The following is a 57,671-nucleotide window of genomic DNA, read 5'->3' as shown; positions in this document are numbered from 1 at the left end:
GAGCTGTAAATTTTCAGTTTCAATAAGGTCTTCGCTGGAACCTGTATTGTATACGAATGATTTTCCCATGATTATTCTCTTATTTTAAATACTCTAACTTTGTTTCCTAAATTTACCATTACCTCTTTGTCTTTTACTTTAAGGGTTACCGTTACAAAATCATTCGGGATATTGGTCCTAAATTCCAGTTCGGCCTGAACTTCTTTATTGTCGTGGTATATTTCCTTGAAAGCATCAAAAATTAACTTCTCGTCAAATACAATATACCCGCTGTAACGCTGTCCCTCTTTATCTTTCCAGCTAAAGGCTGCTTCTTTTGGTATGGCTCTTTTTTTATAATCAATCGCTCGTTCATGAAAAAAATCTTCTTGCTCTCCATTAAAACCATTAAAACCAAAATCTCCTATTTCACCTTCGTTTTGTATTACAAACGTAGGTTTCCAACTGTATTTTTCTCGATAAGTATCCCACAAACCATAAGGGATCGGTTTGTTTTTATTGGCTTTACGTACTTCATCGGGTACAATAGCATTATCATTCATCGTATCATCCCGATATTTTTGTTGAAAAAGTACTTTATCCGGATAGTCGAGACTCCTGATTTCTTCCTGGCTTATCACTGTCTTTTTACCTTGATAACGCCCTATTTCTAATTGGGTTCCCTGTCCGTAAACCCAAATTACCACCACACCTCCCGGTGCATACCCTACAATAATTGTATCGTAGGTTTCATGTCTAATTTTTCCGCTAGCGCCTTTCCAATCGCAGCCTTCCTTAAACAGGCGTAACATCTTGTCATAATCTACCGGGCAGTCTATGGTGTAAAAAGTATCTTCGGCATACGACAGCCAGGTAACATGAAGCCTCTCGGGCAGTGCTTTTCCTCTGCTCGACATTCCTGCGCCCAATGATCCCCAGCCTTCAGTTCCAAAAGTGGTTCCATGATGCGCCAGTCCTGCGTAACCTCCGCCTTTTAGTTCAAGACCTCCTCTGTAAACTTCTACAGGGTAACCCAGCGGGGCATTGTTGTTTTCTTCCCATTCAAATAATTCTAAATTCATAGCTTCTATTCTTTTTTCTTGTTGGTAGCTGTAATTGGCATAAGTGGTGTTGGCATGTATATAAATAAGGCTCGAAAGTGATAAAACAGCCGAGCAGATATATAAATTGCGGTTTGTTTTTTTTAGCAGCAGTGCGGCTATTGCAATAAGTGCGTACATTATGGGCATTGCTATTAGTGATAAAATGATACAAATGGTTTTTTCGGTCAGACTGAAATAATAGAATGAAATACTTCCGGACATGTCCCGATACAGCAGGTAAGCAATGTTTAAAAAGCCAATTGTTAATACTGCTAAAAGTATTTTGTAATAAAAGCTCTTTTCTTTTTTAGGTTCTTCTGTTACCATGGGTTATAACATTTAAAACTGCCCCTATTGTTTAATGTACCATCAATGAATATCCCAAAATTGAGCTGTAAATTTTCAGTTTCAATAAGGTCTTCGCTGGAACCTGTATTATATACGAATGATTTTCCCATGATTATTCTCTTATTTTAAATACTCTAACTTTGTTTCCTAAATTTACCATTACCTCTTTGTCCTTTACTTTAAGGGTTACCGTTACAAAATCATTCGGGATATTGGTCCTAAATTCCAGTTCGGCCTGAACTTCTTTATTGTCGTGGTATATTTCCTTGAAAGCATCAAAAATTAACTTCTCGTCAAATACAATATACCCGCTGTAACGCTGTCCCTCTTTATCTTTCCAGCTAAAGGCTGCTTCTTTTGGAATGGCTCTTTTTTTATAATCAATCGCTCGTTCATGAAAAAAATCTTCTTGCTCTCCATTAAAACCATTAAAACCAAAATCTTCTATTTCGCCTTCGTTTTGTATTACAAACGTAGGTTTCCAACTGTATTTTTCTCGATAAGTATCCCACAAACCATAAGGGATCGGTTTGTTTTTATTGGCTTTTTGCACTTCTGGAGGTACTATACCCGGATTATTCATAGTATTGTCACGATATGATTGTTGAAAAAATAATTTATCCGGATACTCCAGACTCCTGATTTCTTCCTCGCTTATCACTGTCTTTTTACCTTTATAACGCCCTATTTCTACTTGGGTTCCCTGCCCGTAAACCCAAATTACGACTACACCTCCCGGTGCATACCCTACAATAATTGTATCGTAGGTTTCATGTCTAATGTCTCCTCCTGCATCTTTCCAGTCACAGCCTTCCTTAAACAGGCGTAACATCTTGTCATAATCTACTGCGCAGTCTATGGTGTAAAAAGTATCTTCAGCATACGACAGCCAGGTAACATGAAGCCTCTCGGGCAGCGCTTTTCCTCTGCTGGACATTCCTGCGCCCAATGATCCCCAGCCTTCAGTTCCAAAAGTGGTTCCATGATGCGCCAGTCCTGCGTAACCTCCGCCTTTTAGTTCAAGACCTCCTCTGTAAACTTCTACTGGGTAACCGAGCGGTGCATTGTTGTTTTCTTCCCATTCAAATAATTCTAAATTCATAGCTTCTATTCTTTTTTCTTGTTGGTAGCTGTAATTGGCATAAGTGGTGTTGGCATGTATATAAATAAGGCTCGAAAGTGATAAAACAGCCGAGCAGATATATAAATTGCGGTTTGTTTTTTTAAGCAGCAGTGCGGCTATTGTAATAAGTGCGTACATTATGGGCATTGCTATTAGTGATAAAATGATACAAATGGTTTTTTCGGTCAGGCTGAAATAATAGAATGAGATACTGCCGGACATGTCCCGATACAGCAGGTAGGCAATGTTTAAAAAGCCAATTGTTAATACTGCCAAAAGTATTTTGTAATAAAAGCTCTTTTCTTTTTTAGGTTCTTTTGTTACCATGGGTTATAACATTTAAAACTGCACCTATTGTTTAATGTACCATCGATGGATATCCCAAAATTGAGGTGTAATTCGTCTCTTTCAACAAGCTCTTCGCTGGAACCTGTATTGTATACGAATGATTTTCCCATGATTATTCTCTTATTTTAAATACTCTAAGAAATAGTTTATCCCTTATTAACCTTAGCATCTATTTTGCCTAGTAATTTAGAAACTCCCGTGCTTTGTATTGTGATATCGCCGCCTGTTGCTTTATGAGTTGTGGTGGAAGTTGTTTCTTTTAAATCACCGCCAATATCTACCGTTTTATTTTCATCTATATTTTGTTTGTATTCTTGTGCTTGGAGGCTAATTTTATTGGAGACCGTCGTTTTTTTATCTTTTCCGATGTCAGTAGTTTGGTTTTCGCCAACCTGAGTAATCATATTTTTACCGACATTAATGGTCAAATCTTCTCCAACATCAAACGTCATGTTTTTGGGCGCAGTTACAAATGTATTTTCGTTGCCGTCCATAAAATATTTGTTACCGCTTGGGTCTTCAATTAAAAGGCTTCTTTCATTATCATTAAAAATAATTTTTATTCCGGAGCGTGTGCGTATTGCTTTAATGTCATTTTTCGGACTATAATATCCAGAAGATTCTTTCCCGTTATAATTCGCTCCCAAAACATAGGGATTCTGAGCATTACCGCCTTCAAAACCAACGAGTACTTCTTCGCCAATTTCCGGAATAAAATAAAAACCTTTTCCTAATCCGCTGTGGGGCTGAATCATCCTGATCCACTGGGTTGATTTGGTTCCTTCTCCCCAGAAGAAATCAACCCTTACACGTCCGAGACCTTTGGGATCGTTGTTGTCTTTTATTTTAGCAGGCTGGTTTTCTGCTTTTGCAAAAGCATGAACGTCAGTATAATGCGGTGCAGAAACATCGGCAGGAATGGCTTTGAATTCGCAGGAATAATTGCCGTGCACCTGTGACTGGTGGATCACTTCTATACAAACCAGGTGGTGTTCTACAGTTTGATTGACAATAGTAAAAGTCTGTCCTAATCCTAAAGGAAAATAAGATACTCCGCTGTAGTATACGCTGTTGGCATCGCTTCCTGCAGTCTGCAGTGTAACCATTTCTTCTATTTCGTCCTTGTCCTGCGCATTATTGGTATACATGGCAAGGCTTATTTCTGGCTGGGTGACGATTCCCTGATTGTAGCCGACATTTAGCGCAAAACTGTCTTTACTGCCACTCGAAGTTCGCTCAGCTGAATTTCGGATATTCACGGCATTGTTATAATCATAACCTCCCAGCGAAATTTTATGCGCAGCCATATTGACTTCGATCTTAAAACTGTGCAGCGAGGCCCCGTTGATGAGTTTTATATTAGAAGCTTTAGTTTGTCCGTACTGCATGCGCATCCCGTCAAAATAAAACCACTGTGCGTAGCGGGCAGACAGTCTTTTAAGAAAATTAAAATTAGTTTCGTTATACTGCGCCATATAATTGAATTCCTTCATGTAGGTGGATCTTATAGCTTCCCTCTGGTAAAACTCTGTCGGGCCTTCTGATAAAATATCCAGAACAATATGATCCATTCCTCTTTCCAGATAGGTTCTGGATTTTGGTCTGTCGTCCAGAACAATAGAGTGGCTTATACCGCTTACGTGCAGATTTACCGCACTTCCGTTTAAATCAGCTGAAATTAATTTGGTTATGATGCCTTTGCTCATTAGTTTAATACCAGTCAAACTTTTGAAGGTAAAAATGACTTCGCTTCCGTTAAAACTTCTTATGGCTTTGGCCTGATCTTCGGGTTTTATAACGGCTTTTCCCGTATACTGCCAGAAAAATGAAAAATGGTGATGATCCGCCATTTTTTGTGACAGTTTTAAATCATAATAAACGATATTTTGAGTAAAACCTTCGATAGTAATGTGTACTTGTTCTGAAAAATGGCTCATAATTTTGATGTGTTTTTTAGTAAATAGTATTACAGCTTTGACGTTAGCGGTTGTCGCTGATTTTGATAGGGTAGTGAAATTATGGCGTCGATTTTTAATGAATAACCTCTGTAGGTTTTAAAAACAATACAATAGGGTTGTTTTTTATATGTATTCTACGTTTAATCTTTAAATACAAATTTCCTTTGAAACCAAGTATCCTAGCCCTGATAGAAGCGATATCCTTTTTCTTGCTTCTTTAGCAAGGAAAAGATATAGCGTATAGCAGGAAACAGCTCCTAGATAAAAAAACACACTTCAGCCTCTGTCCACTTCACCACCCAATCTGTCCATTCCAACTATTTTCTGATTTCGTAAGAAGGGTTATCGAAATACTTTTGACGAAGAAATTATCGATAACAAATAATTTAAATCAGAAAAAAAATGAAAACACTTGATAGAAATAAACACTCCTTTATAAAAACCATAGCAATGGGAACTTTTATGCTGCTGGCTTCGGCTAATTTTGCTCAGAATAGAGATAAACCATCTAAAACCGATTCGAATTTAATTCGTCCGTATCAGATCAGCGTTTCAGAAGAGGCGATTAAAGATCTTAGAAATCGTGTTAATGCAACAAGATGGCCGGAAAAAGAAACTGTTGCAGATCAGTCACAAGGAGTAAAACTAAATCAGATTCAGAGTCTGGTAAAATATTGGGGAACCGATTACGATTGGCATAAAACAGAAGCTAAACTAAATAAGCTGCCACAATTTGTGACCAATATCGACGGATTGGATATTCAGTTCATTCACATCAAATCAAAACACAAAAATGCTTTACCGTTAATTATCACTCACGGATGGCCGGGCTCTTTCTTTGAACTTTTGAAAGTAATTGGTCCGCTTACAGATCCGACCGCTTACGGAGGAAAAGCCGAAGACGCTTTTGATCTTGTGATCCCGTCAATGCCGGGTTACGGTTTTTCTGAAAAACCAGCAGGGACAGGCTGGGGACCAGAGAAAATCGGAAATGCATGGGATGTTTTAATGAAACGTTTGGGGTACAAACAGTATGTTTCTCAAGGCGGCGACTGGGGTTCTGTAATTGCAGATGCCATGGCGCGTCAGGCTCCGGAAGGTTTATTGGGAATCCATGTTAATATGCCGGCAACTGTTCCTGCTGATGTTGCCAAAGCTTTAAAAGACGGCGATCCGGCTCCTGCAGGATTATCGGTTAAGGAAAACGCAGCTTTTAATTCTCTGAATAAATTGTACACAAAAGGCGGAGGTTACGCCGGAATGATGGTAACACGTCCGCAGACTTTAGGTTATGGTCTTACAGATTCTCCGGTTGGTCTGGCTTCGTTTTTCTTGGATAAATTCAACGAATGGACGTATAGCGGCGGAGATGCAGAAAAATCGCTTACCAAAGACGAAATGCTGGATGATATTACATTGTACTGGCTGACGAACACGGCAAATTCTTCTGCACAATTGTATTGGGAAAACAACACCAACAACTTTAATGCGGTAGAGCAAAGAACTTCTGAAATTAAAATTCCGGTTGCGATCACAGTATTTCCGGGAGAAATTTATCAGGCGCCAAAAAGCTGGGCCGAAAAAGCATACCAAAACCTGTCTTATTACAATGAGGTGAACAAAGGCGGTCATTTTGCTTCGTGGGAAGAACCACAGCTTTTTACTATCGAACTCCGCGCTGCTTTTAAAGGTTTAAGAGGTAAACACTAATTTTTTTAATCCTAACACAAAAAATCATGAAAATTAATAAACAGAAAACATGGGTTGCCGCGATAATCATCCTTTTAGGTATAATTGCTTTTTTGATTCCGAATCAAATTGCTGCACAAACAGGTATAAAACGCACTGATTTACAAAAACACGATCTAAGTATCCCCGGACGTGAAACTATACAATCTCGAATAGATTTTGAAGGTCATTCGGCATTTGGGAAACATTTTCATCCGGGAGAAGAGATTATATACGTACTGGAAGGTTCATTAGAATACGAAATAGAAGGGCAGGCACCAGTAACATTAAAGGCGGGAGAAGTACTTTTTATTCCGGCTGGCGTTGTGCATTCAGCTAAAAATAATACGAATATAAAAGCCTCAGAACTGGCAACTTATATTGTGGAGAAAGGAAAACCTGTATTGGTTATGGAAAAGTAGTTTCAGATTTTAAGTTTTAGGTTTTAGGTTTTAAGTTCAAAGCGATCGTTTAACCGCAAGGTTCGCAAAGTTTTTTGCTCTTGATTTCTGTTGAAAAACGCTAAGAACGCAAAGCTTTGTCAATAAAAACTTGCGAACCTTGTGTAAACCTCTGCGCACTTTGCGGTTATATTGGTTATGAAAAAGTAGTTTCAAGTTTCAGGTTTCAGGTTGAAAAGCGATCGTTTAACCGCAAGGTTCGCAAAGTTTTTGCTCTTGACTTCTGTTGAAAAATGCTAAGAACGCAAAGCTTTGTCAATAAAAACTTTGCGAACCTTGCGTAAACCTCTGCGCTCTTTGCGGTTATATTGGTTATGAAAAAGTAGTTTCAGGTTTCAGGTTCAAAAGCGATCGTTTAACCGCAAGGTTCGCAAAGTTTTTTGCTCTTGATTTCTGTTGAAGAACGCTAAGAACGCAAAGCTTTGTAAATTAAAACTTTGAGAACCTTGCGTAAACCTCTGCGCCTTTGCGGTTATATTTCACAACACACAACACACATCTCACATCTCAAAAAATAATAATATGAAAACACTATCAAATATTTTAATCGTCATTCTCTTTGTGAATACGGTTTTTACTAATGCACAAATTGCGAAGCAAAATACGATTTCGGTAAACAGCTCGCTTGGTACTTTAAAACAGATTAATGCAGGATTATTAAACGTTGGTTATACCGAAGCCGGCTCTGCAAATGGTCCGGCAGTAATTTTACTCCACGGATGGCCGTACGATATTCACAGTTACAATGAAGTGGTTCCGATTTTAGTTTCAAAAGGATATCACGTTTTTACGCCTTATTTACGCGGATTCGGAACTACGACCTTTCTTTCTGTAAAGACTTTTAGAAATGGTCAGCAGGCGGCTTTAGCAAGTGATATCATTGCTTTTATGGATGCGCTGAAAATCGACAAGGCCGTAGTAGGCGGTTTCGACTGGGGTGCGAGAACGGCTGTTGTAGCAGCTGTGCTCTGGCCGGAACGTGTAAAAGGTTTGGTATCGGGAAGCGGTTATTTGGTAGTGAATCTGGAAGCAAACTTAAAACCGCTTCCGCCAACGGCTGAATTAGGATGGTGGTATCAGTATTATTTTGCAACCGAAAGAGGAAAATTAGGGTATACCCAAAACACGTATGATTTTAATAAACTAATCTGGAAAATCGCCTCGCCATTGTGGAATTTCGATAAAGCAACCTACGATCAAACAGCTCAGTCATTCAACAATCCGGATCATGCGGCGATTGTAATTCACAATTACAGATGGAGGCAATCTCTGGAAGCGGGAGAAGTGAAATACGATAATCTGGAAAAACGTTTGGCATCAAGACCAGCAATTACGGTTCCAACGATTACAATTGGCAGTGATTTTGACGGCGCTTTCGCGGATGGAAAAGCGTATGCCGACAAATTCACAGGAAAATATGAACACCGAATTTTAAAAGGAATTGGGCACAATGTACCGCAGGAAGATCCAAAATCATTTGCGCAGGCAATAATTGATGTCGCTAAATAATGGTGAATTGTAAATGGTGAATGGTTAATTACTTTGACTGCTTACTTTACATTTCGCAAAAAAACAACATAAATCATATAAAAATTAACAACTCACAATTCACAATTAAAACATGGAAACAAAAATCTTATACACAGGAAAAACACACACCACGGGTGGAAGAAAAGGAGCATCTAAAAGCTCAGATGAACAATTGAATATTAAATTAAGCGCTCCGGGATCTGGAAGACCGGGAACCAATCCAGAACAGTTATTTGCTGCAGGATGGTCGGCTTGTTTTATTGGCGCACTCGGAATCGCAGCTTCAAAAAACGGAATCAAACTTCCTGCAGGTACTGCGGTAGACGCTGAAGTTGATTTATGCGCAGCAGATGGCGAATATTCACTGCAGGCAAGACTGAATATAAGTCTGCCCGGTTTGGATCTTGAAACTGCTCAGGAATTAGCTGCTCGGGCACATCAAACGTGTCCGTATTCTAAAATGTCAAGAGGAAATATAAACGTTGAGATTAATATTGTTTAAAAAAAGTTATGGGTTGGTTGTTGTTGGTAGTGTTTTTTTTAGAAAGTTAAATTACAATTATCACTGCCAAGCAACCAACCAGCAACTATCAACAATAAAAAAATGAAAAAACTGATAATGGCAATTACAATCCTGTTCTTAAGCGGAAACAGCATTTTTGGTCAAAACTTAGATAAAAAAGGATTTGCCCTTTTAGAATTATACACTTCAGAAGGCTGTTCGAGCTGTCCGCCCGCAGATGAATTGATGGGAAGAATTCAAAATGAATACAAAGACAGTAACGTTTACGTTTTATCGTATCATGTTGATTACTGGGATAAACAAGGCTGGAAAGATGCTTTCAGCAGTCAGCTGTATACTGCGAGGCAGTACGAATATGCGCAGTTTCTTGGAAAAGAGCCCATTTATACGCCACAGCTTATCATTAACGGAAAAAATGACTTTGTAGGATCACAGGAAACAGTTATTCGAAACGGTATTAAAGCAGCACTTTCCAAACCAGCTTCGATTAGTTTGTCTTTATCGGCAAGTTATACCGTCAATAAATTGGCATTGCGTTATAATGTTGAAGGAAACTCAAAGAACAGCAGTTTAGTAATTGCAGTGGTTCAGAAATCGGCTAAAAGCAATGTCAAAAGAGGAGAGAATGCGCACCGTATTTTATTGCATTATCAAATTGTTCAACAACTGCATAAAATTGATTTGAATAAAGATTCGAAAGGAAATACGGTTTTAGTACCTCCTAGGAATTTTAATCCACAGGATTTTGAAGTAATCGGTTTTGTGCAAAATCAAAAAAACGGACATATTCTTGATGTATCAAAAGTGATTTTTTAATGCATTTGTACATTCAAAAAAATAAAAAAAAGATGCTGGAATAAACGCAAAAAAAGTCTCAAAAATGAGGCTCTTTTGTGTTTTAAAAAATGCCATAATTATCATAAAAAAAGATCACTTTTTTAAAGAAAATAGGAGAGAAGAATGTGTTTTGTTAATTGATTTTTCACGTTGTATGACTTGTAATAATGAAAATAGAAATTTTGCATTTTTATATTTTTTAAATGAAAACACAAAGTAAAAAATGATCATTTTTGCCATAAAAAAGCACGTGACGAAATGTCAGTAAGCTATTTAAGTATATATTTAAGTATTTATAAACCAGTATTTTTATACTTATTATATAAAGTTATTATTTAGTATTTTAATTTTAATTTTTAAAGAGTTAATAATCTGTCTTTTGCGAGTTAGTTACTTTTAAAAAGTTCTATCTTTGACAAAGCAAGATTAAAAAAGTAAGCAGATTATGGAAAAATTTAAACGTTTTGAAGTTTCCCAAAAAGTCATTTGGGGAAGTTCTGTATCGCTGGCAATTCTTGCTTCAATTCCGAAATTATTTGATGCCGTTTCTACACTGCGCGATATTGTAATTAACTCTTCGATTACACTCTTATTTTCCATTTTTATATGGCATTATAATATCTATAGTCTGCCAAAATTTTCATCGCAGCGTGTCGGTAAAAATCTGTTTAACGGAAAATTATTTTTGAGTGTTATTGCCGGTATCGCCATTATGGTTGTTTTGGTAGTGGCGCATCAGGAACTTTTTCAGGCTGCACAAATGGACGCACCGATAATGTTTGAATTGAGAGGGATTTTAATCAATTTGATCGTGTATATGTTTCTGCATCTGCTTTTTCAGAATTACCAGACACAGCAGATGGGAGTAGAGCTGGAGCGTACCAAGGCAGTTAATCTTGGTGCTCAATATGAACTTTTAAAACAGCAGGTAAATCCGCATTTTTTATTCAACAGCCTCAATACTTTAAAATCAATGGTGGATGTGAATGATCCGCAAAGCTCAGATTTTATTCTTAAACTATCTGATTTTTATCGTTTTACGTTAGAAAGCCGAAAAATGGATTTGATTCCGCTTCGCGAAGAAATACAAATTTTAGATTCTTATGTGTATCTGCTAAAAGCCCGTTTTGAAGATGGTTTTGAACTGATATACGAAATCAGTGAAAATCAGTATAATACTGTAATTCCGCCTTTTACACTACAATTATTAATCGAAAACTGTATCAAGCATAATATTGTTTCGCTGGATAAACCGTTGATAATAAATCTGTATTCTGAAAATGAATTCCTGGTAATCGAAAATCAGATTCAGCTGAAAAGAGGAGTATTGTCTACCGGAGTTGGTTTGGATAATATTAATCAGCGTTTTATGCATCTGATTCACAAGGAAATAGGAATTGATAAAGACGAAACTACATTCAAAGTAAAAATACCACTTATTTATGACGATCATAATAATTGAAGACGAAGTAAAAACGGCCAAAGCCCTTGGCCAGCTTATTTTAAGCATTAGACCAGACGCTCAGATTCTATCTTATATTCAGAGTATAGATGGTGCGGTGAGTTATCTTTCTGAAAACGATCAGCCGGATCTTATTTTTATGGATATTCAGCTCGCTGATGGCCAGTGTTTTGAGATTTTTAAAAATGTTGAAGTTTTGTCTCCCGTTATATTTTGCACCGCTTTTGATGATTATGCAATTGAAGCTTTTAAGTCAAACGGAATTGATTATGTATTAAAACCTTTTTCGAGAGAAAGTATTTCGCAGGCTATTAAGAAAGCAGGAGAACTTAAAAATTTCTTTCAACGCAATAAAAAAGCTATGCCTGATTTTGATTATTTATTAACGCGAACTGGCGAAAATAAAGGCAAAAGCAGTTTCCTGGTATTTAAAAATAATAAATACCAAACGGTATTGACAGAAAATATAGCTTTCTTTTATATAAAGAATGAAACCCCGACCATCATGACTTTTGATAAAAACGAATATCAGATAACACAGTCACTAGATGAGGTTCATAAACTCCTATCTCCAATACAGTTCTTTAGAATAAACAGGCAGTATTTGGTTAATTTTTCGGCTGTAAGAGAAGCAGAGCATTATTTCTCGCGTAAGATCATTCTAAAATTAACGGTTCCTACAGAAGAAAAGTTATTGATAGGAAAGGAAAAAACAACTGCCTTTTTAAGCTGGCTCGAAAACAGATAACCGACTAACGCATTGTTTTTGCAATAAGTTAATCGGTCTTTTTATAAGCGATTTTTTCAAAATTCAGGAAACATAAAACAGCTCAAAAAGAACAGTGCTGCTAATATAAAACTGATAATTAAGATGATCTTTTTCATTTTTATTTATTTAAAGTTTTAGATGAATAAATAATACTTAAACTACCTATTATCAAATAATAGGCAGTTTTGTTTTTTGTTACTTTAGTTTTGAATTTCTTTTTGGACATATGTTGCAGTATACAATTTTCTAAACATTGCATACGTAACACTCACCATGATAAAAGCGATAACAGCATCAATTGCATCTGCAAAACCGAGTACAGCAATTTTAGAAAAGAAGGCAAAAATGATGTCGAAGAAGATTCCGGCAAATACCCATTCTTTTAAACGAAGTAATTTATTTGGAATTAACAGCGTAATAACTCCTGACAATTTAAATACGCCGAGTATGTAAATAAAATGTGCGGGATAACCCAATTGCTGCGTGATTCCCCATACGATAGGATTGTTAGTTAATTCGAATAAACCGCTTGCTCCAAACCATAAAGAAGTTAATACAATTCCGGTCCAGTAAATGATTTTTGTTGATTTTGTGTTCATGATTATATTGTTTTAAGTTATTTAACGGTACAAATCTGCGTTTTAAGCGCTAAACTTCATATTTGTATCATGTTGAACCGGACAAATTCAATTTTGAACTGGACAGGGCTTAATTTGAATCGTTTCTGTTTTGTTTATTCTGAAATGATATTGAGATTATTATCATTTTATTTTTTTTATTAATTTTGCAATTCTAATCTATTACAAGTATTTATGTGATCAGCACTTTTTTTTCGGTTTAAATAACGAAGACAGATATCAATCTGCCTTCAGGATTATAGTAACTTTAAAAAAAGACAAACATGCTGAATCTTCAGGATATTACTTATATGCACCCCAATCGGGAGATGCTCTTTTCTGGTATTACTTTCACCATTAACAAAAAAGATAAAATTGCACTAACAGGAAATAATGGTGCGGGAAAATTTACTTTGCTGCAGCTTATGGCTTATAAAGCATCACCTTCTGCAGGAACTATACGAACAAGCGCATTGCCCTACTATGTGCCGCAGCTTACCAATTATTACAATTCGTTTTCTACCGCTCAGGTTCTGGGAATTGAAGAAAAAATAAAAGCACTCCGCAAAATTACTGCCGGAAATGGCGATCTAAACGATTATGTGATTTTGGATGATGACTGGTCGATCGAAGAACGTTTTAAAGACGCCTTTGCTTATTGGAAACTGGACGAAGTAAGTCCGGAACAAGTTATGGAGACACTAAGCGGCGGTCAAAAGACAAAGGTTTTTTTGGCAGGAATCCAGATTCATCAACCTGAAATTATACTGCTGGACGAGCCGAGCAATCATCTGGATTCTGAAAGCAGAAAACTTCTTTACGAGTATATTTTAAATTCTAAAAGTACAATTGTTGTGGTTTCTCATGATCGTACACTGCTCAATCTTCTGCCTGTTGTCTGCGAATTGAATGCTAAAGGAATTACAACTTATGGCGGTAATTACGAATTTTACGTGCAGCAAAAGCAAATCGAAAGCAATGCATTAAGCCAGGATCTTCAAAATAAAGAAAAAGAACTGCGTAAAGCCCGTGAAACCGAGCGTCAATCTGTAGAGCGACAAAATAAACTCGATGCGCGCGGTAAGAAAAAGCAGGAAAAAGCCGGTCTGCCAACAATCGCTATGAAGACCTTAAAAAATAAGGCTGAGAAAAGTACTTCGAAATTAAAGGGGGTTCATTTTGAGAAAATAGAATCGATTTCGAATTCGTTAAGCCAGCTGCGTTCAGAAATACCCGATGGAGACCAGATTAAATTAGATTTGGATGATTCTGCTTTGCATAAAGGAAGGGAATTGATTACTGCAAATGCAATTAATTTTAGTTATGGACCGGGCAATCTTTGGAAAATACCGATCGGTTTTCAGATCAACAGCGGCGAAAGAATTGCTGTAAAAGGTAAAAACGGAAAAGGAAAAACGACTTTGATAAAAATGATTCTTGGAAAATTGCAACCTAATTCCGGTTTTATTTCTCTGTTAAATGGTACTGCTATATACATCGATCAGGATTATTCTTTGATTAATGACAGCCTCAATATTTATGAGCAGGCACAGCAATACAATACAAAGTTGCTGCAGGAACATGAAGTAAAACTGCGTTTGAATCGGTTTTTGTTTTCGCGTGAAGATTGGGACAAATCGTGTCGTTCACTCAGCGGCGGTGAAAAAATGCGCCTTATTTTATGCTGTCTGACAATCGGAAACCAAGCTCCCGATTTAATTATTCTGGATGAACCGACTAATAATCTGGATCTGCAGAATATCGGAATTTTGACTTCGGCACTAAAAGAATACAAAGGAACGCTGCTTGTAATCTCACACGATGATTATTTTCTTAACGAAATAAACATCACGCAAGACATTATCTTGTAGATAGTAAAAACTCTCACGAATGGTGAGAGTTTTTTTTTATGCTGATTGAAAGTTCTTAGCTAATAATCTTACCGGTTTCTGTTATTAATTCCTGCATCAATTCAGAAGCCTTGTGATGTTTTAAATTGGTGTTGTTTTGTCCCGACCAAAAGCTGATCAAATCGGTTCTTCCCTGTGCAAGAGCTGCCACTCTTAAAGGCGCAATCAATTTGGTCTGCAGCGGAAAAGGAAGCACTTCGGTTTCAAAAGGAACGTTATCAGATATAGTGTTGCTGACCATTCTGCCCATTCTTCCGGTAAGTGATTTAGAAATTGTAGTTGGATTTGCTGTACCAGAAAATAAAACTTCTTTGTGAATTGGCGTCGCTCCAGACTCCTCTGTAACCATAAATGCAGTGCCTATTTGTACAGCATCTGCTCCCAAAGTCAGTGCTGCTGCAATACCTTTTGCATCAATTATACCGCCGGCAGCAATAATCGGCGTTTTTGTTTTGGCTTTTAACTGCTGTATCAGCGTAAATAATCCCGTAAAAGATTCCTGAGCAGGTTTAAGAAAAGAAGGTCTGTGTCCTCCGGCTTCAAATCCTGCAGCAACAATAGCATCGACTTTTGCTTCTTCGAGAGCAAGTGCTTCTTCTAAAGTGGTTGCTGCGCCAACAGTTTTTATACCAAGTCTTCGGCTTTCTGCCAGAATTTCTTTAGAAGGAATTCCGAAAATAAAACTAAAAACAGCTGGTTTAATTTCGAATAAAACTTCAACTTGTTTTTCAAATTTTGAACGAATGTCTGCTGAAAGATTCGGTAATTCAATTCCCAATTCATCAAAATAAGGTTTAAAAAGCATTTTGATTTCCTCTATTTTAGTTTTAGGATAATTGAGCAGTTTTTTATCGGTATCATTTACCCATAAATTGATGTTATAAGGCTTAGAAGTTGCTGCTTTAATCGTTTTATCGGCTTCCAGAATTTCTTCAGGAGTCAGTGTGTAGGCACCATAACTTCCAAGTCCGCCCGCATTACTTACAGAAGCCAATAAAGCGGGGGTCGAGAAACCAACGCCCATTGGACCTTGTAAAATGGGATACTCAATACCTAGTAATTGCGTTATTTTGGTTGAATTCCACATTGTATTTAATTTACTTTAGTTGCTAATTTATTGCTGATAACCCATTTCCCATCCACAAAGATAAGGCTTAACAGATCATAATAATCATAATCAAATATTGGGACCTGCACTTTTGCCACAGCCGTGTTATTGATAATTTCTAAAGATAAGATTTTCATTTTAAATTCTTCTCCCAGTTCATGAGGACTTTTTCGGTTTTTTACGCCTTCTAAGTATTGATTTACGGTTTTGAAATGCGTTTCTCCATTAATATCAAAACCAACAATAGCCTGCGAATGAAATACACTTTTCAATAAAGGGACATCACCATTGTAAATTCCGCTAAAGTAATTCATGAGTACAGCCGTAATCAGAGCAGCACTTGTTCCAAAATTTTCCATGATTTTAATTTTTTAGTTATTATAAAATGCTGTGTCCGGCAACGTGCCCGCCGTCTAAATTAATGATTTCTCCGGTAACAAAATTACTTTCGGCCAGATATAGTGCCAATTGGGCAACATCGCTGGTTTCGCCAATGCGGTTTAGTAAATGCAGACCAGCAAGGCTGTCGGCATTATCAACTCCGGTTTTTGCCTGCAGCGGACTTCTGATAATTCCGGGAGCAATGGCATTTACACGAATATTGTTTTTTCCGAATTCCGCAGCAAGTTGTTTTGTGAGAGCGTGAATTCCGCCTTTACTCGAAATCGGAGCCGTTGCCGGAAATCCGTCGATTGCGTGATCTACCAATACAGTTCCGATATTAATAATAGAACCTTCTCCTTGTTGCAGCATTTGTTTTACAGCTGCTTGGCTGGTAAAGAAAGTTCCTTTAAGATTGATGCTTAAAAAACGATCCAAATCTTTTTCTTCGACATCCAGGAAAGATTTAGCTTCAAAAATTCCTGCGTTATTGATCAGGACATCTGCGCTTCCAAAACGTTCTACAGCGGTTTCGATTATTTTTTTTCCTGTAGAAATAAGACTAATATCGCCGTGAACCATGGCAACACGGTCAGAATTACCCAATTCCTGATATGTATTTTCAAGATTGTTCAAATTGGCTGAGTTGATGACCAGATTCCAGCCTTTTTCTAAGAACAACTGAGCGATTGCTTTTCCAATTCCGGTAGAAGCACCGGTTACTATAATTGTTTTCATTTTATATATTTTTAAATAATTATTTTCTTTGAGCTGTAATTCCTTTTTCGCGTAATACCGAAACTTGTTCGCCTGCAAAACCCCAATCATCCAGTTCTATTTCCTGAATTACAATGTGAGTAAGATTAGGATCTTTGTCTAAAACAGTTGAGATAAGATTTGTTATTCCCGCAATCAGCTCTTGTTTTTGTTCTCTTGTAACGCCTTCGCGCGTTACTTCAATTTTTACGTAAGGCATGATTTCTAAGGATTAAGCAAGTTTTGCTGTAAGATTTACATCAAGTTCAAATTCGTTATAGATAAGCGTGTCTCCCAGATTTGTAAAGAAATTTCCAGAACGGAATTTCATATCATATTTGGTTCGGTCAATAATAATTTTACCAGAAGCATTAAGTTCGCTGCCGTTAGTTTTTGCTTCTAAATTAAAGCCAATAGGATTTGTAATGCCTTTGATAGTCAATTTTCCCTCAACAAAATAATTAGAAAGAGATTGTTTAGAAACGGCCGTAATGTCTAAAGATGCTGTTTGAAATTTTTCTATAGAGAAAAAATCATCAGAAGCCAAATGTCCTGCAAACTGCTGGTTTGTATCTGGATTTGTAACGTCTAGGATTACAATAGAAGTAGTGTCGATTACGATGCTTCCGCCAATTAAATCTCCGTTGGCAAATGTGAAGTTTCCTTCCTGGATGTTAATGGTTCCGTTATGAGCACCAGTTACTTTTTTACCGATCCAGTTTACGCTGCTTTGAGCGCTTTCAATTTTAAAATTTTGAGTTTCCATGTTGTTGTACTTTAAATTGTTATTAATTTATAGTACAAAGGAATGGCGATATCCAAGATTGGTTACGTGATGTAGATCACATTCGTAAAACCATTATTTTGATGCGTTGTAAAGCCGGCTTAAAGTTTCTCTGGAAACGCCCAGATAAGCGGCAATTAAATGTTTCGGAACTATATTATAAAGAGCAGGATAGAGCGCAAGAAGTTCTTCGTATCTTGTTTTGGTGTCATTATTCATAAAAGAAAGCAGTCTTTTCTGAGTGGCCACATAACCTTTGTTGGTTCTCCATCTAAAAAAATGTTCTGCCTGATGCAGTTCGCGGCAGATTTTTTCGCGGTCATTATTAGAAAGAGAAAGCAGTTCTACGTCTGAAACGCAGTCTACGCTTATGGTAGCTTTGGTTTTGTTATAAAGTGCTGCATAATCAGAAGCCCACCAGGTAGGCATGGCAAACTGCAGGATGTACATTTTTACTTCATCATTAACAAAGAAAGTTTTTAGACAGCCTGAGAGTACAAAATATTCTTTGTCCACATCTTGTCCTTCTGTAATGATAGTTTGTCCTTTCTTAAAAGTTTCCGGCTTAAAGTGCGAAAAGAAATAATCAAATTCTGTATCGCTCAGTGCTGCGATTTTAGAAACATGTTCTTTTAAGATCGTTTTGGCTTCCATTATTTTGGTTTAATGATGGGTAAAAATAATACTAAAGCATCTAATATCAGATTATTTAAAAAATATTTTTTGAAAACTGCTTGGTTTTAAAACCTTTAAATAGTAATTAATTAAATTGAATATCAGTGAGTTGTATCCAATTTGAATTTAGTGGATTAAAATAAAAAGTTAAAATAAATTTTTTTTAAGACCGATCGGTCTATATTTGCAGTGTCAAAATGAAAGATCATGAGCAAAGCAGACAGAACCCGACAATATATTATAGAAGCCGCCGCACCGATTATTAATAAAAAAGGAATGGCAGGAACTTCTTTAAGTGACATTATGGAGGCTACAAAGCTGGCAAAAGGAGGAATCTACGGAAACTTTGAAAGTAAAGAAGAAATTTGTGTAGAAGCTTTTTTGTATTTGAGGTCACAACTGGCCAATAAATTAGATATAGCTGTTTCTCAAGGTAAATCGGCTCAGGATAAGCTTTTTAGATTGTTGGATGTATATCAAAATGATCAGAGTATGATGGAAGGCTGTCCGATATTAAATTTTGGAACGGAGGCCGATGATACCAATCCGGTTATGAAAGAACATATAAAAAAAGCGACATATTCGGCTCAGAGACGGTTTTTCAATATAATTGAAGAAGGCATTAAAAATAAAGAATTGTCACTTGATGTAAATGCTGAAGAATTAAGCATAAAGATTTTTGCCATGGTAGAAGGTGCAATTTTATGCGGAAAATTAGTTGGAAAGCAACAGTTGGTTATTGTCTTAGACAGCATTAAAGATGATTTTAAAAGATATGTGTTGTAACATATTTTTTTTGCAAAATTTTAGACCGAACGGTCTTTTTTTTAAATAGAGTTTAATAATTTAAATAATACTAACAATGTCAAAAGTAATTTTAATAACAGGAGCCACAAAAGGATTTGGTAGAATCTGGGCAGAAGCATTTTTAAAACGCGGTGACAGCGTAATAGCTGCCGGAAGAAACATCACGGCACTAGAAGATCTTAAAAACAAATATGGAGATTTGGTGCTGCCAATTCAGCTTGACGTAAATGATCGGAAAGCTTCTTTTGAGGCTGTAAACAAAGCAAAAGAGCATTTTGGAAGAATAGATGTTTTGATAAACAACGCTGGTTACGGTTTGTTTGGAGCAGTCGAAGAAACTTCTGAAGAAGAAGCAAGAAATCAAATGGAGACAAACTTTTTTGGTGTTCTCTGGTTAACGCAGGCGGTACTGCCAATTATGCGAGAACAAAAAAGCGGTCATATTATTCAAGTATCGAGTTTCTTAGGTTTGATAACACTTCCTGTTTTGGGACTTTATAATGCTTCTAAGTTTGCTGTAGAAGGTTTAACCGAAACATTGGCTTCTGAAGTAAAAGGATTTGGAATCAACGTTTCGCTGGTTGAACCAAACGGTTACACCACAGACTGGTCGGGAGAATCGGCTTTTCAGACACAAAGCCTGTCGGTTTATGATCCTGTAAAAGCAGGTTTTAAGGCAGCGGTTTCAGCTCCCGGGATTTTTGGTAATCCAGAAGCAACTGCCAATGTGATTCTTAAATTAGTTGATAACGATAATCCGCCATTGCGATTATTGTTGGGATCGTTTGCGTATCCGGCGGTAAAAAAGGTATACGAAGAACGTCTCGAGGGGTTTGAAGAATGGAAATTAGTTTCTGAAGAAGCGCACGGAGCATAAATACAAGAGAAATGAGAATTTTAAATGAAAATCACAAGGGTTTTAGTACCATACTAGCCCTTGCACTGATCCCTTTATCTGGTTTTGCTACAGATATTTACCTGCCTTCACTTCCGGCAATGGCAAACGATCTGCATGTTTCGGCAGCAGCCGTGCAGTTTTCGCTGGTGGTATTTATGTTCAGCGTTGGGGTAAGCCAGTTTTTTATTGGCAGTATATTAGATAGTTTTGGACGTTACAAAATCAGCCTTGCATCGCTGGCAATTTTTTCTGCTACGAGTTTTGTTATTGCGTTAGTGCCTAATATCTATGTTATATACGCCATGCGAATTGTTCAGGGAATTACAATTGCACTTATCGTGGTAGGAAAAAGAGCGTACTTTGTAGACCTTTTTTCGGGAGATAAATTAAAAAATTATATTAGTTTATTTTCGATTATTTGGGCTTGTGCGCCTATTATGGCTCCGTTTTTAGGCGGCTATCTGCAAAGTAGTTTCGGCTGGAAATCTAATTTTTACTTTCTGGGGATTTTATCACTGATTTTCTTTTTCTTAGAACTGATCTACAGCGGAGAATCATTAAAACATTATCAGCCTTTTAAACTAAAATCTATTGTGCAAACCTACACGGGAATGCTCAAAACTGCCGACTTTACACTGGGGCTTATCATTATCGGAATTTGTTTTGGAATTGTAGTGGTTTATAGTTTATCGAGTCCTTTTATTATAGAACGTGTTTTGGGTTATTCTGCCATTACAACAGGATACAGCTCTCTATTGTCTGGATTTTCGTTGATGACGGGAGGAATAATAGCCAAATCATTGATCAAAAAACCTTTGGGGCAGAAAGTGGGCATTGCGTTTGGAATCCAGATTGTTTTGGTTTTGTTAATGATTTTTACCTCTTCTTTAGGAAGCAGTCTTTATACTTTACTGGGATTCATTATCGGAATTCACATTGCCGGAGGTTTTATTTTTAATATTATTTATGGTTATTGTCTAACGCGTTTTTCTAAAAATGCAGGGGTTGCCAGCGGACTTACAGGCGGTGTGATGTATATGATCAGCTCTGTTTTCAGCTACGGATTTGCTAATTTATTCGAAGTAAAAACTCAGTTACTCCTTGGTGCAGCAGATCTTTCTCTTCTTTTGATCGTTACGATGATGTTTATAATTTTTAATAGCTATAGACGAAAGAGTCAAGACTTAGGAATATAGAGAATAGAATCAAGAGTTAAGACTTGTGAATATAGATAATAGAGTCAAGAGGAAAGACTTATGAATGTAGAAAGTAGAGAATAGAGTCAAGAGGAAAGACTTATGAATGTAGAAAGTAGAGAATAGAGTCAAGAGGAAAGACTTATGAATGTAGAAAGTAGAGAATAGAAAATAGAGTCAAGAGGAAAGACTTATGAATGTAGAAAGTAGAGAATAGAGAATAGAGTCAAGAGGAAAGACTTATGAATGTAGAAAGTAGAGAATAGAAAATAGAATGAAGAGGAAAAAGTTACGACTTGTGAATATAGAGTCGAGAATTTTGAATCATGATCGGACAAAGATTTTTATAATAACAAACCCCTCTCAAATATTATTTAAGAGGGGTTGTTTATGTATTAAAATGAATTATTTTATTTCTGTAATAAATTCACTTTTAGGAGTTCTTACTTTTTTCAGGTTTACCAGCCAGTCATTAGATTCATCTCTGTAACCAAGAGGTAATACTAAAACACTTCTAAGTCCAAGTTCGTTCAAACCTAATAATTTATCAACTTCTGCAGGAATAAAACCTTCCATAGGAGTTGCGTCTACTTTTTGCTCTGCAGCTGCAGCAATTGCTAATCCAAATGAAATGTAAGCTTGTTTTGCTGCGTGGTTTGCATGCCATTCCTGACCAAGATTTTCGTACATTCCCCAAAGTCTGTTTTTGTACTCGTCCATTGCATCAGCAGGAATTCCTCTTTCTTCGGTTGTTCTTTCAAATACAGCAGAAATTTTTTCAAGACTATAACCGTCCCATGCTGCAAAAACCAAAACGTGAGAAGCATCTACGATTTGACTTTGGTCAAAACCAACTGTTTTTATTTTCTCTTGTAATTCTTTATTGGTAATTACAAAAATTTTATAAGGCTGTAAACCAGATGATGAAGGCGCTAATCTTGCAGCTTCAAGAATATAGTCAATTTTTTCCTGCGGTACTTCCTGACCGTTCATTTTTTTGGCTGCATAACGCCATTTTAGAGCTTCTATTAATTCCATATTGTCTTATTAATTAAAAATTGTATTCAAAAGTAAGTACTTATTGTGTATTTTTGTCATTAGATGACAAAAAGTAACTGTGACATTTAGGTAACCCATGATAAAAGAACCAGAACACGATCATAAAACATGCTCAAAATCCATAATGGCCGTACATGACGCTATGTATGTTTTGAACGGGCGTTGGAAAATTTCGATTATTGCTTCTTTATGTTTTAATACATTGAGATTTACAGATTTATTAAGAGAAGTAGAGGGCATTTCAGGAAAAATGCTGAGCCGCGAATTGAAAAATCTTGAAGAAAATCAATTAGTGACCCGTACGGTTTTGAATACACATCCTATAACGGTGGAATATCAGCTTACTGAATACGGTCATACGCTAAAAGAAATAATAGATTCTCTGGCAAAATGGGGATATAATCACAGAAAAATCATTACAGGAAAGAAGATGGAGCAGGCTGCAGGTTAGTGTTTTATCTTTTTGTTTTGTTAAAATGATTTTAACCGAATATATTTTCGCTTATATTTGTAAGTATGAAGCCACTTGATCCTGTTAAACAAGAGCGAATTATTGAAGCAGTATTTACAATTGCCGGAACTCAAGGCATAGCAGGTATTAATATTGCAGGCATTAGTAAAGAAGCCAGAATAGGAGTCGGCAGTATTTACACGTATTTCAAAAACAAAGAAGAACTCATACAAGCCGCTTATTTTAGTGTAGAAGACAAGATTACTAAAGAAATGTACGCTGGTTTTGATCTTGATCTGGAGATAAAAACATCCTTTAAACGTATTTTTATGAATACGCTTAAATACAGACTCAGACATTATAACGAAACCGTTTTTATAGATCAGTATGTGCAGTCAAACTATGTACAGCTGAACTTTGATAAACAGATTAAGGAATTCGAAATTAAAAATGAAGCCTTGTACCGCCTCATCGAGAAAGGACAAAAAGAAGGTATTCTGTCAGATGCTGCATCATTTACTTTAATCTGTTTTATATTTGGAGCAGTCCGGTCGGCCTCAAACGGAATCGCTCAAAATTTTATTCTCTTAAAAAAGCAAATGATTGATGAATGTTTTAATATGATGTGGAAGGGAATCAGAAGTTGATTTTTTTGTTTGAAAAATGAATATATATTCGGTTAAAGATGATTTAAACTTTAGTTATGGAACAAAAACAAGAAGAAGTGACCTGTAAAATTGCAGCGCTTTTAAAAAAATACGGTATCAGAACCATGACAATTGATGAAATAAGCAAAAGAGCAGGTATTTCTAAAGCAAAACTTCATGCTTTATTTGGAAACAAGGAGGATATTTTAAACGAGTCATTAGATTTTATGAATAATCATCTTCGAACCAAAATCGATAAAGTTCAGTCTGATTCTATTCCTGCGGTAAAAAAACTCTACGACATTTACAATATTACTTTTGATCATCTTTCTGAATTTCACACCATGTTTTATTATGATCTTAGAAAGCATCCAGTATTAAAAGATAAAATCAAGGAATACAATGATAATTTTAAAGCTACAATAGTTTATCCTCTGTTGGAAGAAGCAAAGCAGCACAATGATCTTGTTACCGACGCAGATATAAACGAAGCGGCAGATTTTTATATGAAGTTTATTTACTATTTTTTAATGAATTATAAAAATGACAAAGGAAGTGCTGAGAATTATATAGTAACATTTTTTGATAAATACGTCAGCAAAGATTTTGCAGCTCAATTTAATATACAATGAGTGAGTTTTTGATCCTAAAAAATATACAATTAGGACAAAACAGCTTTGGAGTCGAAAGTATTTATTCTACATTAAACTTTAGTTTTTACTGTGCGTCAGGTATAAAAAAACATTTTGTTAATTTGTCTTTGGCAGATTCATTTTTTCTGAAGGACTTAATAGAAGCAGGAAAAATAAGCAACACCGCTTTAGCAAAAAGCGGCGTTGATAAATTAGAAAATCTTGAAAATACAGGCAGATTATTTCCGTATCAATATCAAATGTTTTGTTTTGATGACTGCGATAATCAATATCTTATTATTTTTTCTGTAATAGATTACAGAGATACTTACAGCTTTATTATTTATGGAGTTTTACAGCTCCGGGTTCCTGTTTAAAAGAGTTTAAATTTCTTTTAAAGCAGTTATAAACTCATTAACTTTATTTTCATCGGTTGCCCATGAGGTAATGATTCGCACTGCAGCTGTATTTTTATCTATATCTTTCCAGACATAAAAAGCATATTTTTTGTTTAGTTCTTCGATAACTTCTTTCGGAAGAATCGGAAATATCTGATTTGTAGTAGAATCTGTTAAAAAAGAATATCCCTTAAGTTTGATGGCATCGCTAATTTTTGCTGCCATAACATTTGCATGTTTTGCTAAGGTAAAATATAAATCGTCTTTAAATAATTCCAGAAATTGTATGGCTAGCAGTCTTCCTTTTGCCAGCATAGCACCTTTTTGTTTTAATACATAATCAAAATCTTCGGCTGTTTTTGGCTGATTAAATACAACAGCTTCGCCAATTATTCCTCCATTTTTAGTTGCTCCGATATAAAAGACATCAGTAAGTTTAGAAATATCGGCCAAAGTAAGATCATTATTTTGAGCTGTTAATGCATGACCCAATCTGGCACCGTCTAAAAACAGCAGTAAATCTTTGGAACGGCAGAAATCTGACAATGCTTCCAGCTCTGTTTTAGAATAAATAGTTCCAATTTCGGTAGAATTAGAGATATAAACCAGTCGCGGTTTTACGACATGCGGCTTTAATGAATATTCCTGAAGTGTTTTTTGTAAATCGGCTGGTTTTAATTTTCCGTCGGTTGTTTCTACCGCAATAACTTTATGTCCGGTTGCCTCGATGGCGCCTGTTTCATTTGCAAAAATATGTCCGGTTCTGGCACTAATTACGGCTTCGTATACTTTTAATAAAGAAGAAATTACAATAAGATTGGACTGCGTTCCTCCAGACAGAAAAAAGATTTCGGCTTCTGGATTGTTCATTTTTTGGCGTAATATGTTTTTTGCCTCAAAAGAATAATCATCATCTCCATAACCGCCCTGCTGTACAAGATTGGTTTCGATAAGTTTATTTAAAATATTAGGATGCGCTCCCTCGGCATAATCATTTTTAAAACTATACATATATAAGTAATTTAATTAAATCAAAAGTAAGTGTAATTAGATCTTAAACAAAACCAGATTAAACGCGTTATATATTATTTAACGTTTTTGTTTTTGATTGAAATAAAACCAGAAAAATTCGGCAATATTACTTCTAAAAAACAAAAAAGCTCAATTTCTGCTAATTGAGCTTTCGTTTAAAAGGTATAACCCGTTTGGTGAAATATTTTCAACACATAGGATCATAGTTTTTATATCTTAAAAAAGGCGTTTCACTGCTATTAATAAACATAGCTATGTGTGAAGAAACTAGTTTCTTTTCAATATTCTTTTCACGAATCTAAAACCTATATTTCTATGTGTTAAACTACTTTTTAAGTAATAATATAAAAATACCGCTTATTGAAGAGCAGGATGTATCATTTCATTAAGAATAGAAAGAGTCTGCGAATCAAACTTCCCTGAAAAAAAAGCATCTAATACTTTCTGGAATACAGGATTTGTATTATCGGTCAGGCTGAAAAGAGTCATGCTGGACTGCAGTTTTCGGGCGTCTAATTCTCCAAAAATTGCTTCAGCAGATTTCATTTTAAATTCTAAAACCACTTCGGCTGCCTCAATGAGATGTTTTCCAAGAATCGGATGCGCCAGAAATTCCTGGCTTTGCTGCAGATTTTCGATAGCATATAATTTAGACATTTCACTCTTTCCCAGTCCTTGTATCTGCGGAAAGATGAACCACATCCAATGCGTTTCTTTTTTTCCTTTTTTCAACTCGCTGAGAGCTGTAAGATAAAGCTTATTTTGTGCTTCTAAAAAGCGTGTCAGGTCTTTTTTTAATTCTGTCATTTGGGGTCAATAGTATTAAAAATAAGTTCGAAAAGTAGTAAAAAAGTTAGCCGCAGCCTAATAAAAAAGCTAGTAAATAGTGATATTATTTCAATTTTTGTCTTTTTGCATTTAATTGAATATTTGCCCTTATTTTTTCTTCTTTTTTAAGAAATTGGAGTCCGTTTTTCGTTTTTTTAGAAAGTTTTACTTGAGGATTTTGCACTTAAAATAAAATAAAAAAAGAGTGTAGAAAAATGGGAGTTTTTACCTTACAAATTTCAAAAGTAAATTAGAATTCAGACGCTCTTTTTTATACATTAGCCTCATAAAAAAAACATTTTTACTCAAAAAATTATGGCTTACGAATATTTTGCATTAATACCTCCAGAATCAAATGCAGATTTATCTACATTAAAAGATAATCTTGAATTATTGTATACCTCTGTCGAAAACAAACCGGTTATACATTTAAAAGAAGATTGTATTACCATAACCTTTGATGATTTTAATTTTAAGATCTTTTTTGTCAATGAAGATTGGGTACTTGTAGAATCTATTGAAATGGCTGATAATTTTGAAACCGATTGGAACGAAGAAATAATTGATAAAGAAAAATTAAAAGTGTGTGCCTCAAGATTTGAATTGTCTGCAGACGACGATTTTGATATGGATTATTTTAATGATTCTTTGTATATAATAGAAACAATTGAAAGTTTTGACGGTGTAATCATTTTGCCTATGGGCTGATTTTTAAGAAACATTCAGTTATATGAAAAAAATAAACAAAGCATAAATGAACAGAGTTTTTTATTTTATTTTTTTTGATGGTTTAAAAATGTTTAAAGCAGAAAATCAATATGATAATTGGTTGAGTTCTGTAGATTTTGCCGTTTGGAATAATTCTTACGTGCAAATCTTAAATGAGAAAGTTTACATCCTGCAGGAAAATGTAAAAACATTATCAACTTTAAAAGATTTTGATAAAACAGCATTAGAATCTTTAGCTTTAAAATACGAACTGCATATAAAGGAGGAAAATGGAATTTTTTATTGTTACACCGAAGAACATAATTTAAGATATTTTGAAATCTCTGAAAATGAATCATATGTGATAATATACTGCATTGAAGGCAGCAGAAATCCTGAAAGCATCTTTATTTATGGTGTTTTTGAAAAAGAGTAAGCGTTTTAAATAATTTAAAAATCCGTTTGATGTAATTAGCAAAAAAGTTAATTTAACACATAGAGACATAGGATTTAAAATATTTGGAAAAGATAATTTTAAAAAATTTTGATTTTTACACATAGCTATGTTTGTTAATACAAGTAAAACGCCTTTTATAAGTTTACAAAATCTCTGTTTCTATGTGTTGAATATATTATAGCAACAGATTAATTTAAAAAAAATCAATTCGATAAGAATTGATTTTTTTTTTGCCTAAAAACCTGACCTTACTAATTATTACTTTTTGCAATTTCTATTTAAAAAAATATAAGTAAAAGAATGTTCATTCATTTATTATTTTATCTTTGTAAAAAAATTGGCATGAGAATAAGAGATATTGATAAAGAAAAACTGGTTATTGAAAATGCAATTGATCAGATTGTACGAGATGGTTTTCAGGGTTTTAGCATGAATAAACTGGCGAAGGCCTGTAATATTTCTGTAGCAACTTTATATATCTATTACAAGGACAAAGACGATTTAATTCAGAAAATAGGAGCAGACGTGGCGCTTGATTTTTTCTCGAATACCGTTAAAAATTTCTCTCCCGAAATGTCATTTGAAGAAGGGTTATGGAAACAATGGGAAAACAGGGCTGAGTTTACCATGAAATATCCTAAATATGTCGCTTTTTTTGAAATTATCAAACACTCTCCACATGGAGAAGTAATTCTAAATTCTACTACTCAATTTTCAGATTTTAGATTGATAATGAAACAGTTTATTGAGAATGCGCTGCGCAACAATGAACTTATTCCAATATCATTTGAAGTTTTTTGGTCTATTGCCTATGGACCATTATATACTTTATTAAACTTTCATACGGAGGGTAAGAGTATGGGAGGAAAACCGTTTAAACTTACCAAAATAATGATGAAAGAAGCTTTTGAGGCTGTTATAAAAGCTCTAAAACCATGAAAAATTATGAAAACCAATTTAAATACCATACATATTTTTAAAACAAACATTCTACAGGTTGATCCTGCCTGTCCTTTGCGTGAAGCACTTAATAATCATGAAGACATAAAACAATGGAGCATTGATTGTGAAGATATTGATTGTGTGCTGCGTGTTGTTTCAGAAACAATGAAGCCTAACGAAATTATAGCTTTAATCAATCAATTTGGCTATGAATGCCAAGAATTACTTTAATCAAAAACAAAAAAACATTTAAAAAAAAATGGAAAAAACTACAATAGATGTTCCCGTTTTTACGCTTCATCAAAAAATTATTATAGCCATTCTGGCACTTTTACAATTTACCGTTATACTAGATTTTATGGTTATTTCTCCGCTTGGAGATATATTAATGAAAACTCTTGATATGACAACTTCTAACTTTGGTTTTGCTGTTTCTGCTTATGCTTTCAGCGCCGGGATTTCGGGATTACTTGCTGCAGGTTTTGCAGATAAGTTTGATAGAAAGAAACTGCTTATTTTTTTCTACACCGGATTTATAATTGGAACGGTTTTCTGCGCACTTTCATCTAGTTACCTGATGCTTCTTATGGCGAGAATTGTTACGGGACTTTTTGGCGGTGTTATTGGTTCTGTTTCACTTGCTATCGTAACAGATTTGTTTGTCATTCAGCAGCGCGGGCGTGTTATGGGCTTTATACAAATGGCATTTGCAACAAGTCAGATTTTGGGTATTCCGGTAGGATTGTATTTTGCGAACAACTGGGGATGGCACTCAGCTTTTTTAATGATTGCCGTTTTGGCAGCATTAATTCTTATTGCCATAATTACACAAATGCAGCCTATTGTCAAACATTTAGAATTGCAATCAGACAAAAGTCCTTTTTTACATCTTTGGCATACACTGAGTAATAAACAATATCAGGTTGGTTTTACGGCAATTGCATTCCTTTCTGTTGGAGGTTTTATGCTGCAGCCTTTTGGGAGTGCTTTTTTGGTAAATAATATCCACATTAGCCATATCCAACTTCCTATGGTATTTTTCTTTACAGGACTTTCGGTACTTTTTATAATGCCTTTGGTCGGCAGATTGAGTGACAAAATCAGTAAATTTAAATTGTTTACTGCCGGTTCTGTAATTTCAATTGTTATGGTTTTAATTTATACCAATCTGGATCCAATTCCGCTTTGGGAGATTGTCGTAATTAATATGATCCTATTTATGGGAATTATGAGCCGTATGATTCCGGCGACTACACTAAATACAGCAATTCCGGAAATGAAGGACAGAGGTGCTTACATGTCAATAACATCATCATTGCAGCAAATTGCGGGAGGTATTGCAGCAGTTTGTGCTGGTTTTATTGTACATCAGGAGACTAAGACATCTCCTTTAGAAAATTATAATATATTAGGATATGTAATTGCGGTAGTAACTTTTTGTACCATTCTATTAATTTGGAGAGTAAACCAGCTGGCAAAGTCAAAAGAAGCACTGGCTAAAAGTAAAGGGCTGTAAAAATTTTCTAAAATATAAGACGAAAAAAAGGTGATCTATGGATCACCTTTTTTGTTTTTAAACGTTATATAAAACTCTGAATGTTAAAAAAATTAGCAAAATAAGGCAAATTGTTTAAAAAAATGGAGTAAAAATTAAATAGCTAAATACTATATTTATTGATAATTATGCTATATTTTAGTATTAAAAAAGTGATTAGTGAGTAATAAATTTTACTAAAACGATTTTGTAAGTCATATTTAATTTATATTTGTAAGTGTAGTTTAAGATTTAATTAACAACTTTTATCAATAGAATTAAATCAAATATGGTGAAGTAGAAGCTGCAGTTTTTTAAGGAATATAACGGCAGATTTAGATGGCAGATTTTAATTCTTTTCAGAGTAGAAAAGACCATAAAAGCCAGGAATCAATTTCTACAGAATTCATTTAATATCAAAAATAAATAAAATTTAAAATAAGTGAAATACATAAAATTGAAACTTTTACACCCATTTTACTAAAACGTTTTAGTAAAAAAGCACAAGATAAGACTGATAATTTAATATTTAAGATTAGAATTTTTAGTACAATTTAAGGAATATAGATCATTATCTATATAGTTTTTATTAAAGCAGCGTTGAATAATATTAATTATTAAAACAGAAGTAAGAATAACAATCAAAACAAATAAACCAAAAAAGAATGCTTATGAAACAAATTTTAGCAGTTTTAGGAATGGTATTGTTTAGCAGCCTTGGAGCCGCGGCACAAAACCGACTAATAACAGGCACAGTGGCAGATGCACAGAACAAAGGAGTTGTTGCAGCCTCTATCGAGGTTCAGGGGAAACCATTCAGCGCAATTACAGATGCCGAAGGAAGATTTAAGATGAATGTTCCAGAAGGTAAGGTTACGCTGCAGGTATCTTCTATGGGATACGCATCAAAATCAGTTGTGCTTCAGGAAAATGAGACTAAAATTTCTATCGTATTACAAGATAATACAGAGGAATTAAAAGATGTTGTGGTAACTTCATTTGGAGTTAAAAAACAAAAGAAAAGTTTAGGTTACGCAGTTGGAGAATTAAAAGGCGAAGAGCTTACCAAAAATAAAGAGATTAATTTAGGAAATGCACTTCAGGGAAAAATAGCCGGGGTAAATGTTTCTGCGCCAGTAACAGGGCCATCTGGTTCAAGTCGTGTTGTCATTCGCGGGGCAACATCGGCATCTGGACTTAACCAGCCTTTGTATGTTGTAGACGGTATTCCGATAGACAACAGCCAGCAGGGAAATGCAGGTATGTACGGAGGTGTAGATAAAGGAGACGGAATGTCGTCTTTTAATCCGGATGATATCGCTTCTATGTCTGTGCTAAAAGGTAGTGCAGCTTCTGCTCTTTACGGGTACAGAGGATCGAATGGTGTTATTTTGATTACAACAAAAAAAGGTAAAAACGGAACAGGAATTGGAGTAGATTTTAGCACAAACTCTACTTTTAATACTCCGGCAAGTCTTTTGAATTGGCAGGATCAATACGGAGCAGGTGCACCAGATGCTAATGGTATTCCGACAAGATTTACTAATTTACAAGAACTTAGAGATTCTTACTATTTTGCATGGGGTGATAAATATGATGGAACACCTTCTCTTGCAATAGACGGAACAACAAAACCTTATCAGGCTTACGGAAAAGACAATGTAGAAAATTTCTACAGAACCGGATATTCTTTCAGCAATACGCTGGCAATTTCGGGAGGAAATGAAAGTACAAATTTTAGATTGTCTTTCGGAAATACTAAAGATGAATCGATTATGCCGGGAACACGTTTCGGAAGAAATAATGTGTCTTTGAGTTTAAATTCAGCTTTAAATAAAAGAATAAATGTAGAAACGAACGCTCAATATGTTTCTGAAAAAAGTCATAACAGACCGTATCTAAATGATTCGCCAAGAAACCCTTCTTTTCCTACTACTTTCATGACGCCGGGTACAGATATTAGACTGCTGAGCAATCCGTACGACGCCAATGGAGGTGAAGAAGATTATTTAGGAGCCAACGTATATCATACCAATCCTTATTTTGCTACAAAAGAAGATTTAAACAATGATCTTAGAAAACGTTTTATTGGTTCTGCAAAAGTAACTTATAATATTACCGATAAAATTTACGCAAAAGGTGTAATTGGTATCGACGATATTAATTACGAATATAATGAAGTTGAACCTACAGGAATCAACTACAGCCCGGGAGGTTCTATCGAAAACAGAAATGAAACTCGTTCTGAGGTCAATGCTTCTGGGTATTTAGGATACAAAGGCGATATTGCTAAAAATTTATCGTTGGATGCTTTTGTTGGTGCAAACCGTCAGCATAACAGATACAGCGGTATTAAAATGAAAGGAAATAATTTTATTGTGCCGTTTAAATATTTTTATGGAAATACACAGCCTGATAAAACAGAGAAATTGTTTTCTGAAAGTGAAGTAAATTCTCTTTTCTATTCTGCCGATTTAGGATACAAAGATTTCTTATACGTAAGTTTAACAGGTCGCGAGGATTGGTTTTCAACATTAGATCCAGCAAACAACAGTACCTTTTATCCTTCTGTAAGTGCCAGTTTTATTTATTCTGAAGTTATCGGAATGCCAGAGTGGATGTCTTATGGTAAAATTAGAGCAGGATGGGGTAACGTAGGAGGAGCTTTGCCGGAAGCATATGCTTTGGCATTGACTTATACCACTCCAGACGGACAGACAGATTCGTTAGGACAGCCAATTTTAGGTATTAATGGAGAAACAATTCCAAACAGAACTTTGAAACCGTACAATGTAAGCACAATCGAATTTGGTTTCGAAAATACATTCTTCAATAACAGAGTAAGTACAGATTTGACTTTCTACCATAAAAAAACAACTAATGATATTACAGATGCAGATGTTTCGCAGGCGTCTGGTTTTAGAACAACTAAAATTAATGTGGGTGAAATCCTGAATAAAGGAGTTGAATTTGCAATTAATGTAAAAGCTGTAAAAACACCAAATTTCTCTTGGAGTGTAGGATATAATTTTGCTTACAACGATAGTGAAGTGATCAGCCTTTCTGATAAAATTACAACCAAATCATTAGAAGGAAACAGAGATGCAAGAGCTTCTGTAGTTTTAGAAAAAGGACAGCCTTTTGGAGTAATTAAAGCTTACGATTATTTAAGAGATGCAAGCGGAAATATTGTACTCGATACTAATGGTAAATTTATGAGAGGAAATCTAATCATTGCAGGACAAGGTGTTGCACCAACTTCGATGGGACTTTCAAATGATTTTACTTATAAAAACTTTACATTGTCTGTTTTTGTTGATGCTAAATTTGGAGGAGAAATCTATTCTGCAACCAATCAGTTAGGAACACGCTACGGATTATCAGAAATTACACTTCCGGGTCGTGAAGGAGGCGTAGCAGTTTCTGGTACAGATGTAAACGGTAATCCTGTAAACCAGACTGTATCTGCTTACGATTATTGGAGAAGTTACAGTGATGTAACATCAAACTTTGTGTACGATGCTGATTTTGTTAAGTTAAGAGCGATATCATTTGGTTATAATTTTCCGAAAACATATCTTCAAAATACCCCGTTTCAAGCTATCAGCTTAGCTTTTTCTGCACACAATTTATGGACCATTTATGACAAAGTGCCAAACATAGATCCAGAGTCAAATTACTCTAACAGTAATGCACAAGGACTTGAAAGAGCTTCTATGCCTTTGACAAGAAATTATGGAGTAACTCTTAATGTCAAATTCTAATATTAAAAAAATGAAAAATACCTATATAAAAACATTTTGTATCGCTGTTGTTGGTGCCATGACACTGTCTTCTTGCGATAAAGGATTCGAAGAAATGAATACGAATCCCAATGCTCTGACAGATCCTGCAATAAAATCTATGTTTACACTTGCAGAGATTTATGTTGACGGACAGGATTTCTCTAATACTAGAGGAAACAATATCTATGCTGCACAAATTGTACAGCAGTTTTCTTCATTAGGAGGATCTGGTTCAAAATATACTTATTCTTCAGAATATTCTGCAGCTCTTTTTGGCGAAACATATGGTAAAGGATTAAACCAGATTTATCAATTATTGTCTGTGGTAGAAAATACGCCGGAAAATTCAAACATGATTCAGGCACTTAGAATCATGAAAGTTTTTATGTATCAAAAATTGACCGATACATATGGAGAAGTTCCATATTTTGACGCAGGAAAAGGATATACAGGAAATGTATTTTCGCCAAAATATGACACTCAGGAAGCAATTTATAATGATCTTTTAAAAGAATTAGATCAGGCTGGAGACGCATTAGATGCAAATAAAGCTTTTGTTGGCGCAGCCGATTTATATTATCAAAGTGATGTAGCAAGATGGAAAAAACTTGCCAATTCGTTAATGCTTCGTGTAGCAATGCGTTTAACAAAAGTAAATCCTGCTAAAGCAAAAGAATATGTAGAAAAAGCATATGCAAAAGGTGTATTTACATCAAACGATGACAGCCTTGTTTTGAAGCATGATGCAGGTCCGGCAGGAGTAAAAACAAATCCTATTACTTCTTCATGGGTTAGAAATGACTTAAACGGAGGAGAATCAAACATCAAATTCAGTAAAACTTTTATAGATTTATTAAAAAACACTAATGATCCTCGTTTAAGAATTTACGCAAAATTAGAAGCAACAGGAGATAATTCACCAGCAAGTCAACAAGGTCTTGCCAATGATGCTAAAGAGTTTCCGGGAGGAGATAAAAAACTTTTCTCAGATCCAAACACATCGACAGTTTTACGTTATGATGCACCAACTTTGATTATGTCTCATGCCGAAGTAAAATTTTTACTGGCAGAAGCAGCAGTTAGAGGATGGAATGTTGGCGGTTCTGCACAAACGTATTACGAAGCTGGTGTAAAAGCAGCAATGGATATTTTAACCATTTTTGGAGATAAAGTTCCTGCTGTTACCGCTGCGGAATACAATACTTACATCACGACGTATCCTTTTAAAACAGCTGGTACAGAAGCACAAAAAATAGAGCAGATTATCACTCAAAAATGGATTGTATTATTATTTAATGGTTTTGAAGCATTTTCTGAATACAGAAGAACGGGTTATCCGGTTTTGGTTCCGGTAAATGATCCTACAGGAGAAACAAATGGAACGATTCCGAGAAGATTAATTTACGATCAATCTGAGCTTATCACAAATGCTGCAAACTACAGAGAAGCAATTCAGCGTCAGGGATTAGATTTAATGACCACTAGAGTTTGGTGGGACAAACAATAAGTATTTGGTTGTTTAGTGAAAATAAGTCGGGTTGTACGTGCCCGGCTTATTTTTTATTGTATGCTTACAAGCAGTTATTTCAGAAAAAAACTAGAACTTTAGCATCTCAGAATTTTAGAATAAAAAAAATGACAAGAATAAACCAGATATTTTTTAGCGCACTTTTAGCCTTAAACCTGCTTTTTAGCAGTGAAATGATGTCGCAGGAAAAGAAAACAAAAGCAAACAGTTTAGATTATACAAAATATGTAGATCCATTAATTGGTTCTGGTGGCCACGGACATGTTTTTGTTGGGGCCAATGTGCCTTTTGGAGCGGTTCAGTTAGGGCCCGTTAATATTTTTGAAGGCTGGGATTGGTGCAGTGGTTATAACTATTCCAGCAACACTATTTTAGGCTTTACACACACCCATTTGAGCGGTACCGGAATCGGAGATTTGAATGATATTCTTTTATTGCCATTCTCAGGAAAAACAGCACTTACCAAAGGAACAAAAACAGATATGGAAACGGGCTACGGCTCATATTTCTCTCATAAAAATGAAGTAACCAAACCGGGTTATTACAGCGTATTATTAGATAAATATAAAATCAAGGCAGAGCTTACCGCAAGCGAAAGAGTGGGTTTTCATAAATATACTTTTGAATCTGCAAATGACGCTCATATCTTACTGGATCTTGCAGATGGAATAGGATGGGACAAACCTGTAAAAACCTTTATAAAAAAGATCAGCGACACCAAAATTGCAGGATATAGATATTCTACAGGATGGGCAGCAGATCAGCGCGTTTATTTTGCAATGGAATTTTCGCAGCCTATAAAAAATATGGCGTTGTATGATAGTATTACAGCAGTTAAAGGAACTGAATTTGAAGGCTTAAAAATGAAAGCCGTGCTGGATTTCGTTACTTCAAAAAACAAACAAGTATTGGTAAAAGTGGGTATTTCTCCGGTAAGTTATGAAAACGCTTCCGCGAATATACAAGCCGAGATTCCGAATTGGAATTTTGAAGGAACAGTAAAAGAAGCCACTTCAAAATGGAATACAGAACTCAACAAAATCCAGATTAAAGGAAACGATAAAACAATGAAAGTTTTTTATACATCCCTGTATCATACCATGTTTGCACCTTCTATTTTTAATGATGCTAACGGCGATTACAGAGGAACGGATAAAAAAGTTTACGAAAAAGCAAATTTTACCAATTATACCACTTTCTCGCTTTGGGACACCTATCGTGCCTTACATCCCTTATATACAATTACACAGCCGGATAAAATCAATGATATTGTAAAATCATTTTTGGCAATTTACCAGCAGCAGGGAAGACTTCCAGTCTGGCATTTAATGGGAAATGAAACCAATACCATGAACGGAAATCACTCCATTGCTGTTATTGTCGACGCTTATCTAAAGGGATACCGCGATTACGATACCGAATTGGCTTACGAGGCAGTCAAAAAAACAGCCATGCAGAAGCGTGAAGGAATGGATTATGTGCAGAAATTAGAATATATTCCTGCCGATAAATTGTTGGAATCTGTAGGCAACGCTTTAGAATATGCAATCGATGATTATTGTATTGCATTAATGGCCAAAGCCTTAAATAGAACTGATGATTATGATTACTTTACGAAAAGAGCCAATTTATACAAGCTTTATTTTGATAAAGAAACGACCTTTATGCGAGGTAAATTGTCTAATGGAAATTGGAGAACACCATTTAATCCGCTTTCTTCAGCGCATCGTAAAGACGATTATGTAGAAGGAAATGCCTGGCAGTATACCTGGCTTGTTCCTCAGGATCCTTATAGTTTAATTGATTTATTTGGAAGTGAAGATAAATTTTTAGCCAAATTAGATTCACTTTTCTTACTCACAGATAAAGTAGAAGGAGAAGATATTTCTCCGGATATCAGTGGATTAATAGGTCAATACGCGCAAGGAAATGAACCAAATCATCATATTCCGTATTTGTACGCTTATGCAGGACAACCTTGGAAAACGGCAAAATTAATCCGCGAAATTGATGAAAAATTCTATTCGACCAAACCAGACGGATTGTGCGGCAATGAAGATTTAGGACAAATGTCGGCCTGGTATATTTTTTCCTCAATGGGATTCTATTCTGTAAATCCGGCAAACGGAATTTACGTTTTAGGAAGTCCGCTGGTAAATAATGCCGTAATACATTATAAAAAAGATATTTCGTTTACACTAACCGCAGTTAACAACAGCGCAGCAAACCTATACATTCAGAAAGCAGAATATAACGGAAAGCCATATACAAAATCATATATTACGCACGATATGATTGTAAAAGGTGGTGAATTGAAATTATTTATGGGAAGCAAACCGTCAACAACTTTTGGAGTAAAAAAAGAAGACAGACCACTTTAATTTTTGAAGTAGGATTTAGTTTCCTAACAGGTTTTAAAACCTGTTAGGTTTGATAATCGGTATCAGTAATCAATATAAATACCTAAAAGCTTTTAAAAACCTGTTAGGATAATAAAAAAAGAACATGAAAATAAAGAGTTTAATTTTTTTTTAGGAGTATTGCAATGGTGCGTTTTTATAAATGCACAAGTTAAAACTTTAGCTGAAATTATTTATGGGAAGCAAACCGTCAACAACTTTTGGAGTAAAAAAAGAAGACAGACCACTTTAATTTTTGAAGTAGGATTTAGTTTCCTAACAGGTTTTAAAAACCTGTTAGGTTTGATAATCGGTATCAGTAATCAATATAAATACCTAACAGGTTTTTAAAACCTGTTAGGATAATAAAAAAAGAACATGAAAATAAAGAGTTTAATTTTTTTAGGAGTATTGCAATGCTGCGTTTTTGTAAATGCACAAGTTAAAACTTTAGATCCTGTAGAATATGTAAATCCTTTAATGGGAACCCAGTCACTTCACAGTCTTTCTAACGGAAACACATATCCAGCAGTCTGCAGACCATGGGGAATGAATTTCTGGACACCGCAGACTGGTAAAATGGGAGATGGATGGGCTTATATTTATACTGCCGAAAAGATCAGAGGATTTAAACAAACACATCAGCCATCGCCGTGGATGAACGATTACGGTCAGTTTTCGATTATGCCGGTAACAGGTAAATTGGCTTTCGCGGAAGCGGACAGAGCAAGCTGGTTCAGTCATAAGGCAGAAGTTTCAAAGCCATATTATTACAGCGTGTATTTGGCAGATTATGATGTTACAACAGAAATAACAGCGACCGAAAGAGCTGCTCATTTTCAAATTACATTTCCAGAAAATGAACAGTCTTCCATCGTAATTGATGCCTTTGATAAAGGATCGTACGTGAAAATTATTCCGTCAGAAAATAAAATTATAGGATATACCACGCGCAACAGCGGAGGAGTTCCTACGAATTTCAAAAACTATTTTGTTCTGGTTTTCGATAAACCGTTTGCATCAAATTCCACTTGGAATGATAAAGGTCTGGAAAAAGATAAATTAGAATTGCAGGACAATCATGCAGGTGCTGTAGTAGGTTTTAAAACTAAAAAAGGTGAAATCGTAAACGTAAAAACAGCTTCGTCTTTTATCAGCCCGGAACAAGCAGAACTCAATTTAAAAGAATTAGGAAATGCTTCTTTTGCTGAAACGGTTGAAACCTCTAAAAAAGAATGGAATAAAGTTTTAGGAAAAGTTACAGCAGAAGGAGGAAGCGAAGAACAGCTAAAAACATTTTATTCTTGTTTGTACCGTGCGGCTTGTTTCCCTCAAAAGCAATATGAAATCAATGCAAAAGGAGAAACGGTGCATTACAGTCCTTACAACGGAAATGTTCTTCCGGGTTATATGTATGCAGGAACAGGTTTTTGGGATACTTTTCGTGCCTTATATCCACTTTTAAATCTGGTTTATCCTTCCATCAATAAAGAAATGCAGGAAGGTTTGATTAACGATTATAAAGAAGGCGGTTTTCTGCCAGAATGGTCAAGTCCGGGATTTAGAAATGTAATGGTTGGAAACAATTCGGCTTCTGTAGTTTCAGATGCTTATATGAAAGGTTTACGCGGTTACGACATCAATACTTTGTACGAAGCGTTGGTTCATGGAGCCAATAACGAAGGGCCGATGGATGCTGTCGGCAGAAAAGGAGTTTCGTATTATAACACCTTAGGTTATGTGCCTTATGATGTAAAAATCAACGAAAACGCGGCCAGAACTTTAGAATATGCTTATGATGATTTTGCAATTTGGAAACTGGCAAAAGCTCTAAATTGTCCTAAAAAAGAAATCAGTTTGTTCGAAAAAAGAATGATGAACTATAAAAAGCTATATAATCCATCAATCGGATGGATGAGCGGCAGAAACAAAGACGGAAGTTTTCCTGCCAATTTTAATCCGTTAAAATGGGGAGATGCTTTTACAGAAGGAAATGCTATGCATTACAGCTGGAGCGTTTTTCATGACGTTCAGGGATTGATTGACTTAATGGGAGGATCTAAAAAATTTACCGAAAAATTAGACGCTGTATTTACAACACCGCCCGTTTTTGATGATAGTTATTACGGATCTGTAATTCATGAAATTCGCGAAATGCAGATCATGAACATGGGACAATACGCACACGGAAATCAGCCGATTCAGCACATGATTTATTTGTATAATTACGCAGGCGAACCGTGGAAAACCCAATATTGGTCCAGAGAAGTAATGAACCGCTTGTACAAACCAACTCCAGACGGATATTGCGGCGATGAAGATAACGGCCAGACTTCTGCGTGGTATATTTTCTCTTCTATGGGATTTTATCCTGTTTGTCCGGCTACAGACGAATATGTTTTGGGCGCGCCATTATTTAAGAAAATAATCTTGCAGTTAGAAAACGGAAAACAATTAATTATCAATGCTCCCAATAATTCTGAAACCAATAAATATGTTCAGGATTTAAAATGGAATAATGCGCCATTCAGCAAAAATTATATCAACCATTTTGATGTTTTAAAAGGAGGCGAATTAAATTTTGAGATGACTAATTCTCCAAATGTTCAGCGAGGTACAGCAGCTGGAGATTTTCCATATTCGTATTCAACTTCAAAATAAAAAAACATGTTTTCGCTGGATCAGATTTAAAAAAATACACTTTAACACATAGAAACATAAATTTCAAAAAGCGCTGGCCTTTTCATTAGAATTGCCGGCGCTTTTATCATTTTATATTTTTAAAATGCGGTTTAGAAAAAAAATCTAAATAATAAGACATTACAAGAAGATACGCTGCAGTGACAAATCCCCAGAAAAGAAACATTTCAAAATGAGTTTCAGGAAAGTTCTTATTTTGTGATAGAAAAGCTGCTCCAAATAAAACTGCGGCAATTGCCGTTCCGATCGCAATAATAATTTTTTTAAGCCTTATTACATTTACTTCCAATTGATGCTGTCTTGTTATGGGTAATATTTTTTCTGTTTCTGCTGACGAAAGATCCTGTTTTTCCTGAATTGGCAATACTAAATCGAGAGCTTCGGCCAGAATCTGCAAAGTATACAAGCGTGGTACTACCGCTGCATTTTCAATTCGCTGTATAGAACGTAAACTTATTCTGGTCATTTCAGAAAGCTGTACCTGCGTATAACCTTTTGCGAGGCGCGCTTGCTTAATTAACTGTGCCTGAGATTGATTTTGTTCTTTCATTTCCTTACGTCATTTAAACGCCATTTGCATTTGACGGCACACAGCATAACCCAAATGTAATAATTTTGAAAAAAAAACAATTCTTATGCTGGGTATTTTTATTTTATCGTTGCTTTCTTATTTGGTGTTAAAGTATTACAAACTAGACTTTTTGCTTTTAAATTTGAAAGTAAGCCTAAAGCATTCTAACGATTTTCTTGTCGGATTCTTTTGGCCGATATTCTATTGGTGTCTTTACGAATTTATTGTGGCTGAAATAGTAGAAAATCCTTATCAGATTAATGCATCTTTTACCGCAAATAATTTTTCTGATACTTTTCTGTTTCTTCTTCGCTCCGTTTTATTCGAAGAACTAATTTTTAGAGGTGCATTTTTTTGTTTGATATGTTATAAGCTCAGTATAAATTATGCCATAATAATCTCAACTATCAGTTTCGGAATTTACCATTGGTTTTCGTGGGAGTTATTTGGTAATCCAACAGCTATGATCGTGGTTTTTCTTATGACAGGCTGTATGGGATTTATCTTTGCCTATACTCTCGTTAGAAGCGGTTCTGTTTACATTTCAACAGCACTTCATTTATCTGGTAATCTTACCAATATCTTAATTTTTTCAAAGGATTATTCTTTGGGAAAACAATGGCTTGTTAAAAGTTTTGCAGATGATCCTTTTTTGCCAAATCCTTGGATTTCTATTTCGATTATAATACTGCATTATACAGGTTATCAGTTTTTTACTTTTTTATTGTTGAAATGGTATTTAGCAAAGAGACCTGGTTTAGACAGTTTGTTTAAAAGTCACGATCAGTCAAATTAAATACATTTAGTGAAGGTTTAAGCCAGAAGCATTTATTTTATGCTTCTTTATCTATTGAAGTTTTGTAATAACGGCAAACAATCTTGTAAAGCCCGAGGGCGTCTAGTGAAGTAAATTTAATGTTTTGAAAACAAAAAAAGCACCGTAATCATTTATTTTAAATTTATAATTGCTTTCAATTTTTAATTATAATAAGATCACTGCTTTAAAACCAGATAAAACATGAATCCTCCATTACTAGCATTTAACGATAAAGGAATATATTGCCAGCAGGCCGATGTTTATCTGGATCCGTGGCGTCCCGTAACCAATGCTATTATTACACACGGTCATGCAGATCACTCAAGATGGGGACATAAAAATTATATTACACATCATACCAATGTGCCAATTATAAAACATCGTCTGGGCGAAATAAATGTTACAGGAAAAAACTGGAATGAAACTTTTACCATAAACGGAGTTACGTTTTCACTTCATCCAGCCGGACATATTATTGGTTCAGCTCAAATCCGAGTAGAATATAAAGGTGAAATCTGGGTTTTTACAGGAGATTATAAAACCGAAGACGACGGAATTTCTGTGCCTTATGAAGTCGTAAAATGCCATTCTTTTATAACAGAATGCACTTTTGGACTTCCTGCTTTTAAATGGCTTCCGCAAAGCGAAGTCATCACCGACATCAACAATTGGTGGGCAGAAAATCGTGCCGAAGGAAAAACGTCTGTTCTTTTTGGATATTCATTAGGAAAAGCACAAAGACTTTTAAAATATCTCGATACCGATATCGGAAAAATATATACCCACGGAGCCATAGAAAATATGACAAATGTACTGCGTCCTTTGGTAGATTTTCCTCCAACAACCAGAATCACATCAGAAGTTAAAAAAGAAGATTTATTAGGAAGTATAGTTCTTGCGCCTCCAAGTGCTCACGGAAGCACCTGGATCAGGAAAATGACTCCTTTTGTAACCGGTTCTGCGAGTGGCTGGATGGCTTTTAGAGGAGCCAGAAGACGTCGCGCCGTAGACCGCGGTTTTGTATTAAGCGATCACTGCGATTGGACAGGATTATTAGAAAGCATCAAAGCAACCGGAGCAGAAAAGATAATTTGTACACACGGTTATTCTGATATCTTCTCAAAATACCTGCAGGAACTAGGTTATGATGCCAGAACCGCACACACACAATACGAAGGAGAACTTGGGGAAATGGATAGTAAGAAAGAAAGTGAGGAAGAAATTGAGAGAATAGATTAGAGAGAATAGAAGCAAGATGCAAGAGGAAAGAGAATAGATAAAAGATGATAGAAGCAAGATGCAAGAGGAAAGAGGATAGATCAAAGAGAATAGGTTAAAGATAATAGAAGCAAGAAGCAAGAGACAAGATAATAGATTGAAGATAATAGAAGCAAGAAGCAAGAGAATGCGTTTGATTTGATCGTCTTTATAAACTCTTTACTCTTTACTCTTTACTCTTTACTCTTTACTCTTGCATCTTGCATCTTGCTTCTATCATCTTGTCTCTTGCCTCTTTTCTCTCACATCTCACCTCTTCAAAAAAAAATAAAAAAAATGAAAAACTTTGCCGAACTTATAAAAACACTCGACAGTTCTAATAAAACTTCGGTAAAAGTTGATGCTTTAACGGAGTATTTTATGAACGCCAGCGACGAGGATAAAGTCTGGACAATTGCCATTCTTTCGCATCGGCGTCCGCCAAGGCCTGTCAATACAACTTTACTGCGTATTTGGGCTAATGAACTTGCCGGAATTCCGCTTTGGCTTTTTGAAGAAAGTTACCATATTGTAGGCGATCTCGCCGAAACTATTGCTTTAGTAATTCCGACTACAAAAGAGCATTCGGATCGAAGTCTGACTGAATTTTTACAGGAAATTATAGCCTTAAAAAAGAAAACAGACACAGAGAAAAAAGAATACCTGCAAACCAATTGGCTGGCACTGAATTATTACGAACGTTTTGTTTTTACTAAACTAATAACAGGAAGCTTTAGAATTGGTGTAAGTCAGAAATTAATGACCAGAGCACTTTCTAAAGCAGAAAATATCGATGAAGATGCTTTGGCGTACAAATTAATGGGCGACTGGAATCCCAATAAAATTACGTTTCAGGAACTTATTCTCGATGAAAAAAGCAGCGATTATTTATCTAAACCTTATCCGTTTTATCTCGCATATCCGATAGAGGGAGAACCTTCTAATTTAGGAAATGCAGAAGATTGGAGTGCAGAACATAAATGGGACGGAATTCGCTCTCAAACCATCATTCGTGAAAATGAAATTTATGTATGGAGTCGAGGCGAAGAATTGGTTACAGACAAATATCCCGAATTTGGCTCTTTTATCGGAATCATTCCTGACGGAACTGTAATCGACGGAGAAATTCTCCCTTTTATTGATAATGAAATCGGGACATTTAATGATCTGCAGACCAGAATTGGACGAAAAACAGTTTCTGCCGCCATTCTAAAAAAATCTCCGGTAATAATAAAAGCGTATGATTTGCTGGAATGGAAAGGCGAGGACATTAGAAATCTGCCTTTTGAAGAACGTCGTATATTATTAGAGAAATTATATGATGAAATTAAACATAATGATATACCGCTGCAGCTTTCTGAACGGGTAAAATTTTCTACCTGGGAAGAGCTGACAGAAGAAAGATTACGCTCACGCGAAATGAAAAGCGAAGGCTTGATGATCAAGCGGAAAGATTCTCCATATCTTGTTGGAAGGAAAAAAGGCGATTGGTGGAAATGGAAAATAGAGCCTTTAGTTATTGATGCCGTACTTACTTACGCCATGCGCGGACACGGACGACGCTCTAATTTGTTTACCGATTATACTTTTGCTTTATGGCATCAAAACGAAAATAAGGAACGTGAACTCGTTACTTTCGCGAAAGCGTATTCTGGTTTAACCGATGCCGAATTTAGAATGGTAGACGACTGGATTAAGAAAAATACACTCGAAAGATTTGGTCCCGTGAGAAGTGTAACACCGCAATTGGTTTTTGAAATTGGTTTTGAAGGAATCTCTCTTTCTAAAAGACACAAAAGCGGTATTGCAACAAGATTTCCGAGGATTTTAAGATGGCGTCATGATAAAAAAATTGATGAAGCCAACTCGATTGAAGATTTAAAAAGCATGATTATATAAAGAATAGATTGGGTGGAATGGCACGCGTATAACCCAGATTCGCAAGCGAAAACACGGATAAAAAACGGATTTTATTCCATTTATTTTACTCGTTTATTGTCGTTTGGACTGAGTATAAATCACAACAGTTTATATATATCCTAATGTTTAAATAAAAGAAATGAATAGAGAAGAACTTTTTGCGTTAGCAAATAATTGGTTTGAGCAGCAAGGCTGGAAACCTTTTCCGTTTCAGACCCAGACCTGGACGGCTTTTCTGCAGGGTAAAAACGGTCTTCTAAATGCACCTACAGGAAGCGGAAAAACGTATGCACTCTGGCTTCCGATTGTTTTAAACTACATTAAAAAAAATCCAAATTATAAAACCAAACATACTCCCGGACTCAAAGCAATCTGGATCACGCCTTTGCGATCCCTTTCGGTAGAAATAAAACAAGCCGCAGAACGCGTTGTAAGTGATTTAGCTCCAAATATGACAGTCGGAATTCGTTCCGGAGATACTACGGCAGGAGAAAGAGCCAAACAAAAAGGCAAAATGCCCGATTTGCTGGTAACCACACCAGAGAGTCTGCAGCTTTTGCTGGCATCTAAAGGATATGATAAAATATTTGGCAAATGCGAAGCAATCGTTATTGATGAATGGCATGAACTATTAGGTACAAAACGAGGTGTACAGACCGAATTGGCTTTGTCGCGATTGAAAAAAATCGCACCCAATATGCGTATTTGGGGAATTTCTGCAACAATTGGTAATTTACAGCAAGGACAAGAAGTTTTGCTCGGAGTAGATTCTGAAGCGTATCATAATTCGGTTTTGATTAAAGCCGTAATCAATAAAAAGATAAAAGTCATTTCTATTATTCCCGATAAAATGGAAACCTATCCCTGGCGCGGCCACATGGGACTGCATCTTATAGATGAGGTTGCCAAAATTGTTAAAGCTAGCAAAACAACGCTTATCTTTACCAATGTGCGGTCGGCCTGCGAAATATGGTTTCAGCGATTATTAGAAAAATATCCTGAATTTGCCGGAGAAATGGCCATGCACCACGGAAGCATAAGCCGGGAAACACGATTATGGGTAGAAGATGCTATTCGGCGTGAAGATTTAAAAGTAGTGGTCTGTACTTCGAGTTTAGATTTAGGAGTAGATTTTGCGCCTGTAGAAACGATAATTCAGGTTGGCGGACCAAAAGGTGTTGCGCGTTTTATGCAGCGAGCGGGGAGAAGCGGCCACCAGCCCGGAAAAGAAAGCGTAATCTACTTTCTCGCCACACATGCTATTGAATTGATAGAAGCGTCGGCATTAAAAAAAGCCGTCGAAAACAGCGTTATAGAAGACAGAGTTCCGTATTTGAACAGCTGGGATGTCTTGGTGCAATATCTCAATACTCTCGCAGTTTCAGACGGATTTCTTCCGGATGAAATTTTTAAAGAAGTAAAAACAACATTCTGTTATCAGGCCATGACGCAGGAAAACTGGAACTGGATTCTTAATTTTATTTCAAACGGAAGCCAGAGCCTGCAAGCTTATGATGAATATAAAAAAGTTGATATTGATGAAAATGGCTGTTTTAAAATCAACAGCCGTTTGATTGCCATGCATCACAGAATGCAGATTGGAACCATAATTGGGGACTCAGTTTTGAATGTCAAGTACATGACTGGAGGTTATATTGGGACTATTGAAGAATGGTTTATAACCAAACTAAAACCGGGTGACACTTTTATTTTTGCCGGAAAAAGGCTGGAATTGTTTAAAATAAGAAACATGCAGGTTCTGGTAAAAAAAGCAGATCCTAAAAAAATATCTAAAATCGTAAGCTGGATGGGCGGTCGTATGGCACTTTCTGCACAGATGAGCGAATTGCTGCGCCAGGAATTGTACCGCGCTAATACCGATAATTTGTCGCCGGAATTAAAAGCATTACAGCCTTTATTTGCAAGACAGAGAAAAGAATCGATCGTGCAAAGTGCAGATGAATTTCTTATTGAGACTTTTAAAACCAGAGAAGGATATCACGCTATTTTTTATCCGTTTGAAGGGCGATTTGTACACGAAGCATTAGCCAGTCTGCTGGCATATAGAATAAGCTTATTAGTGCCGATTAGTTTTTCGCTCGCTTATAATGATTATGGTTTTGAATTGCTTTCGGATCAGGAAATTGACATGCAGAATGTTTTAGATAATAATTTGTTTTCGACAGAATATGTGCATCATGATTTGCAGAAAAGTTTGAATGCAACCGAAATGGCGAGAAGGAAATTTAGAGATATTGCCGTAATTGCCGGATTGGTTTTTACAGGTTTTCCAGGTAAAATGGTCAAAACAAAACATCTCCAGAGTGGTTCTCAATTATTGTTTGAAGTATTTCGCGATTACGAACCCGATAATTTATTATTTCAGCAGGCGTATAGAGAAACCTTTGAACATCAGCTGGAAGAAGGCCGTTTGATACTGGCATTGGAACGAATTAAAGATCAGGAAATAATATGGAAATCCTGCAAAAAACCAACACCATTTAGTTTCCCGGTAATCACAGATCGATTGAGAGAAAAGCTTTCCAGCGAAACATTGGCAGAACGAATTAAAAAAATGACAGCTTCTTATATGAAGTAAAATTTATGGTAATAACAATACAAAATCAGAGTTTTATTCTGCATCACAGCGGTGCTTTATTTTGGGAAGAAAAAAAAGTGCTTTTAATTTCTGATGTGCATCTCGGAAAAGTTTCTCATTTTAGGAAACACGGCGTAGCGATTCCGAACAATGCTATAATCGAAAATTTTACAAGACTCACAAATGTCGTAGAATCTTTTAATCCGGAAAAAGTAATTTTTCTAGGAGATTTATTTCACAGTTCTAAAAATCAGGAATGGAATTTATTTGAAGAATGGATTTCCTGCTGTGTAAGCGAAGTTATTCTTGTGGCCGGAAATCACGATATTATAAACAAAAAACATTACACAGAAATCAATATTTCGGTGCTGCAGTTTATGCAGTTAGATAATTTTTTACTGACTCATCATCCTACCGAAAGAAAAGGCTGGTTTAATTTTTCAGGGCATATTCATCCGGGCGTAATATTGCGTGGTTTTGGCGGCCAATCTTTAAAATTACCCTGTTTTTTCCAAAAAGAAAACCAAATGATTCTGCCTGCTTTTGGAGAATTTACAGGAAAACATATGATGAAACCCGATCAGGAAGATGTAATCTACGCCATCGCAGAAGATCAGATTATTGTAGTGAGGAAAGAGTGAAAGGGGTTATTTTTAAAAGTTTCAGGTTTCAAGTTTCACGTTTGCATAGAACCTGAAACTTGAAACCTGAAACTTGAAACAAAAAAATCTTATTCTAAATATGTTTTTAGATTTTCAACATCATCTTGTACCATTTTTTCAAAAAGCGGATTTAAAAGTTTTGCAGCACTTTCGCCCGCAATACCAAAAGGAGCACGATAAGAAATCGTAATATCTAATTCAGTTGCGTTGCCTTTTGGTTTAAAAGCAACTTTACCAACATTTGTCACTGGCGCGTCTGTGTGTGACATCCAGCTTATATATTTTTCTTTTTCATCTTTAATAATTTCTGCATTCCAAGTCAGCGTTCCAATTCCGGCCGGACCTTTTGCTGTCCATTCAGATTGCGTATTGCTAAAAGTTTTGATAGATTTAAGATGACTCATAAACTTTGGCAGATTTTCTAAATTTCTCCAGAACGAATATACTTCGCTCACAGGTTTATTGATCACACTTTTTACTCTAATGTTTACATTGTATGCTTTATCATTTTTTAGATGATCAACAGCATCATAAACAGGGCAATAACCGCTAATTCCTCTTAAAAGCATACTGCCTCCAAGACCGGTTTTGGTTAGATTTTTTTCTTTTTTTGCTAATCCATTGTATAAAAGATAAGCACCGCTTGTTATCATTATGATACGCTCTAATGTCGAAACATTATTTTTAAGTCCGTAACTTTTATTTTGTACTGAAGTTTGTGTTCTAGCTTCCATAATATTGTATGTTTAGTGAGTTTAGTTATTAAGTTCAATTATTGACTCAATATTTATTTAACAAAAAATCCATTGCAGAGAAATTGAATCATTGCAATGGATTTTTTTGTATTGATAAAATTCTCTATACAGCTTGGTTAGATGTTCCGGCTTGCTGCGGAGCATTTTTCCCTGTAAATTCGTTAACTTTATCTTTTAGTGTATTTAAGCAGTCAGATTTCATATCTGCTATTTTGTTTCTTAAATCTTCACCTTTTTCTGGTGCAAATAATACTCCGATTAATGCTCCTACTGCAGCGCCTGCTACCAATGCGCTTATTACTTTACCTGATGCCATGATGTTTGTTTTTAAAGTTAAAATTTGTTTATAGTTATAGTTAATCAACAGCGAATCTCTCGCTTTCGTTCATTTCGTCTATTTCTTCCTGACTAAAATCGTCATCGTATTGTAAGCTGTAAGCTCTTTGTCTCTGAACATTAAAAAGTTCATTCGCCAATAAAAATTCATTATATCCTGTATTAGAATTATTTTGACTCATATAATCTATTCCTTGGCTTATAGTGTTATAGGTATTCATTTTGTATTTTTTTAAAAGAGATTAAATATTTATATTTTCAGAATTTTAAAATGGATCTTATAATTTTTCCTTTTACAAAGTTGCAATTCTAATCAGCAAAACGTTTTACATAACTTTTTAAAATTTTTATACTATTTTAATTTCGAGTCTGAATTTTTAAATTTTGACTCACAGATTCATTGTTTTTTATAAAATATAAGCCCACAATCCCTATAAATAAAGATTGTGGGCTTAGTATTTAAATATCTCTATCTTGTTTTAAAGGATTTCTTTGGTCTTCCTCATCGTTATTCTGATAGAAATCATCTTCGAGATTTTGATCTGTTTTCCATTTTTCATCTTCTGTTCCCGGTGGAATATTTATTTTGCGATCATCATCATCTTGACGATTTGGCTGTTCTGTGCTGAATTCTTCAAATTGTTCGCCGTCTCTATGATGTTCATTTGGCTTAATTTGATTTGGTTGATCTTCACTAAGCAGGTTGTTTTTAACTTTGTAATCATGCTCATCCCGATCATAGTTACGATTTTGATTATTTTCCATAATATTTGTTTTATGAGTTGATAGTTATTTTTTGGCAGGACTTTTTTTCACTGCTTTGTCAGATTTTTTTTCAGGACTTATTTTTCCGGCAGACTTTTTATCTGTCGCTTTTTTACTGTCGTTTGCTTGTGTGTTCATGATTTTGAAATTTTAAAATTATTGGTAGGTAAATTTATAACTTATTGTATGTCTTAGTTTTATATGATTGAAAACCCGATTTTGTATAATTATAAGTATTATGAATGAAGTATAATTTGAGAAATGGCTTTTAAGGAACAGAATGTTGTAAATGTCATTTATAATTATGTAAGAAGTCTGATTTCTAGATTACTAAATTTGATAGAGTTTTAAAACTCAACTTAAATTATATTAAGACTTCATTATGAAAAAGTTCATTCATCAAAATAGTTTGTCGATTGCATTTATAGTACTCTTTATATTTTCTATGCTCGGACAAATTATTTTTGGAATTGAATTATATAATAAAGAACTTATAGAAAACGGAAGCAGCGCAGTTTCGCTTCAGGATTACTTATTAAGCGGACATTTTATTGAAGCTACTTTTGAAAATTGGGAAAGTGAATTTCTTCAAATGGGATTATTTGTATGGCTTACCATTTTTCTAAAACAAAAAGGATCTTCAGAATCTAAAGGTTTTGGAGATGAGGAAGAAGTAGACAGAGAACCTTCTCCACAACGAAAATACGCGCCTTGGCCTGTAAAAAAAGGCGGTATCTGGCTTAAAATTTATCAAAACTCACTTACAATCAGTTTGTTTGTGTTGTTTTTTGCGTCATTCTGTCTCCACTTTTACGGAAGTTTAAAAGATGAAAATACAATGAATTTAGTAGAAGGAAAGCCACAAGTTTCGTTTCTGCAATTTATGCAGGAATCGCGTTTTTGGTTTGAGTCTTTTCAGAATTGGCAGAGCGAATTTCTTTCTGTATTTGCCATAATTGTATTATCGATTTTCTTACGCCAGAAAGGTTCATCTCAATCAAAACCAGTTGATGCGCCGAACAGCCAAACCGGAGAATAAATTTAGATTAATGGTAATGCAAATCTTCAAGTTTAATTCATAAAATAAAAATTATGTCACTTTTAAAATACAATCAGAAACGAAATTTTAACGACACGGCTGAACCTAAAGGAAAAGTTGAACGATCAGAAAATGAATTAAAATTTGTGATTCAAAAGCATGCCGCGTCTCACTTGCATTATGATTTTCGTCTGGAAATGGACGGTGTTTTAAAAAGCTGGGCCGTTCCCAAAGGACCTTCATTAGATCCTGAGGTAAAACGTCTGGCAATGATGGTAGAAGATCATCCGTACAGTTATAAAGATTTTGAAGGAACTATTCCAGAAGGAAATTATGGCGCAGGAAATGTAATTGTTTGGGATAATGGAACTTATCTTCCTGCAGATGATAATTATAAAGGAACAGCTGAAAAAAAACTGCTCGCAGATCTTAAAAAAGGACATTTGAGTTTTACTTTGAAAGGAAAAAAACTCAAAGGAAATTTTTCTTTAGTACAATTAAAAGGAAAACAGGAAAACGCCTGGCTTCTCATTAAAAAAGAAGATAAGTATGCCGATGCAGCTGATATTCTAAAAAAAGATAAATCTGTTATTTCTAAATTAAGTCTCGACACCTTAGAAAAACAAGCAGAAAAAGAAAAAACACTTTCTAAAAAAAAGAGTAAAACAGTTTCTAAAAAAGAAGAAAGTAAAAAAGAAAAGCTGGGTTATAAAACCCCAATGCTCGCAAGCCTGACAGATAAAACTTTTGATGATCCTGAGTGGGTTTTTGAAAACAAATATGATGGTTACCGAACACTTGCAGTAATTGATGGTGATGATGATGTACAGCTTTTTAGCAGAAATGAAATTTCATTTACAAAGAATTTTCAAGCGATTGCTGATGAATTAAAAAAAATAAATCATGAAGCGATTTTAGACGGAGAAGTTGTGGTAGAAGACGAAAACGATCATTCTGATTTTCAGCTCCTTCAAAACTACCTGAAAACCGGAAAAGGGAATATTAAATATTATGTATTTGATATTCTAAATCTTGACGGAAACGATACTACAAATTTGAAACTGCTTGAAAGAAAGGAACTTTTAAAAATGCTTTTGTCCAAATACAAATTTTCGAATATTTTTTATTCTGAACATATTGAAGAAAAAGGAACTGCTTTTCTTGAAGAAGCTGCCAAAAAGAAAAGTGAAGGAATCATTGCTAAAAAAGCAGACAGCCTGTACAGCATTGGCAGACGAACAAACGATTGGTTAAAAATTAAATTATCACAGCAGGAAGAAGCCATAATTATTGGGATTACAGAACCTAAAAATACGCGTACCCATTTTGGTGCCTTATTATTAGGACAATATGAAAATGATAAACTCAAATTTATAGGCAAATGCGGCACTGGTTTTACGCAGCAGACGCTAAAAGAATTACATGAAAAATTTGAACCTTATTTTTTAGATAAATCACCTCTTGAAGAAAAAAATCCGGTTCGGGATAAAATTCAATGGATAAAACCAAAATTTATAGCTCAGGTAAAATTTGCAGAGTGGACACAGGACAATCATCTTCGTCAGCCTGTTTATCTTGGTCTTAGAGTGGATAAAAAAACTAAGGAAGTAGTTTTTGCCGGAAAGAGCAAGGACCAATCCATTAAAAAAGAAGCAAAAATGGAAAAAACAAAAACCACAAAAGATAAAGAAACAGAGAATAATTTTGATTTGAAAATTGGCAAAACGACTTTGCATCTGACCAATCAGAACAAAATTTATTTTCCGGATGACGGGATTACAAAAGGAGATATTGTAAACTATTACAGTGAAGTTTCTGATTTGATTCTGCCTTATTTAAAAGATCGTCCGCAGTCTATGTACCGTTTTCCAAATGGCATAAAAGAGATGGGATTTTACCAAAAAGATGTAGATAATGATAAAATACCTTCCTGGATTAAAACCAAAAAAATCTTTTCTGAATCTAACGATGCCAATATTGATTATTTGATCTGCAATGACAAAGCAACGTTATTATATATGGCAAATTTGGGCTGTATCGACATAAATCCTTGGAATTCTACCATTAAACATATAGAAAATCCAGATTGGGTTGTAATAGATATAGATCCCGAAAAAGATGATTTTAAAGAAGTTGTAAAAACAGCATTGACCGTAAAAGAAGTTATGGATGGTTTTGAGACAGAATGTTACTGCAAAACTTCTGGTGCAACAGGTCTGCACGTTTATATCCCGTTGGAAGCAAAATACGATTACGATTCGGTTAAATTATTTGCGCAGCTTATAGCACGCGAAGTTCAGACGAGATTACCTGAAATTACTACATTAGAACGTTCTATTAAAAAGCGAAATCACAAAATATACATTGATTACCTGCAAAACAGAACAGGGCAGACGCTGGCTGCGCCTTATTCTGTGAGACCAAAACCGGGAGCTACCGTTTCTACGCCGTTGGAATGGAGTGAAGTCAATGACAAATTATCGCCATCGCAGTTTACTATTAAAAATGTATTGCAGCGATTTGAGAAAAAAGGCGATTTATGGAAACCAGTTTTAGGAAAAGGAGCGAATATTAAAACAATTTTGAAAAGCATTTCTTAAGAAGATTTTTTCTTCTTAGTTTCAAGACTGGCTTTAAGCATTTCCATTAGATCGTCATTTTGTTTGTGCACTACTTTAAGTTTAGGTGCTTTTTGTTTTTTTCCCTTCGCTTTGTCTTTTATGATCTGTAAAAGTTTGCTCGTATATTCGTCTTTAAAACTCGAAATATCAAATTTTTCGGTAAGCTGTTCTACCAGTTTGCTGGCCATTTCCATTTCTTTAACCTTAGTTTTAGAAACCGGAGGAAGTTTTAGTTCTGTAGTTTCTCTAATTTCCTGCTGAAATCGGATTCGGTTTAAAACAATGACATCTTTATATGGTTTTAAGATCGCCAAGCCTTCTTTATTACGCATTACAAAACTCGTTACTCCAACTTTTCCAGAAGCCTGCAGCGCATCTCTTAATAAGGCATAAGCTTTCATTGCACCTTTGTCGGGTTCCAGATAATAAGGCTGTTCGTAGTAAATACTGTCAATTTCTTTTTCGAGAACAAAACTAATTATGTCTATCGTTTTAGTTTTTTCAGCATCGGCAGCTTCAAAATCTTCATCTTCCAGAATTACATAGTGATCCTCTAATTTATAGCCTTTTACGATGTTAGAAAAAGTAACTTCTTTTCCAGTCGATTCGTTTACTCTTTTGAACTTAATATTGGCATGATCGCTTTTATCAAGCATATCCATATCAAGATTACTTTCCTGTACCGCAGAAAATAATTTTACGGGTATATTAATTAACCCAAAACTAATAGAACCTGTCCAAATTGATCTCATAATGATTTGAATTATAGTTTGTTTGTATTTTTTTAAAGTAATTAAATGTACTTTGAGAACCTTGTTTTTATCTTACACTCCAATAGTTTAATCTTATAAAATCTCTACTCTTCGTTTCACCAGAACATTCTAAAAATTTAATTGTAAATTTGAATAAATCATCACTTAAATCATTCCGATTGAAATTACCATTTTCTTATTATCTAAATCAAGATGCCCTTTTTCTCGCCAAAGATCTTTTGGGTAAAGTGCTTTATACGCAAATAGACGGCGAGATCACCGCAGGTATAATTGTAGAAACCGAAGCTTATTTTGGAGTAGAAGATAAGGCTTCTCATGCATACGGAAACCGGCGCACGAATAGAACAGAGGTTATGTTTGGTAAAGGCGGTGTTGGGTATGTTTACTTGTGCTACGGAATTCATTATATGTTTAATGTCGTAACATCTGTAGAAAACGAACCTAATGCAATATTGATTAGAGCAATCGAACCTTTGCTGGGTATAGAAATTATAGAACGCAGACGAAATATGCCGGTTTCTAAAGCAACAATTTCTTCCGGTCCCGGTTCTGCTGCAAAAGCTTTAGGAATAAATATGTCCTTGAATAAAAAGGATTTGGACGGAGAAGAAATATGGATTGAAGATCATAATATACGTTTTAATGAAGATCAAATTGCTGCAACGCCGCGTGTAGGTATTGCTTACGCCGAGGAACATGCTTTTTTGCCGTGGAGATTTTTTATTAAAGGCAACAAATACGTCAGCAAGCCAAATAAATTGTAAACGTTAGATTTTCAATTTGTTATATAACAAAAAAATGAAATAATATAACTGTTAAAATATTTAACTATTTAATTTTGAAATAGTTATTAATTAAAAAAGAATTATTATGAAAACTTCAATTAAAACCAAACTTGCTCTTGTCGTTGTAATTGCAGGATTAGCATTTTCCTGCAAGAAAAATGAAACCGTTCCAGCTGACACAGCTTACGACGTAGATTCTACCGAAACAACAATAGACAGCGTACAAACACCAATTGACACTACGACTACTACTGTAGATACAACAGCAACAACAGCTCCTCCTGCAAAATAGAGCTTGTATTGCAGTTTATTTCAAACCATTACAAATCAAAAAGGCTTCAGCATTATATAATGCTGAAGCCTTTTTTATAAATTATAGTCGTAATTTTTATTCAGGAGAATTTAAACGTATTCAGTTCTTTAACTGTTTTTTTGTTCTCTTCGGGATTCTGCAGAAGCATCTTCGGCTTGTCCGTATTTCCAGTACGAATAAGTCTGCCACTGGCTTCTCAATAAATCGGGATGGTTTCTAAGTTTATCCTGAATTTCTCCCGCAGTTTTATATTCTGCCGCCGCAAAAATAAATTTACTTCCAAAAGGAAAATCGTTGGTGTCAAAAGAAGCAGCCAATTGTGAACTCTTTCCGGGCTCGTTATTAAAATTCCAGATTAGGTCTATATTTTCCGGTTTTTTCAATTCCAGAATATCATCTTCGCTGTAAACTTCCAGCACTGCTTTTCCTTTGGCATCGGCAGGAAGAGATTCTAATATAACACTTATAACGGGAAGTGCGGTGTGATCACCAATAAGCAGATACCAGTCTGACGGAATAAATAACGGTTTTATTTTTACTTTCATCATTACCGTAAGTTCGTCTCCTTTTTTGGCACTGCCAGCCCATTTTGATGCTGGTCCGGTGTCTCCGTGCGAAACGAAATCAATTGTCATTAAACCTTTTTCCAAATCAAGATCACGCATTGTATAAGTACGTATCAGCGGACGAATTTCTTCGCTGCTGTTTTCAGATAAAGTTTTACTTTCGGGTATTATAATTTTATTATTATCACCAATTCTTGCATCGGCAAAAACCGCCATGTCATTTCCTTCTAATATAATTCGGATATAATTTGGTGTCAAAAAAGTTTTTTCTTTTACTGTTAAAACGGCCCGCATCATTTTTGGCTTCTCATTATTGTTGTTTTCAATCATAAAAATATTTTTAAAGAACAATTTTACGATTATTTTGAATTGATAAAAAAACTAATCTCCCAATTTAGGATTACAATAGATATAAATAGAATTACAGTCGACTGATGCTTTCTGGATTTTGATATAGAGCGCTGTTAATCAAAATAAAAAAGGGACAAAGAAAATTTTTCTTTGTCCCGGAAATGTTACAATTGACATCTTTTTAATGGCTGATAATTATTCTTTGTACAATATAATAGTCGCTTTGTAACCAGTTCCCACATTCCATTGGCTAGCTTCGATAACAGTTCCTTTATCATCATAAACCTCAAATTGGGCCGTATTTGGAGCAGCAAAACCTTCGTTTAAAGCTTCAAAATCGATTTTGTTGATTCCTGGAATTAAGTTTACTTTGAAACCTTTAAATTCACCGTCAAGACTTATTTCAGGTTCAATAACTTTGTCATTGAGATAGACTTTTATTTTATCACCGTCTACAAAAGCGGCATCGCGAAAACGAACTGTAGAAGTAAATGATGTAGTTTTAAAACCTCCTAAATACTGATTTCTTCTGTAGCCATCAGTACTCGTGTCTCTTTTGTATAGATTTGGATCTTTAAAAAGTTCTTGAGGATCAATTTTTAAGGGATCTGGTTTTTCTACCACCGCGGGCGGATTAACTTTTGGTGCTATTTCTTTTGGAGGAATAACTTCTTTGACCTCCGGATTCTTAGCCGGAATCGGTGTAAATTTATTATTCAATTCGCCTTGGGCGTGTCCTTGCAGCGAAAGACCCGCTATAAATAATAGAAACAATATTCTTTTCATACTTTTTAAATATTAATAAAATTAAGTGCAAACGATTAACATTTACACTCTATTCATAACATTTAATTGTATGATTTTATTGCCTGCGTTAAGAATAAATTGTGAAAAAAGATAATTTTTAACCCTTGGGTTTAATTAGTAAAAAAAGTTAATTTAACACATAGAAACATAGATCTTAAAATATTTAGAAAAGATAATTTTAAAAAATCTTGATTTTCACACATAGCTATGTTTGTTAATACAAGTAAAACGCCTTTTATAAGTTTACAAAATCTATGTTTCTATGTGTTGAATATAATTACACCCAAAAGGTATTTTTTAGTTTTTCTCAATCCATTTTCTTGCATTTACAAA

54 protein-coding genes are annotated in these 57,671 nt (G+C 35.2%); 33 read left to right on the top strand and 21 right to left on the bottom strand.

Annotated features, from left to right (window positions below):
- Window positions 1-71 precede the first annotated feature (71 nt).
- The 3 genes from B0A68_RS05280 to B0A68_RS05270 all read right to left on the bottom strand — a co-directional run bounded on the left by B0A68_RS05280 (window position 72) and on the right by B0A68_RS05270 (window position 4,838).
- Window positions 72-1,409, bottom strand: coding sequence for a DUF2931 family protein (locus B0A68_RS05280; RefSeq protein WP_089069688.1), 1,338 nt, complete (start codon window positions 1,407-1,409; stop codon window positions 72-74).
- Window positions 1,410-1,542: 133 nt separating this feature from the next.
- Window positions 1,543-2,880 (bottom strand): DUF2931 family protein, encoded by a 1,338-nt coding sequence (locus B0A68_RS05275; protein WP_089069687.1) that lies wholly within the window; start codon window positions 2,878-2,880, stop codon window positions 1,543-1,545.
- A 167-nt stretch (window positions 2,881-3,047) separates the two neighbouring features.
- Window positions 3,048-4,838 (bottom strand): type VI secretion system Vgr family protein, encoded by a 1,791-nt coding sequence (locus tag B0A68_RS05270; protein WP_084679213.1) that lies wholly within the window; start codon window positions 4,836-4,838, stop codon window positions 3,048-3,050.
- A gap of 423 nt (window positions 4,839-5,261) precedes the next feature.
- Here B0A68_RS05270 and B0A68_RS05265 point away from each other — a divergent pair, with 423 nt between their 5' ends.
- The 7 genes from B0A68_RS05265 to B0A68_RS05235 all read left to right on the top strand — a co-directional run bounded on the left by B0A68_RS05265 (window position 5,262) and on the right by B0A68_RS05235 (window position 12,148).
- Window positions 5,262-6,569, top strand: a complete 1,308-nt coding sequence (locus tag B0A68_RS05265; protein ID WP_035689818.1) for an epoxide hydrolase family protein — start codon at window positions 5,262-5,264, stop codon at window positions 6,567-6,569.
- Window positions 6,570-6,595: 26 nt separating this feature from the next.
- Window positions 6,596-7,009, top strand: a complete 414-nt coding sequence (locus B0A68_RS05260) for a cupin domain-containing protein (protein WP_035689817.1) — start codon at window positions 6,596-6,598, stop codon at window positions 7,007-7,009.
- Between the two features lie 561 nt (window positions 7,010-7,570).
- Window positions 7,571-8,557 carry an alpha/beta fold hydrolase gene (locus B0A68_RS05255; protein ID WP_051892954.1) on the top strand — a complete coding sequence of 329 codons (987 nt, stop codon included), beginning with the start codon at window positions 7,571-7,573 and terminating at the stop codon, window positions 8,555-8,557.
- A gap of 112 nt (window positions 8,558-8,669) precedes the next feature.
- The gene (locus B0A68_RS05250; protein WP_035689815.1) at window positions 8,670-9,080 is read left to right on the top strand and encodes an organic hydroperoxide resistance protein; all 411 of its coding nucleotides are present in this window, start codon (window positions 8,670-8,672) and stop codon (window positions 9,078-9,080) included.
- Between the two features lie 102 nt (window positions 9,081-9,182).
- Complete coding sequence (locus B0A68_RS05245; protein ID WP_240475339.1) at window positions 9,183-9,917, top strand: DUF1223 domain-containing protein; 735 nt, start codon at window positions 9,183-9,185, stop codon at window positions 9,915-9,917.
- 466 nt (window positions 9,918-10,383) lie between these two features.
- Window positions 10,384-11,400, top strand: coding sequence for a sensor histidine kinase (locus B0A68_RS05240; protein ID WP_035689813.1), 1,017 nt, complete (start codon window positions 10,384-10,386; stop codon window positions 11,398-11,400).
- Window positions 11,381-12,148: a LytR/AlgR family response regulator transcription factor gene (locus B0A68_RS05235; protein WP_035689812.1), complete on the top strand. Its 768-nt coding sequence runs from the start codon at window positions 11,381-11,383 to the stop codon at window positions 12,146-12,148. Before B0A68_RS05240 ends, B0A68_RS05235 begins: the two co-directional genes overlap by 20 nt.
- A gap of 221 nt (window positions 12,149-12,369) precedes the next feature.
- Here B0A68_RS05235 and B0A68_RS05230 read toward each other — a convergent pair whose 3' ends face one another.
- Window positions 12,370-12,768, bottom strand: a complete 399-nt coding sequence (locus B0A68_RS05230) for a DoxX family protein (protein WP_035689810.1) — start codon at window positions 12,766-12,768, stop codon at window positions 12,370-12,372.
- A gap of 302 nt (window positions 12,769-13,070) precedes the next feature.
- On the opposite strand from B0A68_RS05230, the gene B0A68_RS05225 reads away from it, so the two are divergent.
- Window positions 13,071-14,657 (top strand): ABC-F family ATP-binding cassette domain-containing protein, encoded by a 1,587-nt coding sequence (locus B0A68_RS05225; RefSeq protein WP_035689808.1) that lies wholly within the window; start codon window positions 13,071-13,073, stop codon window positions 14,655-14,657.
- Between the two features lie 55 nt (window positions 14,658-14,712).
- Here B0A68_RS05225 and B0A68_RS05220 read toward each other — a convergent pair whose 3' ends face one another.
- The 6 genes from B0A68_RS05220 to B0A68_RS05195 form a co-directional block, all read right to left on the bottom strand.
- Complete coding sequence (locus B0A68_RS05220; protein ID WP_035689807.1) at window positions 14,713-15,783, bottom strand: NAD(P)H-dependent flavin oxidoreductase; 1,071 nt, start codon at window positions 15,781-15,783, stop codon at window positions 14,713-14,715.
- Window positions 15,784-15,788: 5 nt separating this feature from the next.
- On the bottom strand, window positions 15,789-16,163 hold the full coding sequence (locus B0A68_RS05215) for a nuclear transport factor 2 family protein (protein ID WP_035689805.1): 375 nt from the start codon (window positions 16,161-16,163) through the stop codon (window positions 15,789-15,791).
- Window positions 16,164-16,182: 19 nt separating this feature from the next.
- Complete coding sequence (locus B0A68_RS05210; RefSeq protein ID WP_035689803.1) at window positions 16,183-16,923, bottom strand: SDR family NAD(P)-dependent oxidoreductase; 741 nt, start codon at window positions 16,921-16,923, stop codon at window positions 16,183-16,185.
- A gap of 19 nt (window positions 16,924-16,942) precedes the next feature.
- Window positions 16,943-17,161 carry a tautomerase family protein gene (locus tag B0A68_RS05205; protein ID WP_035689801.1) on the bottom strand — a complete coding sequence of 73 codons (219 nt, stop codon included), beginning with the start codon at window positions 17,159-17,161 and terminating at the stop codon, window positions 16,943-16,945.
- A gap of 12 nt (window positions 17,162-17,173) precedes the next feature.
- Complete coding sequence (locus B0A68_RS05200) at window positions 17,174-17,707, bottom strand: YceI family protein (protein WP_035689799.1); 534 nt, start codon at window positions 17,705-17,707, stop codon at window positions 17,174-17,176.
- Between the two features lie 93 nt (window positions 17,708-17,800).
- A complete protein-coding gene (locus tag B0A68_RS05195) occupies window positions 17,801-18,379 on the bottom strand; it encodes a Crp/Fnr family transcriptional regulator (RefSeq protein ID WP_035689797.1) in 579 nt (192 codons plus the stop codon).
- 228 nt (window positions 18,380-18,607) lie between these two features.
- Between B0A68_RS05195 and B0A68_RS05190 the strand changes: the two genes are divergently transcribed.
- From B0A68_RS05190 to B0A68_RS05180, 3 genes are all read left to right on the top strand, one after another.
- Window positions 18,608-19,186: a TetR/AcrR family transcriptional regulator gene (locus tag B0A68_RS05190; RefSeq protein WP_035689796.1), complete on the top strand. Its 579-nt coding sequence runs from the start codon at window positions 18,608-18,610 to the stop codon at window positions 19,184-19,186.
- Between the two features lie 76 nt (window positions 19,187-19,262).
- A complete protein-coding gene (locus B0A68_RS05185; protein WP_035689794.1) occupies window positions 19,263-20,084 on the top strand; it encodes an SDR family NAD(P)-dependent oxidoreductase in 822 nt (273 codons plus the stop codon).
- An 11-nt stretch (window positions 20,085-20,095) separates the two neighbouring features.
- On the top strand, window positions 20,096-21,301 hold the full coding sequence (locus tag B0A68_RS05180) for an MFS transporter (protein WP_051892951.1): 1,206 nt from the start codon (window positions 20,096-20,098) through the stop codon (window positions 21,299-21,301).
- A gap of 405 nt (window positions 21,302-21,706) precedes the next feature.
- Here the strand turns inward: B0A68_RS05180 and B0A68_RS05175 are convergent, their stop codons facing one another.
- Entirely contained in the window at window positions 21,707-22,339 is a 633-nt protein-coding gene (locus B0A68_RS05175) for an NAD(P)H-dependent oxidoreductase (protein ID WP_035689791.1), read from the bottom strand.
- A 97-nt stretch (window positions 22,340-22,436) separates the two neighbouring features.
- Here B0A68_RS05175 and B0A68_RS05170 point away from each other — a divergent pair, with 97 nt between their 5' ends.
- The 4 genes from B0A68_RS05170 to B0A68_RS05155 all read left to right on the top strand — a co-directional run bounded on the left by B0A68_RS05170 (window position 22,437) and on the right by B0A68_RS05155 (window position 24,467).
- Window positions 22,437-22,811, top strand: coding sequence for a winged helix-turn-helix transcriptional regulator (locus B0A68_RS05170; protein WP_035689789.1), 375 nt, complete (start codon window positions 22,437-22,439; stop codon window positions 22,809-22,811).
- Window positions 22,812-22,876: 65 nt separating this feature from the next.
- A complete protein-coding gene (locus B0A68_RS05165) occupies window positions 22,877-23,458 on the top strand; it encodes a TetR/AcrR family transcriptional regulator (protein WP_035689787.1) in 582 nt (193 codons plus the stop codon).
- Window positions 23,459-23,514: 56 nt separating this feature from the next.
- Entirely contained in the window at window positions 23,515-24,090 is a 576-nt protein-coding gene (locus tag B0A68_RS05160; protein ID WP_035689785.1) for a TetR/AcrR family transcriptional regulator, read from the top strand.
- Window positions 24,087-24,467, top strand: coding sequence for a hypothetical protein (locus B0A68_RS05155; protein ID WP_035689783.1), 381 nt, complete (start codon window positions 24,087-24,089; stop codon window positions 24,465-24,467). Before B0A68_RS05160 ends, B0A68_RS05155 begins: the two co-directional genes overlap by 4 nt.
- Window positions 24,468-24,473: 6 nt before the next feature.
- Here the strand turns inward: B0A68_RS05155 and B0A68_RS05150 are convergent, their stop codons facing one another.
- The gene (locus B0A68_RS05150) at window positions 24,474-25,499 is read right to left on the bottom strand and encodes a threonine aldolase family protein (RefSeq protein ID WP_035689781.1); all 1,026 of its coding nucleotides are present in this window, start codon (window positions 25,497-25,499) and stop codon (window positions 24,474-24,476) included.
- Window positions 25,500-25,877: 378 nt separating this feature from the next.
- Window positions 25,878-26,327 carry a DUF1810 domain-containing protein gene (locus B0A68_RS05145; RefSeq protein WP_035689780.1) on the bottom strand — a complete coding sequence of 150 codons (450 nt, stop codon included), beginning with the start codon at window positions 26,325-26,327 and terminating at the stop codon, window positions 25,878-25,880.
- A gap of 336 nt (window positions 26,328-26,663) precedes the next feature.
- Between B0A68_RS05145 and B0A68_RS05140 the strand changes: the two genes are divergently transcribed.
- The 9 genes from B0A68_RS05140 (at window position 26,664) to B0A68_RS05100 (ending at window position 40,362) form a co-directional block, all read left to right on the top strand.
- Window positions 26,664-27,056 (top strand): hypothetical protein, encoded by a 393-nt coding sequence (locus B0A68_RS05140; protein WP_035689778.1) that lies wholly within the window; start codon window positions 26,664-26,666, stop codon window positions 27,054-27,056.
- Window positions 27,057-27,102: 46 nt separating this feature from the next.
- Window positions 27,103-27,492 carry a hypothetical protein gene (locus B0A68_RS05135; RefSeq protein WP_035689776.1) on the top strand — a complete coding sequence of 130 codons (390 nt, stop codon included), beginning with the start codon at window positions 27,103-27,105 and terminating at the stop codon, window positions 27,490-27,492.
- A gap of 363 nt (window positions 27,493-27,855) precedes the next feature.
- Window positions 27,856-28,452, top strand: a complete 597-nt coding sequence (locus tag B0A68_RS05130) for a TetR/AcrR family transcriptional regulator (RefSeq protein ID WP_035689885.1) — start codon at window positions 27,856-27,858, stop codon at window positions 28,450-28,452.
- A 6-nt stretch (window positions 28,453-28,458) separates the two neighbouring features.
- The gene (locus B0A68_RS05125) at window positions 28,459-28,686 is read left to right on the top strand and encodes a hypothetical protein (protein ID WP_035689774.1); all 228 of its coding nucleotides are present in this window, start codon (window positions 28,459-28,461) and stop codon (window positions 28,684-28,686) included.
- Between the two features lie 28 nt (window positions 28,687-28,714).
- Window positions 28,715-29,971, top strand: a complete 1,257-nt coding sequence (locus B0A68_RS05120; protein ID WP_035689772.1) for an MFS transporter — start codon at window positions 28,715-28,717, stop codon at window positions 29,969-29,971.
- Window positions 29,972-30,660: 689 nt separating this feature from the next.
- On the top strand, window positions 30,661-33,753 hold the full coding sequence (locus tag B0A68_RS05115) for a SusC/RagA family TonB-linked outer membrane protein (RefSeq protein WP_240475336.1): 3,093 nt from the start codon (window positions 30,661-30,663) through the stop codon (window positions 33,751-33,753).
- A gap of 10 nt (window positions 33,754-33,763) precedes the next feature.
- On the top strand, window positions 33,764-35,281 hold the full coding sequence (locus B0A68_RS05110; protein WP_035689884.1) for a SusD/RagB family nutrient-binding outer membrane lipoprotein: 1,518 nt from the start codon (window positions 33,764-33,766) through the stop codon (window positions 35,279-35,281).
- 128 nt (window positions 35,282-35,409) lie between these two features.
- Window positions 35,410-37,683: a GH92 family glycosyl hydrolase gene (locus B0A68_RS05105; RefSeq protein ID WP_035689882.1), complete on the top strand. Its 2,274-nt coding sequence runs from the start codon at window positions 35,410-35,412 to the stop codon at window positions 37,681-37,683.
- A 396-nt stretch (window positions 37,684-38,079) separates the two neighbouring features.
- Entirely contained in the window at window positions 38,080-40,362 is a 2,283-nt protein-coding gene (locus B0A68_RS05100) for a GH92 family glycosyl hydrolase (protein WP_035689768.1), read from the top strand.
- A gap of 106 nt (window positions 40,363-40,468) precedes the next feature.
- On the opposite strand, the gene B0A68_RS05095 is transcribed toward B0A68_RS05100, so the two are convergent.
- Window positions 40,469-40,951, bottom strand: coding sequence for a helix-turn-helix domain-containing protein (locus B0A68_RS05095; RefSeq protein WP_051892948.1), 483 nt, complete (start codon window positions 40,949-40,951; stop codon window positions 40,469-40,471).
- 163 nt (window positions 40,952-41,114) lie between these two features.
- Here B0A68_RS05095 and B0A68_RS05090 point away from each other — a divergent pair, with 163 nt between their 5' ends.
- The 5 genes from B0A68_RS05090 to pdeM all read left to right on the top strand — a co-directional run bounded on the left by B0A68_RS05090 (window position 41,115) and on the right by pdeM (window position 48,206).
- Window positions 41,115-41,768, top strand: a complete 654-nt coding sequence (locus B0A68_RS05090) for a CPBP family intramembrane glutamic endopeptidase (RefSeq protein ID WP_165571368.1) — start codon at window positions 41,115-41,117, stop codon at window positions 41,766-41,768.
- A 222-nt stretch (window positions 41,769-41,990) separates the two neighbouring features.
- A complete protein-coding gene (locus tag B0A68_RS05085) occupies window positions 41,991-43,028 on the top strand; it encodes a ligase-associated DNA damage response exonuclease (protein ID WP_035689767.1) in 1,038 nt (345 codons plus the stop codon).
- Window positions 43,029-43,343: 315 nt separating this feature from the next.
- Window positions 43,344-44,945 (top strand): ATP-dependent DNA ligase, encoded by a 1,602-nt coding sequence (locus B0A68_RS05080; RefSeq protein ID WP_035689765.1) that lies wholly within the window; start codon window positions 43,344-43,346, stop codon window positions 44,943-44,945.
- 160 nt (window positions 44,946-45,105) lie between these two features.
- Window positions 45,106-47,565 carry a ligase-associated DNA damage response DEXH box helicase gene (locus B0A68_RS05075; protein WP_035689764.1) on the top strand — a complete coding sequence of 820 codons (2,460 nt, stop codon included), beginning with the start codon at window positions 45,106-45,108 and terminating at the stop codon, window positions 47,563-47,565.
- A 5-nt stretch (window positions 47,566-47,570) separates the two neighbouring features.
- The gene (gene pdeM / locus B0A68_RS05070; protein ID WP_035689762.1) at window positions 47,571-48,206 is read left to right on the top strand and encodes a ligase-associated DNA damage response endonuclease PdeM; all 636 of its coding nucleotides are present in this window, start codon (window positions 47,571-47,573) and stop codon (window positions 48,204-48,206) included.
- 89 nt (window positions 48,207-48,295) lie between these two features.
- Here the strand turns inward: pdeM and B0A68_RS05065 are convergent, their stop codons facing one another.
- The 4 genes from B0A68_RS05065 to B0A68_RS05050 all read right to left on the bottom strand — a co-directional run bounded on the left by B0A68_RS05065 (window position 48,296) and on the right by B0A68_RS05050 (window position 50,083).
- Window positions 48,296-48,961 (bottom strand): SRPBCC family protein, encoded by a 666-nt coding sequence (locus B0A68_RS05065; protein ID WP_035689761.1) that lies wholly within the window; start codon window positions 48,959-48,961, stop codon window positions 48,296-48,298.
- 124 nt (window positions 48,962-49,085) lie between these two features.
- Complete coding sequence (locus B0A68_RS05060; RefSeq protein ID WP_035689759.1) at window positions 49,086-49,298, bottom strand: YtxH domain-containing protein; 213 nt, start codon at window positions 49,296-49,298, stop codon at window positions 49,086-49,088.
- Window positions 49,299-49,338: 40 nt separating this feature from the next.
- Complete coding sequence (locus tag B0A68_RS05055) at window positions 49,339-49,539, bottom strand: hypothetical protein (protein ID WP_035689757.1); 201 nt, start codon at window positions 49,537-49,539, stop codon at window positions 49,339-49,341.
- A gap of 238 nt (window positions 49,540-49,777) precedes the next feature.
- Window positions 49,778-50,083: a hypothetical protein gene (locus B0A68_RS05050; protein WP_035689756.1), complete on the bottom strand. Its 306-nt coding sequence runs from the start codon at window positions 50,081-50,083 to the stop codon at window positions 49,778-49,780.
- A gap of 382 nt (window positions 50,084-50,465) precedes the next feature.
- On the opposite strand from B0A68_RS05050, the gene B0A68_RS05045 reads away from it, so the two are divergent.
- Window positions 50,466-51,122 (top strand): DUF6766 family protein, encoded by a 657-nt coding sequence (locus B0A68_RS05045; RefSeq protein ID WP_035689754.1) that lies wholly within the window; start codon window positions 50,466-50,468, stop codon window positions 51,120-51,122.
- A 53-nt stretch (window positions 51,123-51,175) separates the two neighbouring features.
- On the top strand, window positions 51,176-53,722 hold the full coding sequence (gene ligD, locus B0A68_RS05040) for a DNA ligase D (RefSeq protein ID WP_035689753.1): 2,547 nt from the start codon (window positions 51,176-51,178) through the stop codon (window positions 53,720-53,722).
- On the opposite strand, the gene ku is transcribed toward ligD, so the two are convergent.
- Window positions 53,719-54,495 carry a non-homologous end joining protein Ku gene (gene ku, locus B0A68_RS05035; RefSeq protein WP_035689751.1) on the bottom strand — a complete coding sequence of 259 codons (777 nt, stop codon included), beginning with the start codon at window positions 54,493-54,495 and terminating at the stop codon, window positions 53,719-53,721. The two genes, ligD and ku, sit on opposite strands and share 4 nt — an antisense overlap.
- A gap of 179 nt (window positions 54,496-54,674) precedes the next feature.
- Between ku and B0A68_RS05030 the strand changes: the two genes are divergently transcribed.
- Together B0A68_RS05030 and B0A68_RS05025 are read left to right on the top strand one after the other, a co-directional pair.
- A complete protein-coding gene (locus B0A68_RS05030) occupies window positions 54,675-55,280 on the top strand; it encodes a DNA-3-methyladenine glycosylase (RefSeq protein WP_035689749.1) in 606 nt (201 codons plus the stop codon).
- Window positions 55,281-55,386: 106 nt separating this feature from the next.
- Window positions 55,387-55,593 (top strand): hypothetical protein, encoded by a 207-nt coding sequence (locus B0A68_RS05025; RefSeq protein ID WP_035689747.1) that lies wholly within the window; start codon window positions 55,387-55,389, stop codon window positions 55,591-55,593.
- A 128-nt stretch (window positions 55,594-55,721) separates the two neighbouring features.
- Here B0A68_RS05025 and B0A68_RS05020 read toward each other — a convergent pair whose 3' ends face one another.
- Window positions 55,722-56,510: a siderophore-interacting protein gene (locus B0A68_RS05020; protein ID WP_035689745.1), complete on the bottom strand. Its 789-nt coding sequence runs from the start codon at window positions 56,508-56,510 to the stop codon at window positions 55,722-55,724.
- A 216-nt stretch (window positions 56,511-56,726) separates the two neighbouring features.
- The gene (locus B0A68_RS05015; RefSeq protein WP_035689744.1) at window positions 56,727-57,317 is read right to left on the bottom strand and encodes a hypothetical protein; all 591 of its coding nucleotides are present in this window, start codon (window positions 57,315-57,317) and stop codon (window positions 56,727-56,729) included.
- Window positions 57,318-57,671 lie beyond the last annotated feature (354 nt).

The organism is Flavobacterium reichenbachii (assembly GCF_002217435.1).
Taxonomy (GTDB): Bacteria; Bacteroidota; Bacteroidia; order Flavobacteriales; family Flavobacteriaceae; genus Flavobacterium; species Flavobacterium reichenbachii.
This window is presented reverse-complemented; position numbering and strand designations above follow the sequence as displayed.

Excerpts from the sequence above, each read along its gene's own strand:
- B0A68_RS05085 (WP_035689767.1), top strand. The coding sequence starts at position 41,991 with ATGAATCCTCCATTACTAGCATTTAACGATAAAGGAATATATTGCCAG.
- B0A68_RS05130 (WP_035689885.1), top strand. The coding sequence starts at position 27,856 with ATGAGAATAAGAGATATTGATAAAGAAAAACTGGTTATTGAAAATGCA.
- B0A68_RS05210 (WP_035689803.1), bottom strand. The coding sequence starts at position 16,923 with ATGAAAACAATTATAGTAACCGGTGCTTCTACCGGAATTGGAAAAGCA.
- B0A68_RS05050 (WP_035689756.1), bottom strand. The coding sequence starts at position 50,083 with ATGGAAAATAATCAAAATCGTAACTATGATCGGGATGAGCATGATTAC.
- B0A68_RS05255 (WP_051892954.1), top strand. The coding sequence starts at position 7,571 with ATGAAAACACTATCAAATATTTTAATCGTCATTCTCTTTGTGAATACG.
- B0A68_RS05100 (WP_035689768.1), top strand. The coding sequence starts at position 38,080 with ATGAAAATAAAGAGTTTAATTTTTTTAGGAGTATTGCAATGCTGCGTT.
- B0A68_RS05260 (WP_035689817.1), top strand. The coding sequence starts at position 6,596 with ATGAAAATTAATAAACAGAAAACATGGGTTGCCGCGATAATCATCCTT.
- B0A68_RS05275 (WP_089069687.1), bottom strand. The coding sequence starts at position 2,880 with ATGGTAACAAAAGAACCTAAAAAAGAAAAGAGCTTTTATTACAAAATA.
- B0A68_RS05250 (WP_035689815.1), top strand. The coding sequence starts at position 8,670 with ATGGAAACAAAAATCTTATACACAGGAAAAACACACACCACGGGTGGA.
- B0A68_RS05045 (WP_035689754.1), top strand. The coding sequence starts at position 50,466 with ATGAAAAAGTTCATTCATCAAAATAGTTTGTCGATTGCATTTATAGTA.
- B0A68_RS05245 (WP_240475339.1), top strand. The coding sequence starts at position 9,183 with ATGAAAAAACTGATAATGGCAATTACAATCCTGTTCTTAAGCGGAAAC.
- B0A68_RS05205 (WP_035689801.1), bottom strand. The coding sequence starts at position 17,161 with ATGCCTTACGTAAAAATTGAAGTAACGCGCGAAGGCGTTACAAGAGAA.
- B0A68_RS05170 (WP_035689789.1), top strand. The coding sequence starts at position 22,437 with ATGATAAAAGAACCAGAACACGATCATAAAACATGCTCAAAATCCATA.
- B0A68_RS05150 (WP_035689781.1), bottom strand. The coding sequence starts at position 25,499 with ATGTATAGTTTTAAAAATGATTATGCCGAGGGAGCGCATCCTAATATT.
- B0A68_RS05165 (WP_035689787.1), top strand. The coding sequence starts at position 22,877 with ATGAAGCCACTTGATCCTGTTAAACAAGAGCGAATTATTGAAGCAGTA.
- B0A68_RS05220 (WP_035689807.1), bottom strand. The coding sequence starts at position 15,783 with ATGTGGAATTCAACCAAAATAACGCAATTACTAGGTATTGAGTATCCC.
- B0A68_RS05060 (WP_035689759.1), bottom strand. The coding sequence starts at position 49,298 with ATGGCATCAGGTAAAGTAATAAGCGCATTGGTAGCAGGCGCTGCAGTA.
- B0A68_RS05195 (WP_035689797.1), bottom strand. The coding sequence starts at position 18,379 with ATGGAAGCCAAAACGATCTTAAAAGAACATGTTTCTAAAATCGCAGCA.
- B0A68_RS05145 (WP_035689780.1), bottom strand. The coding sequence starts at position 26,327 with ATGACAGAATTAAAAAAAGACCTGACACGCTTTTTAGAAGCACAAAAT.
- B0A68_RS05020 (WP_035689745.1), bottom strand. The coding sequence starts at position 56,510 with ATGATTGAAAACAACAATAATGAGAAGCCAAAAATGATGCGGGCCGTT.
- B0A68_RS05125 (WP_035689774.1), top strand. The coding sequence starts at position 28,459 with ATGAAAACCAATTTAAATACCATACATATTTTTAAAACAAACATTCTA.
- B0A68_RS05140 (WP_035689778.1), top strand. The coding sequence starts at position 26,664 with ATGGCTTACGAATATTTTGCATTAATACCTCCAGAATCAAATGCAGAT.
- B0A68_RS05080 (WP_035689765.1), top strand. The coding sequence starts at position 43,344 with ATGAAAAACTTTGCCGAACTTATAAAAACACTCGACAGTTCTAATAAA.
- ligD (WP_035689753.1), top strand. The coding sequence starts at position 51,176 with ATGTCACTTTTAAAATACAATCAGAAACGAAATTTTAACGACACGGCT.
- B0A68_RS05105 (WP_035689882.1), top strand. The coding sequence starts at position 35,410 with ATGACAAGAATAAACCAGATATTTTTTAGCGCACTTTTAGCCTTAAAC.
- B0A68_RS05155 (WP_035689783.1), top strand. The coding sequence starts at position 24,087 with ATGAGTGAGTTTTTGATCCTAAAAAATATACAATTAGGACAAAACAGC.
- B0A68_RS05215 (WP_035689805.1), bottom strand. The coding sequence starts at position 16,163 with ATGGAAAATTTTGGAACAAGTGCTGCTCTGATTACGGCTGTACTCATG.
- B0A68_RS05135 (WP_035689776.1), top strand. The coding sequence starts at position 27,103 with ATGAACAGAGTTTTTTATTTTATTTTTTTTGATGGTTTAAAAATGTTT.
- B0A68_RS05225 (WP_035689808.1), top strand. The coding sequence starts at position 13,071 with ATGCTGAATCTTCAGGATATTACTTATATGCACCCCAATCGGGAGATG.
- B0A68_RS05185 (WP_035689794.1), top strand. The coding sequence starts at position 19,263 with ATGTCAAAAGTAATTTTAATAACAGGAGCCACAAAAGGATTTGGTAGA.
- B0A68_RS05240 (WP_035689813.1), top strand. The coding sequence starts at position 10,384 with ATGGAAAAATTTAAACGTTTTGAAGTTTCCCAAAAAGTCATTTGGGGA.
- B0A68_RS05095 (WP_051892948.1), bottom strand. The coding sequence starts at position 40,951 with ATGAAAGAACAAAATCAATCTCAGGCACAGTTAATTAAGCAAGCGCGC.
- B0A68_RS05160 (WP_035689785.1), top strand. The coding sequence starts at position 23,515 with ATGGAACAAAAACAAGAAGAAGTGACCTGTAAAATTGCAGCGCTTTTA.
- B0A68_RS05180 (WP_051892951.1), top strand. The coding sequence starts at position 20,096 with ATGAGAATTTTAAATGAAAATCACAAGGGTTTTAGTACCATACTAGCC.
- B0A68_RS05190 (WP_035689796.1), top strand. The coding sequence starts at position 18,608 with ATGAGCAAAGCAGACAGAACCCGACAATATATTATAGAAGCCGCCGCA.
- B0A68_RS05280 (WP_089069688.1), bottom strand. The coding sequence starts at position 1,409 with ATGGTAACAGAAGAACCTAAAAAAGAAAAGAGCTTTTATTACAAAATA.
- B0A68_RS05065 (WP_035689761.1), bottom strand. The coding sequence starts at position 48,961 with ATGGAAGCTAGAACACAAACTTCAGTACAAAATAAAAGTTACGGACTT.
- B0A68_RS05025 (WP_035689747.1), top strand. The coding sequence starts at position 55,387 with ATGAAAACTTCAATTAAAACCAAACTTGCTCTTGTCGTTGTAATTGCA.
- B0A68_RS05265 (WP_035689818.1), top strand. The coding sequence starts at position 5,262 with ATGAAAACACTTGATAGAAATAAACACTCCTTTATAAAAACCATAGCA.
- B0A68_RS05075 (WP_035689764.1), top strand. The coding sequence starts at position 45,106 with ATGAATAGAGAAGAACTTTTTGCGTTAGCAAATAATTGGTTTGAGCAG.
- B0A68_RS05115 (WP_240475336.1), top strand. The coding sequence starts at position 30,661 with ATGAAACAAATTTTAGCAGTTTTAGGAATGGTATTGTTTAGCAGCCTT.
- B0A68_RS05270 (WP_084679213.1), bottom strand. The coding sequence starts at position 4,838 with ATGAGCCATTTTTCAGAACAAGTACACATTACTATCGAAGGTTTTACT.
- pdeM (WP_035689762.1), top strand. The coding sequence starts at position 47,571 with ATGGTAATAACAATACAAAATCAGAGTTTTATTCTGCATCACAGCGGT.
- B0A68_RS05120 (WP_035689772.1), top strand. The coding sequence starts at position 28,715 with ATGGAAAAAACTACAATAGATGTTCCCGTTTTTACGCTTCATCAAAAA.
- B0A68_RS05055 (WP_035689757.1), bottom strand. The coding sequence starts at position 49,539 with ATGAATACCTATAACACTATAAGCCAAGGAATAGATTATATGAGTCAA.
- B0A68_RS05015 (WP_035689744.1), bottom strand. The coding sequence starts at position 57,317 with ATGAAAAGAATATTGTTTCTATTATTTATAGCGGGTCTTTCGCTGCAA.
- B0A68_RS05230 (WP_035689810.1), bottom strand. The coding sequence starts at position 12,768 with ATGAACACAAAATCAACAAAAATCATTTACTGGACCGGAATTGTATTA.
- B0A68_RS05175 (WP_035689791.1), bottom strand. The coding sequence starts at position 22,339 with ATGGAATTAATAGAAGCTCTAAAATGGCGTTATGCAGCCAAAAAAATG.
- B0A68_RS05110 (WP_035689884.1), top strand. The coding sequence starts at position 33,764 with ATGAAAAATACCTATATAAAAACATTTTGTATCGCTGTTGTTGGTGCC.
- B0A68_RS05200 (WP_035689799.1), bottom strand. The coding sequence starts at position 17,707 with ATGGAAACTCAAAATTTTAAAATTGAAAGCGCTCAAAGCAGCGTAAAC.
- ku (WP_035689751.1), bottom strand. The coding sequence starts at position 54,495 with ATGAGATCAATTTGGACAGGTTCTATTAGTTTTGGGTTAATTAATATA.
- B0A68_RS05235 (WP_035689812.1), top strand. The coding sequence starts at position 11,381 with ATGACGATCATAATAATTGAAGACGAAGTAAAAACGGCCAAAGCCCTT.